Origin of the sequence: Rhodococcus sp. NPDC057135, from assembly GCF_042670865.1 — a bacterium.
Lineage (GTDB): Bacteria > Actinomycetota > Actinomycetes > Mycobacteriales > Mycobacteriaceae > Rhodococcus_F.
This window is the reverse complement of record NZ_JBHUUU010000010.1, coordinates 229722-284132: the sequence shown is the minus strand read 5'-3', so window position 1 is coordinate 284132 and position 54411 is coordinate 229722. Positions and strand designations below refer to the sequence as shown.

The 54411-nt window shown below is 62.8% G+C and carries 48 protein-coding genes (1 of these 48 cut by a window edge); 24 read left to right on the top strand and 24 right to left on the bottom strand.

What is annotated here, in order from left to right:
- On the bottom strand, window positions 1-486 hold a 486-nt coding region (locus ACFT1A_RS20575), incomplete at its 3' end, for an MBL fold metallo-hydrolase (protein ID WP_378448516.1).
- Window positions 487-616: 130 nt separating this feature from the next.
- On the opposite strand from ACFT1A_RS20575, the gene ACFT1A_RS20570 reads away from it, so the two are divergent.
- On the top strand, window positions 617-1162 hold the full coding sequence (locus ACFT1A_RS20570; protein ID WP_378448515.1) for a hypothetical protein: 546 nt from the start codon (window positions 617-619) through the stop codon (window positions 1160-1162).
- Here ACFT1A_RS20570 and ACFT1A_RS20565 read toward each other — a convergent pair.
- The 3 genes from ACFT1A_RS20565 to ACFT1A_RS20555 are packed head-to-tail and all read right to left on the bottom strand — an operon-like array spanning window position 1130 to window position 3676.
- Window positions 1130-1789 carry an enoyl-CoA hydratase-related protein gene (locus ACFT1A_RS20565; protein WP_378448514.1) on the bottom strand — a complete coding sequence of 220 codons (660 nt, stop codon included), beginning with the start codon at window positions 1787-1789 and terminating at the stop codon, window positions 1130-1132. The two genes, ACFT1A_RS20570 and ACFT1A_RS20565, sit on opposite strands and share 33 nt — an antisense overlap.
- A complete protein-coding gene (locus tag ACFT1A_RS20560; protein WP_378448513.1) occupies window positions 1786-2445 on the bottom strand; it encodes a TetR/AcrR family transcriptional regulator in 660 nt (219 codons plus the stop codon). Before ACFT1A_RS20560 ends, ACFT1A_RS20565 begins: the two co-directional genes overlap by 4 nt.
- A gap of 43 nt (window positions 2446-2488) precedes the next feature.
- Complete coding sequence (locus ACFT1A_RS20555) at window positions 2489-3676, bottom strand: CaiB/BaiF CoA transferase family protein (RefSeq protein WP_378448512.1); 1188 nt, start codon at window positions 3674-3676, stop codon at window positions 2489-2491.
- A 283-nt stretch (window positions 3677-3959) separates the two neighbouring features.
- Here ACFT1A_RS20555 and ACFT1A_RS20550 point away from each other — a divergent pair, with 283 nt between their 5' ends.
- From ACFT1A_RS20550 to ACFT1A_RS20540, 3 genes are all read left to right on the top strand, one after another.
- A complete protein-coding gene (locus ACFT1A_RS20550) occupies window positions 3960-5075 on the top strand; it encodes an XdhC family protein (protein WP_378448511.1) in 1116 nt (371 codons plus the stop codon).
- Between the two features lie 102 nt (window positions 5076-5177).
- The gene (locus ACFT1A_RS20545; RefSeq protein ID WP_378448510.1) at window positions 5178-6821 is read left to right on the top strand and encodes a PucR family transcriptional regulator; all 1644 of its coding nucleotides are present in this window, start codon (window positions 5178-5180) and stop codon (window positions 6819-6821) included.
- Between the two features lie 148 nt (window positions 6822-6969).
- A complete protein-coding gene (locus ACFT1A_RS20540; protein ID WP_378448509.1) occupies window positions 6970-8403 on the top strand; it encodes a uracil-xanthine permease family protein in 1434 nt (477 codons plus the stop codon).
- A gap of 84 nt (window positions 8404-8487) precedes the next feature.
- On the opposite strand, the gene ACFT1A_RS20535 is transcribed toward ACFT1A_RS20540, so the two are convergent.
- From ACFT1A_RS20535 to upp, 4 genes are all read right to left on the bottom strand, one after another.
- Window positions 8488-9999 (bottom strand): carboxyl transferase domain-containing protein, encoded by a 1512-nt coding sequence (locus tag ACFT1A_RS20535; RefSeq protein WP_378448508.1) that lies wholly within the window; start codon window positions 9997-9999, stop codon window positions 8488-8490.
- The gene (locus tag ACFT1A_RS20530; protein WP_378448507.1) at window positions 9996-11222 is read right to left on the bottom strand and encodes a CaiB/BaiF CoA transferase family protein; all 1227 of its coding nucleotides are present in this window, start codon (window positions 11220-11222) and stop codon (window positions 9996-9998) included. Before ACFT1A_RS20530 ends, ACFT1A_RS20535 begins: the two co-directional genes overlap by 4 nt.
- Window positions 11223-11511: 289 nt before the next feature.
- Window positions 11512-13209, bottom strand: a complete 1698-nt coding sequence (locus tag ACFT1A_RS20525; RefSeq protein WP_378448506.1) for a PucR family transcriptional regulator — start codon at window positions 13207-13209, stop codon at window positions 11512-11514.
- A gap of 91 nt (window positions 13210-13300) precedes the next feature.
- Window positions 13301-13924 (bottom strand): uracil phosphoribosyltransferase, encoded by a 624-nt coding sequence (gene upp, locus ACFT1A_RS20520; protein WP_378448505.1) that lies wholly within the window; start codon window positions 13922-13924, stop codon window positions 13301-13303.
- 223 nt (window positions 13925-14147) lie between these two features.
- Between upp and ACFT1A_RS20515 the strand changes: the two genes are divergently transcribed.
- The 11 genes from ACFT1A_RS20515 to ACFT1A_RS20465 all read left to right on the top strand — a co-directional run bounded on the left by ACFT1A_RS20515 (window position 14148) and on the right by ACFT1A_RS20465 (window position 29873).
- Window positions 14148-15257 carry a ring-opening amidohydrolase gene (locus tag ACFT1A_RS20515; protein WP_378448504.1) on the top strand — a complete coding sequence of 370 codons (1110 nt, stop codon included), beginning with the start codon at window positions 14148-14150 and terminating at the stop codon, window positions 15255-15257.
- Between the two features lie 136 nt (window positions 15258-15393).
- Entirely contained in the window at window positions 15394-16872 is a 1479-nt protein-coding gene (locus ACFT1A_RS20510; protein ID WP_378448503.1) for an amidase, read from the top strand.
- 40 nt (window positions 16873-16912) lie between these two features.
- The gene (locus ACFT1A_RS20505; RefSeq protein WP_378448502.1) at window positions 16913-18136 is read left to right on the top strand and encodes an aspartate aminotransferase family protein; all 1224 of its coding nucleotides are present in this window, start codon (window positions 16913-16915) and stop codon (window positions 18134-18136) included.
- A 292-nt stretch (window positions 18137-18428) separates the two neighbouring features.
- The gene (locus ACFT1A_RS20500) at window positions 18429-19868 is read left to right on the top strand and encodes a uracil-xanthine permease family protein (protein ID WP_378448501.1); all 1440 of its coding nucleotides are present in this window, start codon (window positions 18429-18431) and stop codon (window positions 19866-19868) included.
- A gap of 89 nt (window positions 19869-19957) precedes the next feature.
- Complete coding sequence (locus ACFT1A_RS20495) at window positions 19958-20860, top strand: FAD binding domain-containing protein (protein WP_378448500.1); 903 nt, start codon at window positions 19958-19960, stop codon at window positions 20858-20860.
- A 2-nt stretch (window positions 20861-20862) separates the two neighbouring features.
- The gene (locus ACFT1A_RS20490) at window positions 20863-21507 is read left to right on the top strand and encodes a (2Fe-2S)-binding protein (protein WP_029256750.1); all 645 of its coding nucleotides are present in this window, start codon (window positions 20863-20865) and stop codon (window positions 21505-21507) included.
- Window positions 21504-24026 (top strand): aerobic carbon-monoxide dehydrogenase large subunit, encoded by a 2523-nt coding sequence (cutA, locus tag ACFT1A_RS20485; RefSeq protein WP_378448499.1) that lies wholly within the window; start codon window positions 21504-21506, stop codon window positions 24024-24026. Before ACFT1A_RS20490 ends, cutA begins: the two co-directional genes overlap by 4 nt.
- Entirely contained in the window at window positions 24023-24694 is a 672-nt protein-coding gene (locus tag ACFT1A_RS20480; RefSeq protein ID WP_113682843.1) for a carbon monoxide dehydrogenase subunit G, read from the top strand. Before cutA ends, ACFT1A_RS20480 begins: the two co-directional genes overlap by 4 nt.
- A 291-nt stretch (window positions 24695-24985) precedes the next feature.
- Entirely contained in the window at window positions 24986-27085 is a 2100-nt protein-coding gene (locus ACFT1A_RS20475; protein ID WP_378448498.1) for a hydantoinase/oxoprolinase family protein, read from the top strand.
- On the top strand, window positions 27085-29025 hold the full coding sequence (locus ACFT1A_RS20470; RefSeq protein ID WP_378448497.1) for a hydantoinase B/oxoprolinase family protein: 1941 nt from the start codon (window positions 27085-27087) through the stop codon (window positions 29023-29025). Before ACFT1A_RS20475 ends, ACFT1A_RS20470 begins: the two co-directional genes overlap by 1 nt.
- 14 nt (window positions 29026-29039) lie before the next feature.
- Window positions 29040-29873: an NmrA family NAD(P)-binding protein gene (locus ACFT1A_RS20465; protein WP_378448496.1), complete on the top strand. Its 834-nt coding sequence runs from the start codon at window positions 29040-29042 to the stop codon at window positions 29871-29873.
- 6 nt (window positions 29874-29879) lie between these two features.
- On the opposite strand, the gene ACFT1A_RS20460 is transcribed toward ACFT1A_RS20465, so the two are convergent.
- Genes ACFT1A_RS20460 through ACFT1A_RS20440 form a run of 5 tightly spaced genes read right to left on the bottom strand, consistent with a single transcriptional unit; the run spans window position 29880 to window position 34304 of the window.
- On the bottom strand, window positions 29880-30890 hold the full coding sequence (locus tag ACFT1A_RS20460) for a YdcF family protein (protein ID WP_378448495.1): 1011 nt from the start codon (window positions 30888-30890) through the stop codon (window positions 29880-29882).
- Between the two features lie 25 nt (window positions 30891-30915).
- Complete coding sequence (locus ACFT1A_RS20455) at window positions 30916-31722, bottom strand: ABC transporter ATP-binding protein (RefSeq protein ID WP_378448494.1); 807 nt, start codon at window positions 31720-31722, stop codon at window positions 30916-30918.
- A complete protein-coding gene (locus ACFT1A_RS20450; protein ID WP_378448521.1) occupies window positions 31722-32504 on the bottom strand; it encodes an ABC transporter permease in 783 nt (260 codons plus the stop codon). The genes ACFT1A_RS20455 and ACFT1A_RS20450 overlap by 1 nt, the downstream gene beginning before the upstream one ends.
- Before the next feature lie 2 nt (window positions 32505-32506).
- Complete coding sequence (locus ACFT1A_RS20445; RefSeq protein ID WP_317556499.1) at window positions 32507-33289, bottom strand: ABC transporter permease; 783 nt, start codon at window positions 33287-33289, stop codon at window positions 32507-32509.
- Window positions 33290-33299: 10 nt separating this feature from the next.
- Window positions 33300-34304 (bottom strand): ABC transporter substrate-binding protein, encoded by a 1005-nt coding sequence (locus ACFT1A_RS20440; RefSeq protein ID WP_378448493.1) that lies wholly within the window; start codon window positions 34302-34304, stop codon window positions 33300-33302.
- A gap of 195 nt (window positions 34305-34499) precedes the next feature.
- Here ACFT1A_RS20440 and ACFT1A_RS20435 point away from each other — a divergent pair, with 195 nt between their 5' ends.
- From ACFT1A_RS20435 to ACFT1A_RS20425, 3 genes are read left to right on the top strand one after another with little or no spacing between them, the layout of a single operon-like run.
- Window positions 34500-35282 carry an IclR family transcriptional regulator gene (locus ACFT1A_RS20435; RefSeq protein WP_378448492.1) on the top strand — a complete coding sequence of 261 codons (783 nt, stop codon included), beginning with the start codon at window positions 34500-34502 and terminating at the stop codon, window positions 35280-35282.
- The gene (locus ACFT1A_RS20430) at window positions 35279-36091 is read left to right on the top strand and encodes an alpha/beta fold hydrolase (RefSeq protein ID WP_378448491.1); all 813 of its coding nucleotides are present in this window, start codon (window positions 35279-35281) and stop codon (window positions 36089-36091) included. Before ACFT1A_RS20435 ends, ACFT1A_RS20430 begins: the two co-directional genes overlap by 4 nt.
- A gap of 43 nt (window positions 36092-36134) precedes the next feature.
- A complete protein-coding gene (locus ACFT1A_RS20425; protein WP_003946047.1) occupies window positions 36135-36521 on the top strand; it encodes a RidA family protein in 387 nt (128 codons plus the stop codon).
- A gap of 10 nt (window positions 36522-36531) precedes the next feature.
- Here the strand turns inward: ACFT1A_RS20425 and ACFT1A_RS20420 are convergent, their stop codons facing one another.
- The 9 genes from ACFT1A_RS20420 to ACFT1A_RS20380 form a co-directional block, all read right to left on the bottom strand.
- On the bottom strand, window positions 36532-37782 hold the full coding sequence (locus ACFT1A_RS20420) for a reverse transcriptase family protein (protein ID WP_378448490.1): 1251 nt from the start codon (window positions 37780-37782) through the stop codon (window positions 36532-36534).
- A gap of 227 nt (window positions 37783-38009) precedes the next feature.
- Window positions 38010-38951: an ABC transporter substrate-binding protein gene (locus ACFT1A_RS20415; protein WP_378448489.1), complete on the bottom strand. Its 942-nt coding sequence runs from the start codon at window positions 38949-38951 to the stop codon at window positions 38010-38012.
- Between the two features lie 41 nt (window positions 38952-38992).
- Complete coding sequence (locus tag ACFT1A_RS20410) at window positions 38993-39700, bottom strand: class II aldolase/adducin family protein (protein WP_378448488.1); 708 nt, start codon at window positions 39698-39700, stop codon at window positions 38993-38995.
- Entirely contained in the window at window positions 39697-40851 is a 1155-nt protein-coding gene (locus tag ACFT1A_RS20405) for an LLM class flavin-dependent oxidoreductase (RefSeq protein ID WP_283306422.1), read from the bottom strand. The genes ACFT1A_RS20410 and ACFT1A_RS20405 overlap by 4 nt, the downstream gene beginning before the upstream one ends.
- A complete protein-coding gene (locus tag ACFT1A_RS20400) occupies window positions 40848-41957 on the bottom strand; it encodes an LLM class flavin-dependent oxidoreductase (RefSeq protein WP_378448487.1) in 1110 nt (369 codons plus the stop codon). Before ACFT1A_RS20400 ends, ACFT1A_RS20405 begins: the two co-directional genes overlap by 4 nt.
- Window positions 41954-42994, bottom strand: coding sequence for an ABC transporter substrate-binding protein (locus ACFT1A_RS20395; RefSeq protein WP_378448486.1), 1041 nt, complete (start codon window positions 42992-42994; stop codon window positions 41954-41956). The genes ACFT1A_RS20400 and ACFT1A_RS20395 overlap by 4 nt, the downstream gene beginning before the upstream one ends.
- Window positions 42978-43820 (bottom strand): ABC transporter ATP-binding protein, encoded by an 843-nt coding sequence (locus ACFT1A_RS20390; protein ID WP_378448485.1) that lies wholly within the window; start codon window positions 43818-43820, stop codon window positions 42978-42980. Before ACFT1A_RS20390 ends, ACFT1A_RS20395 begins: the two co-directional genes overlap by 17 nt.
- Window positions 43817-44674, bottom strand: a complete 858-nt coding sequence (locus ACFT1A_RS20385) for an ABC transporter permease (RefSeq protein ID WP_378448484.1) — start codon at window positions 44672-44674, stop codon at window positions 43817-43819. The genes ACFT1A_RS20390 and ACFT1A_RS20385 overlap by 4 nt, the downstream gene beginning before the upstream one ends.
- A 4-nt stretch (window positions 44675-44678) precedes the next feature.
- Window positions 44679-45731, bottom strand: a complete 1053-nt coding sequence (locus tag ACFT1A_RS20380; protein WP_378448483.1) for an NrtA/SsuA/CpmA family ABC transporter substrate-binding protein — start codon at window positions 45729-45731, stop codon at window positions 44679-44681.
- Between the two features lie 247 nt (window positions 45732-45978).
- On the opposite strand from ACFT1A_RS20380, the gene ACFT1A_RS20375 reads away from it, so the two are divergent.
- The 4 genes from ACFT1A_RS20375 to ACFT1A_RS20360 all read left to right on the top strand — a co-directional run bounded on the left by ACFT1A_RS20375 (window position 45979) and on the right by ACFT1A_RS20360 (window position 49427).
- Window positions 45979-46728 (top strand): IclR family transcriptional regulator, encoded by a 750-nt coding sequence (locus tag ACFT1A_RS20375; protein WP_378448482.1) that lies wholly within the window; start codon window positions 45979-45981, stop codon window positions 46726-46728.
- A 118-nt stretch (window positions 46729-46846) separates the two neighbouring features.
- Window positions 46847-47317: an NfeD family protein gene (locus ACFT1A_RS20370; RefSeq protein WP_378448481.1), complete on the top strand. Its 471-nt coding sequence runs from the start codon at window positions 46847-46849 to the stop codon at window positions 47315-47317.
- Window positions 47314-48129, top strand: a complete 816-nt coding sequence (locus tag ACFT1A_RS20365) for a slipin family protein (RefSeq protein ID WP_378448480.1) — start codon at window positions 47314-47316, stop codon at window positions 48127-48129. Before ACFT1A_RS20370 ends, ACFT1A_RS20365 begins: the two co-directional genes overlap by 4 nt.
- 59 nt (window positions 48130-48188) lie before the next feature.
- Window positions 48189-49427, top strand: coding sequence for a DUF222 domain-containing protein (locus ACFT1A_RS20360; protein WP_378448479.1), 1239 nt, complete (start codon window positions 48189-48191; stop codon window positions 49425-49427).
- Between the two features lie 82 nt (window positions 49428-49509).
- On the opposite strand, the gene ACFT1A_RS20355 is transcribed toward ACFT1A_RS20360, so the two are convergent.
- Window positions 49510-50205, bottom strand: a complete 696-nt coding sequence (locus ACFT1A_RS20355; protein WP_378448478.1) for a pyridoxamine 5'-phosphate oxidase family protein — start codon at window positions 50203-50205, stop codon at window positions 49510-49512.
- Between the two features lie 82 nt (window positions 50206-50287).
- Between ACFT1A_RS20355 and ACFT1A_RS20350 the strand changes: the two genes are divergently transcribed.
- Together ACFT1A_RS20350 and ACFT1A_RS20345 are read left to right on the top strand one after the other, a co-directional pair.
- Window positions 50288-51673, top strand: coding sequence for a PLP-dependent aminotransferase family protein (locus tag ACFT1A_RS20350; protein WP_378448477.1), 1386 nt, complete (start codon window positions 50288-50290; stop codon window positions 51671-51673).
- 59 nt (window positions 51674-51732) lie between these two features.
- A complete protein-coding gene (locus tag ACFT1A_RS20345; protein WP_378448476.1) occupies window positions 51733-53850 on the top strand; it encodes an FAD-dependent oxidoreductase in 2118 nt (705 codons plus the stop codon).
- Window positions 53851-53857: 7 nt separating this feature from the next.
- Here the strand turns inward: ACFT1A_RS20345 and ACFT1A_RS20340 are convergent, their stop codons facing one another.
- Window positions 53858-54411, bottom strand: the 3' portion of a protein-coding gene (locus ACFT1A_RS20340; RefSeq protein ID WP_378448475.1) for an isopenicillin N synthase family dioxygenase. 505 nt of this gene lie beyond the right edge of the window; only the last 554 of its 1059 coding nucleotides appear in the window; its start codon lies off the right edge, out of view — the gene reads right to left on this strand; the stop codon is at window positions 53858-53860.

Here is a 54411-nt window from a genome sequence, read left to right as displayed (position 1 = left end):
GTGCCCGAATGCGGTAAAGAGATCTCCGCAGAACAGCGTGGACGTCGTCTCCTCGAACATCAGACCCGCGTCCCAACCGTGCGGGACGTGTGGGGTGTCGATGTGGCGAACTCGACGGCTCCCGGTTTCGAGTACATCGCCGTCCTGCAAGGGAAGTGGCGCCCGATCGGCGAGGTCGTTGACCTGAACGAAGCACCCCATCGCGCCGTGGGCCACTTGCGCTTCGGGGGCTGCCGCAAGCCAGGAGTTCATGGATCCGCACTCGTCGGCCTCGACGTGACCGAACGTGATCCATTTCAGGCGGTCGATGTCGATCAACGTCGAGAGTGCGTCGGAAGCCGAGGTGAACAACGCTCGCTGCCCGGTGTGGAAGAGCAGAGGTTCCTCGCCGTCGACGAGAAACTGGTTCATCGTGAGGTTCGCTTCGTCCACAAACGTCGACAGTCGGTAGATGTCCGGCGCGATTTCGGTGATCGTGGTGGTCATCGCTGTGCTCCGATCAGGGCTGTAGTACTCGTCAAGCTGTCCTCTCCAGCCTTCTCGTCGCCCATCGTCCGCACAAGCATCGCCTGCACAAGGTTCTGGACATGCTCACGGCTCTGCCATAGTGGAGGACGTGTTCGTACTGCTGCTGACAGGCCCGCCGGGCGCGGGAAAGAGTTCCGTGCTGACCGCACTTCACGATCGACTCGGTGAGGCCGGCGTGGGCAACGCGATGATCGAGGTGGACGAACTCGAGCGCTGCTACCCGCCGCTGGGGACCGAACGGGCAATCGCACACGTCGGGATGCTGTGCGCGTCGTATCGGGCAGCGGGGTATGAACTCCTGTTCCTCACGGCGACCGTCGAAGACGACGACTACGGGCGCGCCCTGCTGACCGCGACCGGCGCCGATGGGTACCTGCTGGCACGCCTCGAGGCCGATCCGGATACGTTGCGCACCAGAATCATCGAGCGTGAACCGGCCGGCTGGGCCGGGTTGGACGAGTTGGTGGAGGCGTCACAACTGCTGGCCGGTTCGATGCCATCGCTCAGTGGGGTCGATGTGGTTCTGAGCACCGAAGGGCGCGATCCTGAAAGTGTCGCCGACGACCTGGAAGCCGCTCTGCGAGAACACAGTCCGTCGCTTCTAGCCGTCGGTGTTCAGAGCGGTGACCACTGAAGCGAACATCGTCGACTTGATGGCGCCCAGTGTGCCCGGATTCTTCGGCCCGATCGGTGCAACCAATTCGATTGCCTTAGCCGTCAGGGCGTCGGCGGATGCGGTGAAGTCCACCAAACCGGCTGCGAATGCGTCACTTCCACCGTATCGCCGCCCCGTGGTCATGGCGACGATCGCCGACGCCGGGCTGAGTTTGGCCTGGATGAGAGCTGCCATTCCTTCGGTGAAGGGGATGTTGATGTCCACCTCCGGGAAGCAGTAGTAGCCGCGATCATCGCGCATGACGCGGTAATCGTGCGCGATACCGAGCATTGCGCCCGCTCCGAAGGCGTGGCCGTTGATCGCAGCGACGGTCGGCATGGGGAACGTCAGCATCCGAGCGAACAGTGACTGCACTTGCTGCACATACCACTTCGCCTTGTCGCTGTTCGCGCCCAGCCAGTCGAGGTCGAGTCCGTTGGAGTAGAACTTGCCTGTCGCCGTGGTGACCAGGGCATGTGCGCCTTCGCTCAGAGCCTGGTCGAGTAGCTTGTCGACGGAATCGAGCCAATCCGGCGAGAAACGATTTTCGTCCTCGCCGAGATCGAGAACGGCGATCTTGTCTTCGAAGCGAATAGTTGCGGTCATGATTGGCCTTTCCTGTTGCGGGACTTGGGGAGTGGTGGGTCGAGATGCAGAATCGCTCGAACGGCGGCGTCCAACCGCGCGCGTGCTGCTGCGTCGGGGACTCGCCAACCGTCGGCACGTTTGGCCGGGTGAATGAGTAATCCGGTAGGCAGGCCGACAACACAGGCCTCGATTGCCTCGACGGCTCGGCCGTCTTTGCGGCCCCAGAGCGCGGTCGACAACCGGATGAACAACTCGACCAGAGACCGGTCGAGTTGTGTGAGTTGCTCGGCGATGTCGGCAGGGACGTCGGTGCCGAGCAGTTCGTCGCGCTGGATCGTCAGCAGCAGCAACGCGGATTGTGGATAGTCGAGAGCGAAGACAGCCGGAACTTCGGCGGCTGCGACGACGGCGGAAACCGCCGAAGTTGGCGACGGGTCCGCGAGTGCGTCGTCCACTCTCGATTGTTGAAGCGCGAGAAAACGCTGCGCGGCACGCAGCCACGCGCTACCGACCAGTCCACTGCGAGAGCCGAATGCGTGGTAGATCGCCCCGTTGGACACGCCGGTGGCGTCAGAGACAGCCCGGACCGTGACAGCACTCGGCCCGGCAGTGGCGGCAAGTCTTTCGGCAGCGTCGAGCAGCGTGTCGAGGTCGTGGACGCGTGGCCGAGGCATGAACGCACAGTAACAGAGCGCCTGCTCTGTTACTAGTGTGCGGTCAGATCACCGAATGTGCGCGAAGGTCTTCGATCTCCTCCGGACGCAGCCCGAAGTCGGCGAGGACGGCGTCGGCGTCACCGCCGAGAGCCATGGGTGGTGCACTCCTGACGGGAAGAGTCTTGCCGTCCACCCAGAACGGCCCGCGGACAACGGGAATCGACGTCCCGTCGGCGCTGTGTGTCTGCGCGACCATCTGCAATGCCTCGACCTGCGGGTCGGAGAACACCTGATCGATCGAATGGATCGGGCCGCAGGGAATTCCGGCACCGCGTATCTCGGTGATCCACTGCGCCGCCCCCTTGGTGGTCAGTAGGTCCTCGAGTTCTTTGGTCAGTTGGTCTCGGTGCGCCAAACGTTCTTTACCCGTGGCATATTCGGCACGGAAGGCGAGATCGGGGTCACCGAGCACCGAGCACAGCGCGATCCAGTGCTTGTCCGAGCCGGTGGCGATGTTGATCGGGAAGTCTGCGGTGTCGAAAGCGCCGTACGGCGTGATCGTCGGGTGCGTGTTGCCGTTCGGCGTCGCAACGCGTCCGGTGCTCAGGTAGTCCTGCGCCTGGAAGGTCATGATCGAGATCGCGGATTCCAGCAGCGAGGTCTGCACGCGGTGCCCACGGCCGTCGCGACCGCGAGAGGCCAGCGCCGCCGTGATCCCCAACGCTGCATAGATGCCCGAGACAGTGTCGATGATGGGGATACCGACTCTCATCGGAGTCTGATCCCCGGCGCCGGTGACCGACATCAGCCCGGACATCCCCTGGGCCACCTGATCGAGTCCGGGCGCGAACTGGTCCGGGCCCACCGGGCCGAAACCACTGATGCTCATCACGACGAGCCCCGGATTCTCCTGCTCGAGCGAGTCGGGATCGAGCCCCATGTCGGCCAGCACTCCCGGACGGAAGTTCTCGACCAGCACATCCGCGTCGAGTGCCAGGCTGCGAAGCAGTTTCCGCCCGCGGTCACTGCGCATGTCGATGGCGATCGACCGTTTGCCGCGGTTCACGGAAGCGAAGTAGAGGCTCCGATCGCCGTCGAACGGCGGCCACTGACGCGAACTGTCGCCGGAGCCACGGGTTTCGACCTTGACCACGTCGGCGCCGAAGTCGGAGAGCAGTGACGTGCACAGAGGCCCCGCGAGAGCACGGGTGAGGTCGAGAACTTTGATACCGCTGAGCAATTGGTCCATCGGAGAAACCTCGGTTCTGTGGTGTGCAACGTCGCCCACTCGATCCGTCGGCACCATCTGCGTGAGTTTCGGCTGCAGTGATCGTCGGAGAGGGGAAGAATGAAGGTCAGGCCTGCTTTCGGCTGGGCTCGATGACAACACTGGTCGAGAGCGCAAGGTGATGCGACGGCGACATTGCACAACTGCAGGGCCCGGATTTAGGCGCATTGTGTGACAGGAAGGATTGCGGTGGGCCGATACCGTGAACTCTCTACAGACGGCAATGCAAGCGGGAGGCGAGGCGATGCGCGACATTTCCACTCAGCTGGCGCAGTGGCACGCCCGTGGCGAGGACTTTGCGCTGGCGACGGTTGTCCGTACCTGGCGATCGTCACCGCGTATGCCAGGAGCATCGATGGCTGTCTCACGCTCCGGTGAGGTGGTCGGCAGCGTCTCGGGCGGGTGCATCGAGAGTGCCCTGTACGAGATTGCCCAGGAGGTTCTCGCCGACGGCACCAGCCGCGTCGAGGTCTTCAGCGTCTCCGACGACGACGCCATCGGAGTGGGTCTGACCTGCGGCGGAACCATCGAAGTGTTCGTCCAGGCGGTCGGAGCAGGTTTCGCCGACTTCGGTCACGTCTGTGAACGGATCGAGGCGGATGCGCCCGTCGTCGTGGTCACCGAAGTGCGTCCGGGTGCACCCGCGCGGCACCTCGTCGTCGAGCAGGGCCGACGCAGCGGGGATCTGGATGCCACGGAGGAAGAAGTCTCCGTCCTGCTGCGCACGATGGAGACCGGTGAGTCCGTAGCTTTTGTCTCGCCGGCGGGAACCCTCATCGATTCACAGCACGACCTGCTGGTCGAGATCTTCGCGCCACTACCGCGGATGTACGTGTTCGGGGCCATCGACTTCGCGGCATCGATGTGTACGTTGGGCGCCTTTGCGGGTTACCGCGTGACCGTCGTGGACGCACGGCCCGTCTTCGCGACACGTGCACGCTTTCCCGACGCCCACGATCTGGTCGTGATGTGGCCACACAAGTTCCTCGAAACCGCCCCGATCGACAAGCGAACGGTCCTGGCCGTGCTCACGCACGACGAGAAGTTCGACATCCCGTTGCTCGAGATCGCGCTGCGTTCGGACGCTGCCTACGTGGGCGCGATGGGAAGTCGTGCGACGCATGAGCGTCGGGTGGCGCTGCTGAAGGAACGTGGCGTCACCGACGCCGAGTTGGGGCGTCTGCACTCGCCGATCGGGTTGGATCTCGGCGCCAGGACGCCGGAGGAAACTGCAGTGTCGATCCTGGCCGAGATGACCAAGACCCTGCGCAATGCCTCCGGTTTGGAACTGCGGGATCTGCAGGGGCCGATCCACCCGCCACCTCAGGAGAATCCGACCGCCCTGCATCGAACGGCCTGAGTCGACTGCGTTGAATTCGGACATCTTGTGTTCGGTGGGGATAGGATCGTTTCTTTCGTGAACCATCTTCCGTGATCCGAATGAAATCGAGGTGCCTGCCAAGTGGCAAACCCGGCCGTACCGGCATCCGAGGTGAATGCTGTTCTCTCCGAACTTCTTCGAACCCCGCTCCTTCCTGGTGTTCGAAAGGTTTCCGGCGGCTGCGAGGACCCGACGGTTGCGCGGGTGGGATTCATGGCGGTTCCGGACATCGGGCCGTGGCTACGACGCGGGCAGTTGCTGATCACCACCCCGGAAACCCTCGCCCGGGTCACCGAACCCTTCAAAGCATTTGTCGGACGTTTGTCGACGCGCGGAGTTGCAGCCCTCGCCGTCCAATTCAGTGCCGACGGGGACACTCTCGCACCGGAACTGGTCGACGCAGCCGACAGTGCCGACTTTCCGCTTCTGGTTTTTCACGGCGCCTGCGATCACCCCGCGGCGCGGGACCGTGAGCAGACGGAGTCGGCGCAGATCGACGCCATGTTCGGGGCCGAGCGGTTGCGGCGGCTCCTGGTCGACGTCGTGATGGGCGGCGGCGGACTCCCGCAGTTGACCGAAGTCATCGCGCGCGAGATGAAGGGCGCGGCTCTGGTCACCACCTCGGACGGACGCGAGATCTGCCGCGCCGGGGATGCCGCGGAGCGCAAGCATCTGTCAGCCTGCCCGGCCGTCGATTCCACCGGTCGTCTGCGGACCGACACCGTCGAGGGCGGGTTGGGTCTGCACGAGTTCGACGGCCAATTCATCGCGGTGTCCGCGATTTCCGCCAATCACATCGACCACGGGCGTCTCGCGTTGTTCACCGGTGAGCGTGTGATGACGAGTTACGACCAGTACCTGGTCGAGCGTGCCGCGTCGGTGTGCGCCTTGGTCATCACCCGCGAACAGGCCGTGGCGTCGGTGGAGGAACGCCATCGCGCCAACTTCGTTCACGACCTTCTCCTCGGCCGGGCCGGGGACCACGATCACGTTGTCTCCCACGCCAAGACGTTCGGGTGGGACTTCGATCGCCCGCTGGTGATCGTCTCGATCGAGCCGGATCCGGTGGACGAACCGACCTCCGCGGCGCCCGCTCGGCTGCCCGTCGTCGATCGTCAGGCGATGGCGTTCTCCGGCGCGATCGCTCACCGTGATCCCGGTGCGGCGGTGACCGCGCTGACGGGCGAGACGGTGATCGTGATGGGTGTCGGCACCGACACGATGGCATTGGTGCGGGACCTCGTCACGGTCGTTCGCGGCGAAGGTGGCGGCGGGAGAAGGCCGTTCAGTGTCGGGGTGTCCCGGCCGACGGCTGCGATCGAAGCCGTCCCTGCGCTCTACAGCCAGGCGCGCACCGCACTGACCGTCGGCCGGCGGATTTCCGGTCCGTGGACGGTGACTCAGTTCGACGATCTGGGCGTGTACAGACTGCTCAGTCTGGTCGAGGACGAAAACGAGCTCGAGACGTTCGCCCGCGAGACGCTGCGGGAACTGACGGAGGAAACTGCCGAAGCGCAGGACATGCGCAAGACATTGGAAGTCTTGCTCGCGACCAACATCAACATTGCCGAGACGGCGCGCAAGCTCCACTTCCATTACAACACACTGCGTTACAGGGTCGTTAAGCTGGAGAAAATGCTGGGACCCTTCACGGCGCAACCCGAACTCCGGCTGGATCTGTCTCTAGCACTGAAGATAACCGCGATGCGCGGCATCAATCACTAATATTGCCAATCCGGGTCGGTGGGTTCTGGCAGATTGTCATCACGTCGATACCCCCGCGCTGTAATAGCGTTTCACTCCAGTCACGGTGTTTTGTGAGCTGGAGCACACTCAGCGTTCGGACACCTTCCTCTGCACGAAAGGTCCCATCATGCCGATTTGGACGTTGCACGGAGATGGAAAGAACATCAAACCGGGTGAAGTGGTCGCTCCCGGCGAGCGGCTCAGCTGGGGAAGAACCATCGGGCTGGGCAGCCAGCACGTGGTGTCGATGTTCGGCGCGACGTTCGTGTTCCCGATCATCATGGGCCTCAATCCTCAACTAGCCGTGATGATGTCGGGTTTCTGTACGCTCTTCTTCCTGCTGGTGGTCAAGGGACGCATTCCCAGCTACCTCGGTACGTCGGCGGCCTTTGTCGGTGGTATCGCCGCCATTCGCGCCCAGGGCGGAACGTCCGCAGAGGTGACCGGCGCGATCCTGGTGTCCGGACTCGTCCTGGCGGCCATCGGTATCGCGATCCACTTCCTCGGCGGCCGGGTCGTGTTCAAGGTTCTTCCGCCAGTGGTGACCGGCGCGGTGGTGATGCTGATCGGATTCAACCTGGCACCCGTCGTCGCGGGGCTGTACTGGCCGCAGGACCAGTGGGTGGCCCTGATCGTCATGGTGGCCCTGATCGTCATGAGTATCGCGCTACGCGGCTTCATGGCCCGCATCGCCATCTTCCTGGCGCTGATCTTCGGCTACGCCCTCTCCTGGATCCTCGACCGCGTCTCGGGCACGATTACCTCGTACGACGCAGGCACCGGTGAAATCACCGAGCACTTCCGCGTCAACTGGGATTCGGTGCACTCGGCGTCGTGGTTCGGCCTGCCCCCGTTCTCGGACGAAGCCAATGGAATCGTCGGCATCCACGCCCCGTCGTTCAGCCTCACGTTCATCATCCTGGTCCTTCCGGGTGTCATCGCGTTGATCGCGGAGAACGCGGGCCACGTCAAGGCCGTGGCCGAGATGACCGGGGACGATCTCGACCCGTACATGGGACGTGCGCTTGCCGGTGACGGCTTCGCCACCGCTATCGCCAGCAGCGTCGGCGGCTCGCCCACCACGACGTACGCCGAGAACATCGGTGTCATGGCAGCGACCCGGGTGTACTCCACCGCCGCCTACGCGGTTGCCGGCATCGTCGCCATGATGCTCGGCTTCTCCCCCAAGTTCGGTGCCGTCATCTCCGCGACGCCCGGCGGCGTTCTCGGCGGAATCACCGTGGTGCTCTACGGCATGATCGGCCTGCTCGGCGCCAAGATCTGGAAAGAGAACGGCGTCGACTTCGGTAATCCGCTCAACCTCATGCCGATCGCGGCCGGCCTCATCATCGGTATCGGTGACACGGCTCTGAAGTTCAGTGACACGTTCTCACTCAGCGGCATCGCGCTCGGCACCATCGTCGTGATCGGGATGTACCACCTGTGCCAGTTCATAGGTTCGAAGAATCCTGAACTGAAAGCGAAGAATCCGGAACCGAACAAGCCGGATTCGAAGGCTCCCGGCGGCGATCGGGAGGAACCCGCCAAGCAGCTCACGTGACGTCTGGCTGAGTGTGCTCGATTGACGAAGGCCGGACATCCTCCACGGAGGATGTCCGGCCTTTCCGGCGTTCTGGGTGATCGATCAGACGGAGGTACTGGCTTCGACCAGGCCGATACGGTCGATGCGTCCGGTGCGGGTGATGAGCCGTTCGGTCGCATCAGTAGCAGTGAGCACGCTCAGCTCGTAGTGCAGCACCGCTCCGACACGAGTACAGAATGCTGCGGGTTCGTCCGCTGCATCGGGAAATTCGGGGATGACCCGATCGACGATGCCGCCCGCGAGCAGATCGAAGGACCGTATCCCTTGACTGGCAGCCATGTCCGGCGCGTGCGTGATGTCGTGGAACATGATTGCGCTCGCACCTTCGGGAGGTAAGGGCGAGAGCCAACCGTGGCGGGCCGCCAGCACTCGATCGGCCGGAATCAGCGCCAGTGCACCGCCGCCGGTGCCCTGCCCGAGCAGGAGGGAAATGGTGGGGACCTCGAGTGAAATCATGTCGGCTATGCACCGAGCGATCTCGCCGGCCAGGCCGCCTTCTTCGGCTTCCTTCGACAGTGCCGCGCCCGCCGTGTCGATGATCGTCACCAACGGCAGGTCGAGTTCTGCGGCCAGCCGCATTCCTCGCCGAGCTTCCCGCAGAGCGCCGGGGCCGAGTGGGGAGTGAGGAGTCTGCCCGCGCCGGTCCTGTCCGAGAAGGACGCAGGGCATGTCGCCGAAGCGGACGAGTGCGAGCATGATGCCGGGATCGTTCTCGCCTTGGCCGGTTCCGTTGAGCGGGAGCATGTCCGAAGCGGAATTGAGCAGCACTTCACGAATCCCCGGTCGGTCTTCGCGCCGGGATGCGACGACGGATTCCCACGCCGACGTATCGGGTGGGCAGTCGTACGAGCACGGGTCACTGGGCAGTGAGTACCCACGACGCGCCCCGGTGATGATGCGCAATGCGCGTTCGACGATTTCGGCGAGCTGGTCCGGCGGCCTCACCGCATCGATGAGTCCGTGCTCGTGAAGGTTCTCGGCTGTCTGGACACCGGCAGGGAAAGGTGAGTTGTACAAGGCCTCGAACACTCGGGGACCGAGGAATCCGACGAGGGCTCCCGGTTCCGCGATCGTCACGTGACCGAGTGATCCCCAGGACGCGAATACGCCTCCGGTGGTGGGGTTTCGGAGATAGACGATGTAGGGCAGGTGCGCTTCTTTGTGCTTGATGAGCGCCGCGGTGATCTTGACCATCTGCAAAAACGCCGTCGTCCCCTCTTGCATGCGCGTTCCCCCGGACGTGGGAAGCGCAAGAAGGGGCAGACGCTCTTGCGTGGCTCGTCGGATGGCGGCGACGAGGCGTTCGCCGGCTGCTACGCCGATCGAACCGCCGAGAAAACCGAACTCGCAGACGATGATTGCCACGCGGCGGCCTCTGACGGAGGCGCTGCCTGTCAGGACGGACTCGTCGAGCCCGGTCTTCTCCTGGGCCCGCAGAAGTGCTTCCGCGTAATCGGAGTCGGTCGCGACGGGGATCGGAGGGGTATCCCACGACTCCCAGGTGCCGGCATCGATCACCAGGTCGAGCAAGTCGCGAGCCGAGAGGCGGTTCATCGGGTGAATCCTTGTAGCCACGACATGACTTCGTCAGTGTCTTCACCGAGAACCGGCGGTGCCGTGTGGCGGGTCTCCGTCACTTCGGTTCCGTCCGGATCGAAGAATCGCAGCGGCGGACCGGGCAGAGTGATGTTGCCGAGCGTGCTGTGGTCGACATCGACGAGCAATCCCTGTGATCGGGTCTGCTCCCATTCGTACACCTCGGAGATCGTCCGAACCCGTCCTGCCGGTATTCCGATGCGGTCGAGTTCGGTCAGAAGCTCGTCACGCGAGTACGGTTTGAAGGTACGTTCGATCAATTCGACTACCTGGAAATGATTTTCGACGCGTTCGGCGTTTGTTGCCATACCCGGGGCGTCAGGATCTAGGTCGAACCCTTCGCAGAATCTTCTCCACAGACTCTCGCTGCCGACCGAGATCTGTACTGCGCCATCGCCGGTACGAAAGAGTCCGTACGGTGCGATGGAGGGATGGTGGTTGCCTTGCGCTGCGCCTACCTCGCCGGCGACGGTCCACTTCGTTCCTTGAAACGCGTGAACACCGACCACGCTGGCCAAGAGCGACGTTCGGACAACGCGGCCTCTCCCCGTCTGCTCGCGTTCCTTCAAGGCTGCGACGACGCCGAAGGCCCCGTACATCCCGGCGAGAAGATCGGCGATCGGAACTCCGACCCTTTGGACGTCGTCGGGATTCGATCCGGTCAGCGACATGAGTCCGGCTTCCCCCTGGGCGATCTGGTCGTAGCCGGCGCGACCTCCTTCCGGCCCGTCGTGGCCGAAACCGCTGATGGACAGGACGATCAGTCGAGGATTGAGTTCGGCCAGCCGCTCGGTGGAGAATCCGAGTCGATCGAGCACACCGGTGCGGAAGTTCTCCATGAGAACATCTGCGCGGCAGACGAGATCTTCGAGGGTTGCACGCCCACTGTCGGATTTGAGATCGAGCGTGATCGACTTCTTGTTCCGGTTCGTGGACAGGAAATACGTCGATTCGCGTTGTGTGTTCGGTGGTTCCAACGGGGGCTCGACAAAAGGCGGCCCCCACCCACGGGTGTCGTCGCCACCGTGAGGTGATTCCACCTTGATCACGTCGGCACCCAGATCGCCGAGCATCATTGCCGCGTGAGGACCCGCGAGTGCGCGCGTGAGGTCGACGACTATCACGTCGTGTAACGGACCACTACGAGCACTTGTGTTGTGAGGCTTCGAAGTCGAGTTCATGTCGCACCGCCGTGTTCTGCTGTAATTGGCTGAGCCAGTTGGTGGTTGAGGCCTCCGTAGTTCGGTCGACTCCGGTCCGCTGGACCGAGAAACCGGCCAGGGCCACTGAAGGAGGTATGTGCGGCCCGTCTTTCGAACCGTAAGCGGGCACCGGTGAACGGCACATGGGTAACCTTGCCGACGACGGGTGTCAGTGGTGGGTAAGAAGTGACGAACGCTCACCGCATGGCGCGATTACGGTTGTGTCGAACCGCAATCGGGGCGCTCTGTCAGCCTATTTGGTGCATTTTCATGACATTTCGTGCATCTTCATGACCTGCAGGGCGAGTGAGACGTTCAACCGGAGAACGGGGTCGTCGGTGAACGATCCGACGACGCTCTCCAGCTTTCCGATTCTGTATCGCAAAGTGTTGTAATGCATATGCAGTGCCCGGGACGCTTCGGCGACATTACAATTGCAGTCGAGCAGAGTCTGGAGTGTAAGACGCAAGTCCGCGGCTTCGGCGTTGTCCGCCGCCAGCGACTTCAGAACGTCATCGGTGAACGAGCGCAGTTCGCTCTTGTCTGTCTGAAGCGAGAGGAGTCGGTGTACGCCGAGTTCGTCGAAGTGCGCTATCCGCCCCGGCCCGTTGATGCGTCGGCCGACGACTACGGCTGTGCAGGCTTGGTCGTAGGCAGCAGGAAGGTCGGCCAGGGAGTAGATCACCCGGCTCACTCCCGTACTGAAGGAGCGGCGGCCGCTGGTGCGATCTCCGGCAACCTTGCGAACCAACCCTTCGATGTCCCGAACTGCGCGGTCGGTGCTGGTCGGGAAAAGCGTGACCACCTCGTGTCGGAACCCGACGGACGGTGCCGTCCGCTCGTGGGTACGCACCACTTGTTGCCAGCCGTCACTGAGTCGATCCTGGTCCGTGCGAGTGGAATTCGCGTGCTGGGATTCCGGGTGGTCGACGTCGAGTTCTGCAACCACAACGGCAAGGGGGCGAGTAACGTCCCACCCCAACTGGGTGAAGTGCGCGCTTACTTCCGCCGGCGAGCCGGCTTCGCCTATCAGTGCGTCGCGGAGAAAGTCGCCGCGGAACTTGGATTCCACTGCCGCAACCGCCAACTGCTTGGTGACGGCCAGAGCAGCAACGGTGGCCGCTCGCTCCAACGCTTGTACGACAACTGCGCCGAGTTCGTGGGTACCGGCGTACGCCACCATTCGGCCGTGGTCGGTGCCGCCGGCCACCACTCGGGTGAGCGCCAACTGGCCGGGAAATCCCTTGGGCGCGTTCTGTAAACCGACAGCGACCCGCTCGGTCAGGAACCGGCCGGTGCTTTCGAACAACGGAAGCGCGTTCAGCGCAGCTGAATCCCCGGCCTCGGTCAATACCCTTCCGTCCGGCGAGCAGATCAGAACGCTGACGTCGAAAAGCGCGGCGAATTCTGCGGCAATCTGAGGTAGATCGCCACCTTCCAAGACGATCGACGTCAACGAGCGGTGTAGTCGATCGGCAATGTCGAGTGCCGCGGACTGCTTCGCCACCAATTTGGTGAAGACCTCCGAAATCACCTCGTCGAATCCTGCGGTGACGGGAAGAACCAACAGCGGCAGGCCTCGCTGCTCTGCCATGTGCAGCATCGCCTCGGGCAGTTCGTCGAGATAGCGGCCCGTTTTCACGGCAAGTGCCGCGACTCCTCGACGTGCAAGACCGTCGACGAGGTCACTGAGATCTGTGTCGTCGAGAAGCTCTCCGGTCCGCCCGTAGCGCAGCGGGAACCCGGTTGTCACCAACAACTCGTTGGGCTTCACCCAAGCCAGGATGTCCGGAACTTCCATCACGTTCACCGACTGGACGAGGTGCCGCAAACCCCCGTGCCCGGCAAGGACTTCGGCTCCACGCAGACTGGGCAGCTCGAGGACATCCCGAACCGTCAGTCTGTAGTCGCCACCTTCTGGCAAATGTTGAAGCTCTTCGCTCGAATATTTGGCAGATCTATCCATGTCGCGAGACTACGCTCGATCGCACAGTGAACATTGTCAACAGTTGACGAAAATACTCTCTCGGAATGAGTGGTCTCCGTATGTCTGGCGACTATCTTGGTCCGAATTGGCGATCGCCGGCGTCTCCGAGTCCAGGTACCAGGAACGCATTTTCGTTCAGGCCGTCGTCGATGCTCGCGGTGAGGAGCCGGACCGGATGTCCGGAGTTCTTCAACGCTTCGATCCCTTCCGGAGCCACGACGACGCAAATTGCAGTCACGTCGGTTGCACCGCGCGCAACGAGCAGATCGATTGTGCGGACGATGGATCCACCAGTTGCCAACATCGGATCGAGGACGTAGACGGGGGTGCCCGACAAATCAGCGGGCAGGGACTCCAGATACGGAACCGGCTGGTGTGTCTTCTCGTCTCGCGCCATTCCCACGAAACCGACTCCTGCCTGCGGAATGAGGGCGCTCGCTTGTTCGACCATGCCGAGGCCGGCACGCAAGACCGGTACCAGGAGCGGCGGATTCGCCAGTCGCACTCCCTGCGTCGGAGCAACTGGCGTCTCGATGTCGAATCGTTCCACTTCTGCGCCGCGCGTGGCCTCGTAGACCAACATGTGCGTCAGTCTGCGCAGGGCGGACCGAAATGTTGCGTTGTCGCTGCGAGCGTCGCGCATGGTCGTGAGCAGAGATGCCGCCAGCGGATGGTCGACAACAGTGGTGTCCATGGTCGAATCGTAAGTGAGAACCGATGGGGCGGCGCACAACCGGTGAATCGGAGTCGAAATAACCAATCACGGTTTTCGTTTGGGCAAGTATTGACGATGCCGAAGGGTTCGAGTCGTCATAGCGTGGTCGGCATGGCAGTTCCGAACCGCTCGGCTGGACTGGGCGCCGGGAACTGTCAAGGCCCAATTTTGCCTCCACGATTCCCTATACAAGGAGATGCCAATGCTCGAAGCAATCGAGGTCCGTAAGGTTCCGCTCCACAGCGTCTCCGACGCCAGCGAGCTCGCCAAGCTGATCGACGACGGTGTCCTCGAGGCCGACCGCGTCATTGCAGTCATCGGCAAAACCGAGGGTAACGGCGGCGTCAACGACTACACGCGCATCATCGCGGACCGAGCGTTTCGAGAGGTTCTCTCCGCCAAGGGCAATCGCAGCCTCGACGAGGTGGCGCAGGTGCCGATCGTCTGGTCAGGTGGTACGGACGGCGTGATCAGCCCGCACGCGACGATCTTCGCGACGGTACCGGCAGACAAGGTCACCAAGACCGACGAGCCGCGACTGACCGTGGGCGTCGCCATGAGTGAGCAACTGCTGCCCGAGGACATCGGCCGTACGGCCATGATCACCAAAGTAGCTGCGGCAGTGAAAGATGCGATGGCCAACGCCGGCATCACCGATCCCGCCGACGTGCACTACGTACAGACCAAGACTCCGTTGCTGACCATTCACACCATCCGTGACGCCAAAAGCCGCGGCAAGACGGTGTGGACCGAACAGACTCATGAGTCGATGGACCTGTCCAACGGCGGAACGGCTCTGGGGATCGCGGTTGCGCTCGGCGAAATCGACATGCCGAGCGACGAGGATGTCATGCACAGCCGCGAACTCTTCTCCTCAGTTGCATCCTGCTCGTCCGGCGTCGAGTTGGACCGCGCTCAGATCGTTGTCGTCGGCAACGCGCGTGGCGTCGGCGGACGCTACCGCATCGGGCACAGCGTGATGAAGGATCCGCTCGATCAGGACGGCATCTGGGCGGCGATCCGTGACGCCGGCCTCGAGCTACCGGAGCGGCCGCACTCGAGCGACCTGGACGGCCAGCTCGTCAACGTGTTCTTGAAGTGCGAGGCCAGCCAGGACGGAACGGTCCGCGGCCGTCGCAATGCGATGCTCGACGACTCCGACGTGCACTGGCACCGCCAAATCAAGTCGTGTGTCGGCGGAGTCACGGCAGCTGTCACCGGTGATCCGGCAGTGTTCGTGTCGGTGTCGGCAGCGCACCAGGGCCCCGAAGGCGGCGGCCCCGTCGCTGCCATCGTCGATCTCGGTCAGTAGCCGGTAAGAACCTCGCTGGAAACTTCGACAGTCGCGCCGCCACCGGCTATTCGTCCTCGAATCAGTTGCCGGTGGCGGTGAGTCCGTCCGGTGTATCTCCCGGCGCACCCCACTTCACTGCTTGAAAGGATTCACGATGGTTCATGCTGCTGACCCTGTCGACGAGAGCGATTCCGGTGTGGCTGAGAGTGGCGATCTCGTCATGGCCGATGCCGTGACGCTCAGTGGTCTGATACGCCGGCGTGAAGTGTCATGTGTCGAGGTGATGGACAGCTTCCTCGACCAGATCGAAGTGCATAACCCGGCAGTGAACGCGATTGTTGCGCTGCGGGATCGGGAAGCGTTGACGGCAGAGGCGCGCGAGCGCGATTCTCAGTTGGCGGATGGGCACTATCTTGGTTGGATGCACGGGTTTCCGCATGCAGTGAAGGACCTGTCGGCAGCAAAGGGTCTGCCGTTCACGTCCGGGTCGCCGATGTTCGCGGATCGAATCGCCGAAGAAGATGAACTGTTCGTCAGGCGGATCAAGTCTGCCGGCGCCATCGTGATCGGCAAGACCAACACACCGGAGTTCGGGCTCGGCTCCCAGACGTACAACCCGGTGTGGGGTACGACGGTGTCGCCGTACGACACTTCGCGCACCGCCGGCGGTAGCAGCGGAGGTGCCGCAGCGTCGCTGGCGCTCCGAATGCTTCCGTTGGCGGACGGAAGCGATTACATGGGCTCGCTCCGAAACCCGTCGGCGTTCAACAACGTTGTGGGATTTCGACCTTCCTGGGGCCGCGTACCGGAGACGGGATTCATTGCGCAGGGCGCTGTTGTGGGCCCGATGGGCCGAACCGTCACCGACGTGGCTCACCTGCTCTCCACGATGGCGGGGCCGGATGCCTATGCACCGTTGGGGATTCGCGAGGATCCCGCTGTATTCACCGAAAGCCTCGCCCGTGATCTGAAGGGCTCTCGGATTGCGTGGGTCGGTGACTGGAACGGCTACCTGGCAACCGAACCTGGAGTCCTCGAGTTGTGCGAATCCTCGTTCGAGGTCTTCGAACAGTTGGGGTGCCACGTCGAGGCAGCACTTCCCGACTTCAAACCCGAGGACATCTGGCAACTGTTCTTGCGATGGCGTTGGTGGGCACAGCTCGGCTTGATCGATCAGTACAACGATCCGAGCATGCGCGAGTTGATGAAGCCCGAACTGTTGTGGGAACTCGAGCACGCGGTCACACTCTCGGCTCTCGACGTGACCAAGGCCGCGGAGGCTCGCAACGGCTGGCTGTCGGCCATAACCAAGATGTTCGAAACCTACGATTACATTCTCGCTCCCAGTGCCCAGGTGTTTGCTTTCGACAAGAACACTCACTGGCCCGAGGTCGTCGACGGCCGGTCGATGGACACGTATCACCGGTGGATGGAGACGGTTGTTCCCTGGACGATGGCCGGGGTTCCGGTTGCGGGGATGCCGGTCGGCTTCGATGATCGTTCGCTTCCCATGGGTATCCAGATCATCGGTCGGCACGGCGCCGACTTGGACGTTCTCCAACTCGCCTACGCGTTCGAGCAGGCAACCAAGTGGGTCGAGCGGGTACTTCCGCCCGCACTCCGCGTGAACTGACTTATCTATTTCGGACGTATCCAGTTGGGAGAGAACGATGATGGCTTCGGCATTGTGGCACGGGTTCGCGGACATGGGCGCTGTGGAGAAGAACGGCGCGTTTGTCGTCTCACGCGGTGAGGGCGCGTACATCTGGGATTCCGAGGGCACGCGGTATCTGGATGCGACGGCGGGCCTGTGGTTCACCAATGTCGGGCACGGGCGCACCGAGATTGCGGATGCGGTGGCGGCTCAGTTGTCGAAGATCGCTCATTTCTCCAACTTCGGTGATTTTGTTCCCGAGACCACGCAGGTGTTGGCCGAGCGTCTGGCGGCCATCGCGCCGGTTGCCGGGAGCAAGATCTTCTTCACCTCGGGTGGTTCGGATTCGGTGGACACTGCGGCGAAGCTGGCTCGCCGGTACTGGCACGAGGTGGGGCAGCCGGAGAAGACGATCATTGTCGGACGCCAGAAGGCGTATCACGGAATGCATGTTGCGGGAACGGCTTTGGCTGGTATTCCGGTGAACCGTGAGGGTTACGGCGAGCTGATGGCGGATGCGGCGACCGTCGGCTGGGACGATGCGAAGAGCCTGCTCGAGTTGATCGAGAAGATCGGTGCGAACAAGATCGCTGCGTTCTTCGCGGAGCCGATCATCGGTGCGGGTGGGGTGTATCTGCCGCCGGAGGGGTATCTGGCCGAGGTGCGTGACATCTGCCGCGAGCACGACATCCTCTTTGTCGTCGACGAGGTCGTGACCGGTTTCGGCCGGATCGGTGGTGAGTGGTTCGCGTCCACCCGTTTCGATTTGCAGCCTGACATGATGACCACGGCAAAGGGTTTGACGTCGGGTTACGTTCCGATGGGTGCGGTGTTCATCGCGCCGCGGGTGGCGGAGCCGTTCTATGCCGGTTCGTGGTGGCGCCATGGGTACACCTACGGCGGGCATGCCGGTGCTGCTGCGGCGGCGATGGCGAACCTCGACATTCTCGAGCGTGAGAATCTGCTCGCGGAGTCGAAGCGTTTGGAGGCGTCGTTGCATACGCATCTGCAGCCGCTGGCCGAGCATCCGCGGGTGGCGGAGGTTCGTAGTGGGCTCGGTGCGGTCGCGGCTGTGCAGTTGGCTGATCCGGCGGAGGCGTTGCCGTTTGTGAAGACGCTTCGCGAGCATGGTATTTCGGGTCGCGCTGCGGGTCAGGGTGCGATGCAGATTTCGCCGTCGTTTGTGATGACCGACGATCAGGTCGCGGAGATGGCCGCGGGGATCCTCGCAGCCCTCGGCTAGGAGAATCGTTTTCCGTTGACAGACATCGTGTTACGGAACCGTTAAGCCGAAGAAAATGTTGGGGCCCTTCGTGACGGCGCCCCCATTTCGGTCGAAACTGTCTCCAGCACTGACGATGATCCCTGTCCGCATCATCTGTCACCATTGTTGCCAATCTCGGCGAGCGGGTTCTGGCAGATTGTCATCACGTCCAAAACTTGGTGCTGTATTAGCGTTTCACTCCAGACACGGTGTTTGTGAGCTGGGGCACAAAGCATTTCGAACACCTTCCTCCTTCGCGAAAGGTCTCGTCATGCCGATCTGGACGTTGCACGGAGATGGCAAGAACATCGGACCCGGTGAAGTGGTAGCGCCGGGCGAGCGACTCAGTTGGATGAGGACCATCGGGTTGGGCGGTCAACATGTCGTGTCGATGTTCGGGGCGACGTTCGTCTTCCCGATCATCATGGGTCTCAATCCTCAACTTGCCGTGATGATGTCGGGTTTCTGTACCCTCTTCTTCCTGCTGGTGGTCAAAGGACGCGTCCCCAGTTACCTCGGTACGTCGGCGGCGTTCGTCGGTGGTGTCGCAGCCATTCGCGCCCAGGGCGGAACGACGGCGGAAGTGACCGGCGCGATTCTGGTGTCAGGGCTGGTTCTGGGATTTGTCGGCGTCGCCATCCACTTCCTCGGCGGTGGCGTCATCAGTAAAGCGCTACCACCGGTGGTCACCGGCGCAGTGGTGATGTTGATCGGATTCAACCTGGCTCCCGTTGTCGCGGGGTTGTACTGGCCGCAGGACCAGTGGGTGGCACTGATCGTGATGGTTGCGTTGATCGTGATGAGTGTTGCGCTACGCGGCTTCTTGGGACGTATCGCCATTCTCGTAGCGCTGGTTTTCGGCTACATCTTCTCCTGGGTCCTCGACCGGGTCTCCGGCCCGATCACGTCCGCCGGCGGTAGCGGAGCACTCACCGAGCACTTTCGTGTCAACTGGGATTCGGTGCACTCGGCGTCGTGGTTCGGGTTGCCGCCGTTCTCGGACGAAGCCAACGGAATCGTCGGTATTCACGCTCCCTCGTTCAGCCTCACGTTCATCGTTCTCGTCCTTCCGGGTGTCATCGCACTGGTCGCGGAAAATGCCGGACACGTCAAGGCGGTCGCCGAGATCACGGGCGACGATCTCGACCCCTACATCGGACGCGCAATTGCCGGTGACGGTTTTGCCACCGCCATCGCCAGCGCGGTAGGCGGCTCCCCCACGACGACGCACGCCGAGAACATCGGTGTCATGGCAGCCACTCGGGTGTACTCGACCGCCGCGTACGTGATCGCGGGTTTCATCGCGATCCTGCTCGGCTTCTCGCCCAAGTTCGGAGCAGTCATGGCGGCGACTCCCGGGGGCGTTCTCGGCGGAATTCTGGTGGTTCTGTTCGGCATGATCGGTCTGCTCGGCGCCAAGATCTGGAAAGAAAACGGTGTCGACTTCGGGAATCCGCTGAATCTGATGCCGATCGCCGCCGGCCTGATCATCGGTATCGGTGACACGGCTCTGAAGTTCAGTGACACGTTCTCGCTCGGAGGTATCGCGCTCGGCACCATCGTCGTGATCGTGATGTACCACCTCTGCCAGTTCGTCGGGTCCCGGAACCCCGAGCTGAACAGGTCGAAGTCCGGGCGGCGACCGGGCGCAACGCCGGGGGCGAATGCGTCAGATGACGAAAGGGAAGAGCCCGTGGCGCAGCTCACGTGATGCCAAGTTGAATGTATGCCAGGTATGACCCGTGACCGTTGTCACATCTGCACAAAACGTGAAGTGACTCATAGAGGCAGGATTGAGTAATGAAACCGTCGCCGCTGACTTATCACCGACCGTCCTCGGTCGAGGACGCGTGCCGAATCCTCTCCGAGGTATCTCACGAGGGGAAGGTGCTCGCCGGTGGGCAATCGCTTGTGCCGCTGCTGTCCATGCGCCTCGCCGCCCCCGCCCACATCGTCGACATCGGATCGATCCCTGACCTCGCTTCGGTGACCTCGTCCGAAGACGAAGGAGTGCGGTTCCAGGCCCTGGCCACGCACTCGGTGCTGGCGGCCGACGAAGGTGCTCGCCGAGTTCAGCCTCTGCTGAACCGCGCACTGCAGTTGGTAGCGCACCCCACGATCCGTAACCGCGGGACGAGCGTCGGCTCCATCGTCCATGCCGACCCGTCGGCGGAGATGCCGGCAGTCCTGACACTGCTCGGGGGCAGCGTGAGCGTGCAGTCGGTGCGTGGCACCCGCGAGATCGCGTCGACGGATCTCTTTGTCGGTCCCCTCGAATCGAGCCTGGAATCTGACGAGATCGCGGTGTCGGTGTCGGTGCCGGCCGCCGAGCCCGGCGTGGGAACCGCCATCGACGAGATTGCTCGTCGTCACGGTGACTACGCACTGGTCGGTGTCGTTGCGCGTATTCGCGTGGTCGACGGTCTGGTGGCCGAGGCACACATGACGTACGTGTCCGCCGGAGAGCTGGGGCAGGTCGTGGACTACACGGACGTGCTGGCGGGGGCATCCGCGACGGATCAGCGAGATCCGCGCTGGCGCACCCTCGGGGAATGTGCCCGCGCGCAGATAGATACCGAGGCAGACATTCACGGGACGGCGGCGTACCGCTCGCAACTGGTGTCCGCGCTCACGGCGCGGGTCGGGTTTGCAGCGGCAACAGATGCTCTCAGTGAGAACGCAGTACTGGCAGGAAAGTGGTGACCATGTCCAAAAACGATCGCTCCATCGATGATCAACTTGCCGAGCTGGCAGCAGATACCGGTGAACACCATGTGGCCGTGACGTTCACGCTCAACGAGGTGACGAGCACCGTCGTTCTCCCCTCCCGCACTCTGGCCTCGGACGCCATTCGTCACCACCTCCGTAAGACGGGAACGCACGTCGGTTGTGAACACGGCGTGTGTGGTGCGTGCACCGTGCTGCTCGACGGAAAGCCGGTGCGATCCTGCCTCGTCCTCGCCGCCAGCCTCGAAGGTCGATCGATCACCACCGTCGAAGGACTCGTCGAGCCGGACGGCACCTTGCATCCGGTTCAGCAGGCGTTCAAGGATTGTCACGGCTTGCAGTGCGGATTCTGCACACCGGGATTCGTGACGACCATCGCGGCGTTTCTCGAGGAGAACCCCAATCCCACGCGTGAGGAAGCAACGGACGCTATAGCGGGAAACCTCTGCCGTTGTACGGGATACCAGAACATCAGGGCGTCGGTTCTGCGCGCAGCGGAGATCAAGCGTGAACGAGCCGGGCAGTTCCCGCTCGGAATCGACGACGCATCCACTCGGGAGGCGTTGGATCGCAAGGTGAGGGGAACAACGAATCCCGTCGGAGGACGGGCGGGTAAGGCATGAGTACTCCGGTCAAACCAGCAAAGCGCAACGGGGCGAAGCACCCCGCTTCCGATCATTCGACGGCCGATCATTCGGTTGCCGACGACGGCAAGTTCTTCGGCAAACCGATTCCGCGCGAGGAAGATACGCGTCTGCTCAGCGGTCAGGGGCGGTATCTCGACGATCTGGGCCACAACGCGCTGATCGCGGCATTCGTCAGGTCGCCGCATGCACATGCGCGAATCATCGACATCGACATCGATCAGGCACTGGAAGTGCCTGGCGTACATGCCATCTACACCTACGATGATCTCCTGGCCGACACCCCGGAAATGGCGGAGAACCTGCCACTGCTCATTCCGCATCCGGGAATCATCGCTCCGCGTAACGGGTACCCCCTTGCGAAGGACGAGGTGAACCACGTCGGAGAAGCCATCGCCATGGTGGTCGCCGACAATCGGTACATCGCCGAGGATGCGTGCGCGAAGATCGACGTCACGTACGAGACACTGAAGCCGGTAGTGGGAATCGATGTCGCCCGCACTGCCGCCAATGCAGTCCACGCTGACGTTCCGGACAACATCGCCGCTCATCTGCAGCACGGGTTCGGTGATCCGGACGCCGAACTTGCGGCCGCGCCGCACCGACTGACGCTGGATCTCGAAATCGAGCGTTCGGCATCCATGCCGATGGAGGGCAAGGGTGTCTACGCGCGCTGGGACGGCGACGAGAACACCCTCACGTTCTGGACCTCCACCCAGACGTCCACGTCCGCCCGCGCCGCCGTTGCCGCGCGATTGGGTATGGCGCTGAACAAGGTTCACTGCATCGCTCCCGACGTCGGCGGTGGATTCGGTGTCAAGATCGTCCATCCGTGGCCCGAAGAAGTGATGATCACGTGGGCCGCTCGGCGCCTCGGCCAGGCCGGCATCTCCTGTGAGGTGAAATGGGTCGAGGATCGCCGTGAGCACTTCATCTCGAGCGCACACGAGCGCGGACAGATCCAGAAGATCGACATCGGGTTCGACGACGAGGGTCGTCTGTTGGCTTTCGACTTCACGTTCTGGCACGACAACGGCGCGTACCTGCCGTACGGGATCATCGTCATGATCAACACCGCGACACAGGTTCTCGGGCCGTACAAGCCGAAGTCGTTCCGGGTCAACGCCTATTCGCTGTACACCAACACGGTCATCGTGACCCCGTACCGAGGTGCCGGACGTCCGCAGGCCGTGTTCGCGATGGAGCGATCCATGGACGCCATCGCCAAGTACCTGAACAAGGACAAGATCGCGGTACGGGAGGCGAACTTCATTCGCCCCGAGGACATGCCGTACGACTTCGGCCTCATGTTCCAGGACGGGCGCCCGTTGATCTACGACACGGGTGACTACCAGGCCGGTATCGACAAGCTCAAGAAGCTCATCGACTGGGACGGATTTCCCGAGTACCAGAGGAAGGCTCGCGCCGAGGGGCGGAGTGTCGGCATCGGTATCGGCGCGTACGTCGAGGGAACGGGTCCTGGACCCTACGAAGGCGCACACGTAGTGGTCGAGACGTCCGGAAAGGTCAAGGCGGCAACGGGCTTGACGACGCAGGGGCAGGGCCACCAGACCGCGTTCGCCCAGATCGTTGCAGACGATCTCGGAGTCAAGGTCTCCGACGTCGAGATCGTCACCGGTGACACACGCCGGTTCGGTTATGCCGTAGGTACTTTCGCCTCACGTGGTGCGGTCATGTCGGGTTCGGCTTTCCATGTCGCGGCGCAGATGGTTGCGGAGAAAGCGAAGAAGATCGCGTCCGGAATCTTGAATCTGCCGGAAGCCGAACTGGAACTCCAGGGTGGCCACGTGTGCAAACTCGGCACCGAGCCTGGGGTGGAAGGTACTTCTGTACCGCTGAGTGTTGTTGCCGTGCTGTCGAACCCGCTGCGATATGCGTTCGACCGTGAGTCGAAGTTGGCTACCGGTTTTGCCACGACCGACACGGACATGTCGAAGCCGCCGATTCCCGAGGGCGAGCAGCCCGGTCTCGAAGCCACCGGCTACTACTCGCCGCCCAGTTCGACTTTCGCTTCGGGAGTGCACGCGGCGATCGTCGAAACCGATCCCGTCACAGCCGAGATCACGGTCCGTCGTTACGTCGTCATCCACGACTGCGGCAACGTGATCAATCCGCGCATCGTCGAAGGCCAGGTCATGGGCGCCGTTGCGCAAGGTATCGGTGGCGCACTCTACGAGCGGATCGTCTACGACGAGCACGGACAGATGCTCAACGCGTCGTACATGGACTTCTTGATGCCGTTCGTCACTGAGATGCCGGATTCACTCGAGATGGATCACACCGTCACGCCGTCCGGGCTCAACCCACTCGGCATGAAGGGCGCCGGTGAGGCCGGTGTGATCCCGACCAGCGCCGTCATCGCGGCCGCCATCGAGGATGCCGAAGGAATCTCGATCACGTCCATGCCCATTTCACCGTCCGAACTGTTCGAACTTCGACTCGCACATGCGGGTTCGTCATCAGAGGAGAATGCATGAGAATCGCCGGCACCGCGCAGCTGACGGCACCTCGAGAAGAGGTCTACGACAAGCTCCAGGACGGTCGTGTACTGGCCGCGACCATTCCCGGTGTGCAGTCGCTCGAGCAGCTCACGGACAATCACTACAAGCTCTCCATCATGGCGGGAGTCGCGTCGATCAAGGGTGTCTACGACGGCGAAGTTGTTCTTTCGCAACAGAATCGGCCCAATTCGTTTGTCATGACGGCTTCGGGCGCTGGTGCTCCCGGCACCGTGAAGGCCGACGTCACGGTCACGTTGACGGAGAACGAGGGTGGCACGCTGCTTTCGTACGACGCCGACGCGGTAGTCGGCGGGATGGTCGGCGGCGTCGGACAGCGGATGATCACCGGTGTCGCCAAGAAGATGGCCGGGGTGTTCTTCAAGAGCATCGACGGCGTCATTGCCAACGGCATTCCCGAGAAGGTCACTGCCGCCGTGGCGGCGGCAATACCGGCAGCGTCGGTCGAGGCGGTGCCGGTAGTTTCCGGAGCCGTCGCGGCACCGGCGATCCTTCCGGCCGCTGCACCGACCGCGGGTGGCGCCGATGCTCGCACGGTGATGGTCAGCGCCGTCGTCGGAGCGGCCATTGCTTTGTCAGGTGTTGCTATAGGCGGATTCCTGGCGCGTTCTGGTTGCCGCGAGTAGTTCAGCAGCGTATCGACAGGGCTTCCACAGCTGTTTTGCGATGAGGGAAACGCCCCGAACCGACCAGGTTCGGGGCGTTTTTCACGTCCGCGTAACCCGCTGGGGCGCGGGCGAAGATCCGCTCGTGATCGTGCGCCGAACCTTGGTCCCCCGATTCGGCGAATTGTGACAAAGAATCCGCCGTTCCGAACCTGTGGAATAGCACTACACGTCAGGTACGAGCCACTCACCGGCTAGGCCACACCGTCGATCGGTACCAGACGAGACGAGCCAAAGATCTCAGGAGGAAGCGTGGAACCCAGGAAGATTCGGGTCGGTATCGATACCGGCGGAACGTTCACCGACATCGTTGCAGTGGACGACGAAACCGGCGCCATCGTCACCACCAAGACCCCGTCCACTCCGGCGGACCCCGCCGAGGGCTTTCTCGCCGGTATCGAGAAAGTGCTCGCCAAGCTCGGCGAGAGCGGCGACTCGATCGGTGCGGTCAGCCACGGCACGACCGTCGCGACCAACAAACTGCTCGAAGGCAAGGTGGAGAACCTCGGCTTCATCACCACCGAGGGCTACGAGCACGTTCTCGAAATCGCTCGTCAGTCGGTGCCGGACGGTTACGGCAACTCGTACTTCTGGGTCAAGCCCGAACGCATCGTTCCTGCCGATCGGGTACGCACCGTCGGCGGACGGCTTTCCTTCGACGGCAGCGAGATTCGCCCGCTCGACGAAGAGAGCGTCCGCAGCGCAGCGCAGTTCTTCAAGGACCGCGGCATTCGCACCATCGGTGTCTGCCTCATGCACTCGTACGCCGATCCGACGCACGAGGAGCGCGTCCGCGACATCCTCTTCGAAGTTTTCCCCGACGCGACGGTGAGCATCTCGAGCCAGGTACTTCGTGAGTATCGCGAGTACGAGCGGTCCATCACCACCCTCGTGGACGCCGCGGTCAAGCCGAACATCCGCAACTACGTGAACAACATCGCGAATCGTCTGCGTGAGTTCTCGACCACCGACGGCGAACCTCGTGATATCCCGTTCTACGTCATGAAGTCCAACGGCGGTGTCCTCTCGGCCAAAGAGGTTGTTCACCAGCCTATTACGACAGTGCTCTCCGGACCGGCTGCCGGCGCCCTCGGCGCCGCGCTGATCGCCGACGCGGCCGGCGTCGAGCAGGTGTTGACCTGCGACGGCGGCGGAACGTCGACGGACGTCACCGTCGTGGTTCGCGGCGAGCCTGCGCTGACAACCGAAGGGCGAGTGGGCAACTACCCGTCGAAGATCCCGATGATCGACGTCGTCACCGTCGGCGCCGGTGGCGGGTCGATCGCGTGGATGACACCGGAACACACCCTCCGGGTCGGACCTCAGTCGGCGGGCGCCGATCCCGGACCGTTGTGCTACGGCAAGGGCGGTAGCGAACCGACCATCACCGATGCGCATGTCTTGCTGGGGCGCATACCACCCCATCTGCTCGGTGGCGAGATTCCCCTCGACACCGAACTGGCACGCAAGGGACTCGAAGAGCTTGCAGCACAGCTGAGTCTGGGTTACGAGGAGTGCGCGGTCGGCGTCCTGGAGGTCTCGGCATGGAACCAGGCCAACGCCCTGCGGCAGATCACCGTCAAGCGTGGTCTCGACGTTCGCGACTTCACGCTCGTGACCTTCGGTGGCTCCGGCTCCCTCCTCGCCTGCCGCCTCGTTGACATCCTCGGCCTGAAAGATGTTCTCGTCCCACTCAATCCGGGTAACGTCTCTGCGTTCGGTCTACTGACGGTCGACGTGCGCAACGACTACGTGCAGACGCATGTCAGCCGCCACGACCGGTTGAAGGCGGAAGACCTGCAGAGCCAGTTCGACGCGTTGGCCGGCGAAGCCGAGATCGCGCTCGCCGAAGAAGGTTTCGACGAGACGCAGCGCAAGTATTCCCGGACTGCGGACCTTCGCTACCTCGGTCAGGCCTTCGAGGTACGTGCCCCCGTGGCGGAAGGCGCCGTCACGGCGCAGATCATGGACGACGCGGCCGAGGCATTCCACCAGGCACACCGTGAACTGTACGGCTACGACTTCCGGGGAGACCCGTCGCAGCACGTGGAATGGGTCAACCTGCGCGTGAGCGGCATCGGCCCGATCAAGCGCCCGACGCTCAAGGAAATCCCCGCCGGAAACGGCGCCGAGACCGCCCGAACCGGTTCACGCCAATCCTATTTCGACAGCTGGGTCGAGACGGCCACCTACGATCGCACACTGCTCGGTGCGGGTGACGTCATCGAAGGACCCGCTGTGATCGAGGAGTTCAGCTCGACTGTTCCGATCCATCCCGGATTCTCGGCACGTATCGACACCTTCGGGAACATTCGTATCTCGAAGTCTTCCGACTCGAACGGAGTGAAGTGATGACCGCCATTCTCGATGCTGCTGCTGCCACCGCGGCCAAGCCGTACCGACTCACCGCTACCGACGGCGCGTCACCTGATCCGATTCTGGTCGAGATCGTCGCCGGTTACCTGGCCAGCGTGGAGATGGAGGTGGAGACCTCCATCTCGCGCACCTCGCGCTCACCGATGATCCGTGACGCTCACGACTTCCGCGCCGGTATTCACGACCGGAACCTCCGCAAGCTCACGGGCCGTTCGTATTCCGCCCTGGTTCATCCGATCGCGCGGGACTTCCCGCTCGAGACGATGAAACCGGGAGACGTGTACTTCCACAACGACGTCTACCTGTCCGAAGGTGGCATCGGCCATCTCCCCGACCTCTGCGTCACCGTGCCTGTCTTCGCCCGCGTCACTCCCGATGCGGAACCGAAAGTTGTCGCCTTCGTTCAGGCATTCGGCCACCACGACGACATCGGCGGTTGCTGCCCCGGCTCCATGCCGTCCGGTGCCACCACGGTGTACGAAGAGGGACTGATGGTTCCGCCGATCAAACTGTGGGACCAGGGCGTTCCCAACGAGGCGGCGCTGCGCATCATGACGCGCAACTCCCGCATGCCGGACGCTCTCGCAGCCGATCTCGATGCCGAGTGTTCGGCGTGCCTGATGGGTGCGCGTCGACTCACCGAATTGTTCGAGCGCTACGGCGTCGACACCGTCGAGTCGTGCTTCGACGCGATGATGGACGCGACCACCGAGACGTACCGCCGCGAGATCCTCAGCAAGATCCCGGTCGGTGAGTACACCTGGGAGGACTACGCCGAGCATGACGGCGTCGACGAGCCGATGCTCCACATCCAGCGGATCACGCTCACGAAGACGCGGCCGGAAGACGAGGGCGGTGAGCGACTCATCCTGGACTTCAACGGAACCGGGCCGCAGGCAAAGGGCCCGATCAACCACTGCGGCGACTACGCGGACGGAAACTTCCTCATCAAGTGGCTGGCGCCGATTCTGCGTAACCTCGCGGACACCCCGGAGCGCATGGCAGAACTGGATGTGAACGAGGGCGTCGTACCGCTGATCGAGATGAAGTTCCCCGAGAAGGGGACGCTGATCACTCCGATCTTCCCCGCTCCCACCAACGCTCGTACGTTTGTCATCCTCCGCCTGCTCGGAGTGCTGGCCGGCGTCGTGGCCAAGGCCGTGGACGGGAACATGCCCGCCGATCAGGAAACCATCAGATACACCGGTGTTTACGGAGAGGACTTCGAGGGGCACTCGTACCTCATGCGTGAGGTGCTCGGCGGCGGTTCGGGCGGACGCTACTACGCGGACGGTGAGGACACGATTCACGTCGTTCCCGACTCGCGGAACCTGCCGACCGAATTCACCGAGAGCCGCTTCCCGTTCATCGTCGAGAAGCTCGGTCTGGCCATGGATTCCGGCGGAGCCGGGCGCTACCGAGGCGGCCTGGGATACGAGAAGCACATTCGCATGCTCAAGGATGCGCACTTCATGTCCATCGCGGACCGTTCGATCCTCGCCTGCTGGGGTGTCAAGGGCGGCAAGGCCGGCCGGCCGTTCTCCGTGGTACTGAATCCGGGTGGACCGAACGAGCGTGAGTTCGACGCGCTGACCGATGCCGAGCCGATCAAGGCCGGCGAGGTCGTACGGATTCGTACCACCGGTGGCGGCGGTTGGGGAGATCCACTGGAGCGTCCCACCGAGGAAGTTTTGCGAGATATTCAGTGGCGCAAGGTTTCCGTCGAAGGCGCACGCGAAGACTACGGAGTTGTCGTGATCGACGGTGACGAGCCGTCTGTCGACGAGGCTGCTACCACGGAGCTCCGGGATCAGTTGCGTTCGGAGCGCGGTGAGAACGAACCCTTCTTCGATCGGGGTCCGGGCTACGCACAGCTTTCCGGCGGCGCCACCTCAGCGGTCTACGACTACGTCTAGGACGGAAAACTCTCATGGAGAACGGAATTGCTCGCGGCGCCGACATTGCGGTGATCGGCGCCGCGGGTAAGACCGGTGAGGCAGTTGTCGCCGCACTTCCGCCGAGCGTGACAGTTCGGCGACTGGTGCGAAAGGCCCGTGTCGACGGCGACTTCCAGGTCGAACTCGAAACGGGAAACGGATTGCGCAAGGCGCTCGCCGGGTGCCGAGGCGTGTATTTCATCGCCCCCAACGTCCATCCCGACGAGCCGGCACTTCTTCGCAATGCGCTGACGGCAGCGGCTTCGGCGGGAGTGGAGCACTTTGTCTATCACTCCGTCGCGTGGCCGTTCAGCCCGTCCATGCCGCATCACCTGGACAAAGCCAGGTGCGAGGACGAACTGCATCGCTCCCCGCTGAAGTGGACTGTGTTGCAGCCGTGTGCGTATGCCGAGAACTTCGAGGCGGTACTCACCGGTCGATCCGAGACCATCGTCTTGCCGTACAGCGCGGACACGAAATTCTCGTTCGTGAGTTTGGCGGACGTGGCGGCCGTTGCCGCTGTGGTTCTGAGCGAGGGCCCGGGCGAGCATCACGGAGCGACGTACGAAGTGGGCGGCCCTGAAGCTCTGAGCGTCATGGAGGTGGCACAGATGGTGGAGAAGCAGACGTCACGGACCGTCGCGATAGATCAGATCAGCGTGGATCAATGGCGCGAACGGATCGGCAACGACCTCGACGTCAACGCCAGCTCGCGTCTGGCCGCGATGTTCGACTTCTACAACCACCATGACTTCCTCGCCGGCAGTGCGGCCGTCGAACTGTTGTTGGGTCGCCGACCGACGGGAATCGAGAGCCTGATTCGGTGAACCTTGCTACGAAATGCCTCCTGCCGCCCAGACCACCAGCGGAGGTAGGGCGGCCAGGATCAGGCAGACCGTTCCGTTGAGCCACTTGTGCTCCACCGTGACGGCGGCGAACTCGCGCAGAATGGCGCTCGGCAGGTAGTAACGGGCGGTGTGGGAACCGATGACTTCCGCATCCAACCCGAGGCTTCGGGCAAACGTCGCGGTTCGTAGTATGTGGAAGTTGCTGGTGACCAGAACCATTCGAGGGTCCGTGGTGTCGGCGCGGAGGAGGTCCCGCGTGTACTCGAGGTTCTCGAGCGTGGTGGTCGAGCGGTCCTCGAGCATCACGTTCTCGCGCGGGATTCCGTGATCGACGAGGTAGACGCACATTGCCTCCGCCTCGCTGACGACCTCGTCCGAACCCTTCCCACCGCTGACGACCAACAGCGGTGACCGTCCTTCGCCGACCTCGGCACGAAAGACGTCCGCAGCCTTGTCCAGACGACTGGCAAGCAGGGGCGTCACGTCGGCGCCCGAAAGCCCGGCGCCGTGAACCACTATCGCGTCCATCCTGGGCTGGTACTTCTGGCGTCCGTAGACGTAGGAGTAGAGCAGAAAACTCGTGAACAAGAACCCCAGGTACGACGCGACCAGACTGAATGATCCGAGAACGACTGCGAGCCAATACCTCTGCGTCAGCAACGCGGATGCGAGCAGCACATAGGGAACGAGCAGTCCGAGGCCGGCGACGAGGGAGAGCAGATTTGCGACGCTGAATCCCTCGCGCCGCAGCATCGTGACCCCGTTGACGATCAGGAACCCGGCGAGCAGGAGCACCAGCAACGGCGAGAGCAGAGCGATCGTCGCGATCACGAACGACGGGACCTCGGTTCCCGGCGCACCCGACTGCAACATCCAGAGGCCGGTGAAGATCAGTCCCAGAAGTAGATAGACACCGTTGCTCAGCCTCCGCCTGTCCTGTCTGAACCGGTAGCCGCAGAAGCCGAGCAGCGCGAGGCCGATGAGGAGAAGGATCACGGAGCCAGCCTAGGCGAGGCGCCTACTACACGGGCGCCACCACCTTCGACTGCTGGATCGACGTCAGCACTCTCGTGCGGGCCTCGATGAACAGTGGGTCCGCTTTGGTGGTCAGTTGATCTCGCGCACCGGTCAACGGAACGTCGACGATGTCCTGCATCAACGCCGGGGTTCCGCCGAGGACGACCACCCGGTCCGACAGGTACACAGATTCGTCGACGTCGTGGGTGACCAGGAGGACGGTGATGCCAAGATCACGTTGAAGGGTGAGCAGCAGGTCCTCGAGTTCCGCGCGGGTCTGCGCATCGACCGACGCAAAGGGTTCGTCCATGAGAAGTACCTGTGGTCGATAGGCGAGAGCGCGAGCTATCGCCACTCTCTGCTGCATTCCGCCGGACAACTGCCAAGGGTACGAACGCGCAGCACCTTCCAGACCGACGACGGTGAGTGCCTCGGTTACCCTCTCGTTCTGAACCTTGCGTGCCAGGCCGTTGCCTCGCAGCGGCAGGCGAACGTTCTCGCCCACTCGAAGCCAGGGCATCAGTGTGCGTCCGTAATCTTGCGACACGAGCGCAAGAGTGGCGGGCGGAGCGTCGATTGCGATCCCGGCGATGCGGATCTCACCCGTAGTCGGCTTCTGCAGACCGGCGATGCAACGAATCAACGTGCTCTTGCCGATTCCGGAATGTCCGACGATGCAGACGATTTCTCCCGGTGCAACCGAAAGATCGATCCCGCGAAGCACTTCGCGGCCGGTAGGTCCGCCGTAGGTCACTCCGAGGCCGTTCAGTTCGACTGCGGGGGTGGATGCCGCAGATTCTGTGGATGACATCAGTTTCCTTTCACTGCGAGTGCGCCGTGGGTCCGAGGCTGCCATCTGAGCAACCATCGTTCGATCACGCCGTAGCCGACGTTGAGCACATACCCGATGATTCCGAGCAGGAGGATTCCGGACCACATGTCTGCGATGGCAAAGGTCTGTTGCGCGACGATCACGAAGTGGCCGATTCCCGCAGTGGAGACATACATTTCGCTGCCGACCATGATGACGACACCGATCGCGAGACTGGTACGGATACCGACGGTTATCTGAGGCATCGCTCCGGGGAGGAGTACCTGCGTGACCAGCAGGGGTGTTCGGATGCGATAGCTGCGCGCCACCAATCGAATACTCGGGTCGATGGAGCGAATGCCGTCGAGGGTGTTGAGGAGTATCGGCCACACCGCGCCGAAAGCGATGGCGGCGACGTTGCCCGAAGAACCTGTGCCGAAGACGATGAACAGGGCCGGCAGTACGGCCAGTGCGGGTATGGCACGGAAGAATTGGAGAAACGGATCGGCGACGTCTGCAGCCAGTGGAAACAGTGCAAGAAGAAGGCCGGTCCCGATGCCGAGCACCAGTGCTACGGCGAGACCGAAGCCGAGATTGGTCAGGCTGGGCACTACATCGCGTGCAAATCCTGCCCCGAACCAGTTGTCCACAAATGCTTTCCAGATTCGTGACAGCGGCGGAAAGTACGGAGACTTACTCGACGCGGATCCGAAGTACCACACGACGACGATCAAGATCGGCAACCACAGCTCCCACGCGAGGAGTCGAATCCCGGACATCATTCTCACGTCGTCATCCTCCTCGGGATGTAATGCCAAGCAAGTAAACGATTCTCGATTGCCATCACAGCGAAGGCGAGCAGCATGCCGAGTACTCCGGCGACGATGATCAGTGCGAACATTCGATCGGGTACGGATTGGCTCAGCAGGATTTCCTTGCCGAGTCCGGGAACGCCGGCAATCAGTTCGGCGCCGATGGTCAGTAGCAAACTCAGTGTTGCCGAGATGCGAATTCCCGTGAAGATGTACGGCATCGACGCGGGTGCAACTACGAGAGCAAGTCTGCGCCACAGGGGAAGCCGGAAGGAGCGTGCGGTGGCAAGTAGTTCCGGATCGACGTTGCGGACGCCGTGGATGGTCTGGAGCAGGATCGGCCACACGCTCACCGCCACGATCAGCGCCACCGCCATACGTTGTGTCGGGCCCATGATCAACAGAAAGAGCGGGATGATCGCGAGCGGAGGCACGGTCCGGCAGAAGTCGATGACGAAGCGGGAAGAGACTGTCAGAAACGGGTGCGCGGCAAGCAGCAGTCCTGCCGGGATACCGATCACCAGGCACAGAGCCAATCCGATGGCGGTTGTGGTCAAGGTCTGTCCCAATGACGTCCACAGCGACGAGGTACCGAGCTCGTCCACGAAAGCCACTGCCACGTCACTGAACTTCGGAACACCCTTGACGTTCTCGTCGCCCAGCATTCCGAAGACCTGCCAGGCGGCTGCCAACGCGAAGAGCGTCAGCAGCCGTCCGAGCAGTACCTGCCTGCGGCGTGTTTTCGGGGTTGTCAAGGCAGACAACTCAGTTGGCCGGAGTCAGCAAGGAATCGCTGTCAACCGACTCCGTCAGAACCCCGTACTTGACCAGCAGTTCGATCTCCATGCCGAGTGCGCCCGGTTCTACTACTGCGACGAACTGAGGATTCTTGCTGTTGGCCAGCATTTCGAGCGGAATCTTGGCTTGTGTCGAGAGTGCAGCCTTGACCGCGCCCGGATTCTGATTGGCGTAGTCAACTGATTTGGCAAGCGCCGTACGGAATTTCGCGAGTGAGTCCGGGTTCGCATTGACAAACGATTCCGGAGCGACCAGCGAGGTCCCCGGTACACCGGGTGCGGCCAAGGGGAAGGGGTGGCCGAGGATCTTCAGCCCCGAGTCGGTTGCTTTACTCAGGAACGGATCGATGAGGAATGCCGCGTCGGCCCCGCCGGTGGAAACCAGGTCGCCGAGGTTGGGCATGGGCGCCTGAATGAACGAGACCTTGTCCGCTGCTCCGCCGGATTTCTCCACCGCGGCAGAGATGACTGCTTCGCTGACGGACTTCAAACCGCTGATCGCGACGGTCTTGCCTTCGAGGTCACGGAAGCCGCTGATGGAACTGTCCTTGGCGACCACGAGACCGGACTGGTCGACGCTGTCATTCGCGGCAAAATTCGTGAGCCCGCCGACAATGGTGACGGGCATGTTCTGGCTGCGTGCCTGAATTGCGGCAGCGGCAGTCGTGGCTGCCATATCTGCATTTCCGCTGAGCAGCAACGGAATTTGAGCCGACGAGCTGGCCCCACCCTCGACCAGTTGAATGTCGAGCCCCTCATCGGTGAAGAATCCCTGCTCCATACCCAGCCAGATCGGTGCGAAGTCCGCGATCGGTTGAGGTGCGATACGAATCGTGGTCGTCTGGGTGCCCCCGTCGTCGGAGGCCGTGGCGTCGCTCGAACAGCCTGTCAGTGCCAAAGCAGCTGTCGCAACCGCGGCCAGGGCAACAACTCTGAACCGTGGTGTCGACCGAAGGGTATGTCCAACCGTCATGTCCGAAAGCCTCTCGCTGGGAAAGATAGGACTTCCTTGCCGGGAGTCCGGTGGGAAGGTGAAGACGCTCAAAGAATTCCGTACGCCGGAACGATTGTTGTGACTATAGTAATTTCCTAGGTGAATGCCAAGGGTTTTCCAAGAACACGAGATTTCGGATCGCCGGGTACTCACGCGGCACCGGGAGGGGATCGGATGACGAAGGGTTCTGCGTCCGCCGTCGACAAAGCGCTGGATCTGCTCGAGGCCATCGCGCGCTCGACCACGCCGATGAAGCTCAGCGAACTGGCAGAAGAAGTCGGGATGCTCCGTCCGACTGCGCACCGAGTGCTCGGAGAACTCGCGAACCGTGGGTGGGTCTTCCGCTACGACGGTCGCTATCTCCCCGGACCGGCCGCGCTGCAGGTTTCCCACGAAGCAGCCGCGCATTCCTTGGCAGCCTTGTGCGATCCGACCATGCAGGCGCTGTCCGAGAGCACGGACATGATGGTGAATCTGCAGGTCCTCGAGAGCGGCGGGACTCGGATCATCGCGGCGCTGCGTCCCGAGCGGCTCAAGATGATCACTCGGATGCTCGGGGATCTGCTTCCGCCGCACCGGTTCGCGGGTCCGCTCGCGTTGGTGGCGGCACTCGAGGACAACACTCGGGCGCCTTACCTGGCAATGGTGGAAAAGAGTGGCTATCCACTCGAAGGCCCCACCGGGTTCCTCGCCGACATCGCCGAGACGCAGAAAACCGGATTCGCTGTCGTCCACAAACGATCTCAGGACATCATCGGTTCGGTCTCGCGTGCAGTGTCTTCTCGTAAGGGGTCTCCCCTCTGCGCGTTGACGGTGATCGGTTTCGACACCGACTTCGACGCGAAAACGACGCGGATGGTCGAAGAACACCTGCTGCGGGCGACCGATGAAGTGCAGCAACTCCTCACTGACCACACTTCGGGCAAGCGCCCGTCCGACGCAGGAGAAGAAGGATGATTCCACGAACCGAGGGCTTCATCACCGTCGCAGACGGCGAACGGGTCTGGTACGAGACTGCCGGCGACGGCCCGGATCTGATTCTCACGCACGGTCTCGGCGGAAATGCGGCCGTCTGGTACCAACAGGTGCCCTACTTCGCTCAGCATTATCGGGTGATCAGCTGGGATCAGCGAGGATTCGGCCGCTCTACCAACGAGAACGGCAACCACGGCCCGGTAGCGGCCGTCTCTGATCTGATCGAAATCATGGACCTGTTGGACGTCGATCGAGCCCATGTGGTGGGCCAGTCGATGGGTGGTTGGGCCGCACTGGGGACCGCGATCGCCGTTCCGGACAGGGTGGAGTCGGTAGTGCTGGCCTGCACGACCGGTGGCATTCCCGTCGGCTTCGGCCCGGACAGCGCTCCGCCCCTCACCGCAGCACCCGTCACCGCGCGGCCCCTGGGGGAACATCCCGCTGTGGGCGGACGGCTGCCGAGCTTGGACATGGCGAGGGCATATCTGTACCAAGCTCTCGGCACCTTCGGCCATCGCCCACCTGACACCGAGTTCTTCCGAATTCTCCAGGCCCACAACTATTCGTCGGCCGAACTCGCGGCGGTGGCTGCGCCGGTTCTCCTGATCGCAGGTGAGCTGGACGACTTGATGACACCCGAGCGGATTCGCAGCGCCGCCGAGTTCCTGCCTCACGCAGAAGTGGTCGAGCTTGCCGACCGCGGTCACTCCCCCTATTTCGAGGACCCACACGCGTGGAACGAGTTGGTGGCGCACTTCCTGGCCGACGTTCGTGCCCGTCCAGTGCGCTGAAATCACCCACTCGCCACGCATATTCCACTTCCGAGGAGACCTAATGGATTCATCTCAGACCGTCGAGTTCATCCCACCCGCTTTCGACACACCGTTCTCCACCGGAGTACGAGTCGGAGACGTTCTGTATCTGTCGGGTCAGATCGGCATGCTTCCCGACGGCACCTTGGCCGACGGCTTCGAAGCGCAAGCCCGCCAGACCATGGAGAACATCGTCGCTTCTTTGATCGCCTACGGATCCGGCGTCGAAGCGATCTTCAAATGCACTGTCATGCTTGACGACATGTCTCGCTGGCAGGAGTTCAACAAGGTTTATCTCGAGTACTTCCCGGCATCGAGACTGCCGGCACGCAGCGCGTTCGGAACAGATGGACTGGCGTTGGGTGCGCACATGGAAGTCGAATGCATGGCGTACACCCCGCGGGTCTGATTCGGGGGCGTCAGTCGTCCCAATTCACACGTTCGGCCAGGCGAAGCAATGTGCGTCGGCGCGTAGCGCTGGTCTCGCCGATGTGCGCGATCCGGCCGTGGATGTGAGCCCGGAAGTTCTCGATTCCGTCCCGATTCTGTTCCTGCGCAGACGTATTGGCGGCATTGTGAAGCAGGGCGCGCAGGCGATCGTAATCGTCACGCGGATACGACGGTTGGTCGTTGATCACCAGTCCGGTGAGGTGTTGGCGTCGATGAGGGCGCATCACCTTGGTCTTTCGTGGATGGACGGCAAACCCTTCGTCCCTGGTGATCTGCTCGACCGTCCAGAGGAGGGTTCCGACGTCGGCTACTTCGATTCCGGAGAAGGCGAGGTCGTCGGCGTAGCGGGTGTAGGTGAGCCAGTTCGCTTGTGCGAGCCCGCTCAAGCGGATGTCGAGTTTGCGCGCGACGAGATTCGCCAGTGCAGGCGAAGTGGGCGCACCCTGAGGTAGATGCGCGGTTCGTAGCTGCGACGCCTGTGCGTACGGCAGACCGCGCAGGGTATCGGCAGGTGTTGCGACGGTGCACAATCCGGTGAGAGCTCCTGCCACTGCGGGTGGATACCCGAGGGCGGCGAAGATCGCGTGGACTCGCTCACCGGTGATCGACGGGAAGAATTGTGCGAGGTCCACACCGATCACGATTTCCGACTGTGCGTGCGGCGCTGCAAAAGTCAGCGGACTTCGACCACGGACAAACCCGTGGGCCGCGTCGTGTGCGGGCACCTGATCGAGTATGCGGCGCAATATCTTCCGTTGGATTTCGCGCAACCGAGGTTTCGGTACCTCGAGGAGGCGAGCGCCTGCCTTCTTGCTGATCTGCATTGGCCGGTAGTGGCGTAGCGGTAGGGGTTTCGTACGCAGCCACTCCCCGCGGTCGGCAAACCACTCGAGTTCGGAGATCGTCAGATCCAGTGAACGCGCCAGATCTGCACTGGTGTTGTAGCGGGGGACGTCGAACCGCCACACCGAGGATTCGTTGGTGTCGAGTGAGACCGGGACTGGTCGAAGCCGCGGCAGTTCGCGTAGCAATCGGTAGAGGGTCTGTGGTTCGAACGGTGGGGCCGGCATGAGGTCGAGCACTCGGACGGCGAGCGATGTCGCTGAGACACCGTGGACCGTTCCGAATGCCTCTTCGAGCCCACCGAGAGTCCATGGAGCATCAGCGGCTGCAACTGCCAGGAGTCGCGCCAACTCGGGATCGAGTTCGAAGTCACGCATGATTCGAGCCCAGGATGCGGCGGCATGAGGTGACCAAATCCTTTGTCCGGAGCGGCGGCAAGCACGCGGAGCGTGCAGAGCGCCGGTGGACGCAGTATCCAATTCTTCTGGCCGACCCAGGGGTTACCCCTGAGACTGGTCGCGTGGACCAACTCTCACCCACACGCCGCCGCATTCCTTCACAATGGCAGACCGTCCGGTATCTGTCACCTGCCAGGTGCAGGCTCTCAGATCGACGAACGGTCCGAACCGACGAACTCGCTGATCCACGGCACTACTGCTTCGCGAACGGTGACCGCCTGCGGCAGTAGTCCGTTGTTCAGCAGGAGATCGGCCGCGCGCTGCTGCTCGTCGAGGAATTCTTCGGTGACGGCGTTTACACCGAAAGGACGTCCGCGCAGTGCGGCTTCCCAGGCGTCGAGGCTTGCGGACCCGCCACGCTTCTCGACGTCGTCGACGAAGATCTGTGCGGCTTCGCGGGGGTTGGCTTCGATCCAGGCGTCGGATTCCTGCAGAGCCTCGATGACCGCCTGAAGCGCCTCCGGGTTGGTGTCGGCGAAGTCGCGCCGGGTGAACCACAGTGACGGGTGGCTGAAGAGTCCGTCGGTAGCGATCAGCGTGCGCAGTTCGTGGTTCGCTTCGATGTCCGTCAACCCCGGGTACGCACCGACCCAGGCGTCGATGGTGCCGTCGACGAGGTCCGCTCCACCGCCGCGGACGTCGGTGTCGACGGGGACGATGTCGGACCACGTCAGTCCCGCCTGATCCAGGGCGAACAACAGAAGTGTGGTCTGCCACGATCCGTGCGCGATGCCGACTCGCTTGCCGCGCAGGTCCTCTACCGACTTGATCTCGGAATAGGCCTTGACCACCAGGCGCCCGTTCTCCACTCGGGGACCGGAGATTCCGATGTAGACGAGGTCACGGCCCTGGGCCAGTCCGGTGACGGGCGGCGTGAAGCCGGTTCCGATGACGTCGTATCCGCTCTCCTCGAAGAGCCAGTCCGAGTGCAGGGTCGGCAACGCGTTCTCCGGGTTCACCGCGGGCTTGGCGGGAAGCTCACGCAGGTCCACCCACTCGACGTCGGGGAGACGGCGTTCGAGGATTCCGGTGTGGCGCAGAACGAACAGCGAATTGTTGTGTGGGAAGTATCCGACGCGAACGGTCATGGGATCTACGGTTTCCTGTTCTGAACTTGTGATGGGGGTGGTTAGATGAGGCCGCGTCGACGCGCCTCGTCGGCGAGTCCGCTACGCCCCCACTGGACGGTGAGGTTGGACGGATCGAATTCGACCGAGCCGCCGAGGGATTCGGCGATCGCCTGGAACTGTGCGCCTTCCTCGAGGAGGACGACGAACTTCGCGAGGTCGAGCAACCCGCTGCGGCCGATGACGTTGACCCCGCCGTTGGCTTCGAAGATCGCGACGAGATCGGGGTCGTGTTCGAGGCGCTCGAGGATGAACTCGCCGGCAGATCGTGACCGATCGATGTGCGGCGGAATCTCTCGGGAGAGAGTCAACCTCTGCGAAGCCGCGTAGCGGATCGGCAGTGTCCGGTGTGTCTGGGCCCAACCGCCGAGCCACGGAGTGTGGATGTGGACGACGCTGGTGATCTCCGGATGTTGACGGAACACGGACGCATACCCGGTGACAAAACCGGCCGATCCCGTACCGGACAGCACCTCACCGTCGAAGGTGGCGACCACTGGTGACACCGATGGGTCATCCGCCCACGGTCCCGGATCGTTCAGGGCGACTGCAATTTCGGTGCCCGGCACGCGTTCGACGAAGTTGACGGTCCCGTTGGCCGCAACCGTTCCGGTCTTGCGGAAGACGTCGAAAGCCTTGTCGGCTGCTCTACGTGCGTCCTCGACAAATGCTGCGGTGTCGGCATCGAGACGGGTTTCGGTGGTGGTCATCGGGTCTCCAGTCCAGAAGGTGTGATCGGGGTGCGCTGCAGAAGAGGTAGAACTTCTTCGCCGACGCGGTAGGCCTCTTCGAGGTGCGGGTTGCCGGCGAGGATGAAGGCGTCTACGCCCAGCTCGCGCAGCTCGTCGAGTCTTTCGGCGACCTGCTCGTAGCTACCGACCAGTCCGAACGCCGGTCCGCCGCGGATCAGGCTGAAACCGCACCACACATTGGGCTGCACTTCCAGATCCCGGTAGCCGGTGATGTGTTCGGGTACCCAGCCCTTGATGCGGGCAGCACCCACCGAATCACCTTGCGCTGCCCGGTCGGCGGCGCCCTTGTCGACGAAGGCCCAACCCTTCTCGATCTCGGCCCACGCGGCTTCTTCGGTGTGCCGGGCCACGACGTCGATGCGTACGGCGAACTTCGGGGTGCGTCCGAGCTTGGCCGAGTTCTCCCGCACACCGTCGATCTTGGCTCTCAGATCGGCGTACGGCTCCAGCCAGGAAAGGTAGTAGTCGGAGTGCAGTCCGGCGGCGGCGACGGCTGCAGCCGAAGATCCGGAGAAGTACACCTCGGGAAACGGCTGGCCGGCAAGTCCGGGTGGCAGTGCGGCGCCCTGGGTTTGGAAGAAGCGACCGTCGAAGTCGAAAGGTTCGCCGTCCCACACACCTTTGAGGACATCGAGGAACTCGGACGTCCTGGTGTAGCGGTCGTCGTGGTCGACCTTGTCGCCCCACCACAGCTGAGGCGCTCCGCCGCCGCCACTGATGATGTTGTAAACCAGACGTCCGCCGGTTGCGCGCTGCAGACTGGCCGACATCCGCGCGGCCTGCACCGGGTGTAGGAACCCCGGTTGAAACGCGACCATGAATCGGTACGTGGTGGTCTCGGCGGCCAACGCTGCCGCGGTCGCCCACGGATCCTCGGTCATCGGGAAGGACGGCAGCAGTCCACCGAGAAAGCCGGCGGACTCGGAAGCCTTTGCAACCGCAGCCATGTGGTCGATGTAGCTGTATCCGTCCAACTCACCGCCGCGGATCGCGGGAGCGATGTTGCCCGGCCCGTATCCACCGGCGTCGCCGCGGTTGTAGCGGCGCGGGGTGCGCAGCGACGCATGGTCGCCCTCCATCCCGATCCGCCAATAGAAATCGATACTCATGCGGTGGCCTTCTCTTCTGTGGTGGCCTTCTCTTCTTTGCGGATCCGACCCTCGGGATCGACCAGGTGCAGGAGATGCTCGCCCGCCCGGTGCAGCTCTTCGATGTGTGGTCGACCTGTCAAGACGAAGCCGTCCACGCCGAGATCGCGATACGACGACAGTCGCTGTGCCACTTCCTCGTAGCTTCCGACGAGTCCGATGCTGTGCTCGTAGCCGATGCGGTCGAATCCGGACCAGAGGATGCCGCCACGCTCGACTGCGGTTGTGTCGGAATGAGCTTCTCTCAGTTGTCGTTCGACGCGAGCCCAGGCTTCGTCGGCTGTCTCCCGCGCGATGATCGGGATGCGCAGGACCTTGTCGACTGTCCTGCCGAGTTCGGACGCTCGGTCGTCGAGGGCGGTGATCCGCGTCGACAACTCGTCACCGGCGAGGGTGAACTGATGGACGTCGCCATGGTGGGCGGACAGTTCCAGAGCTTCCGGAGAGTCGCCGGTCAGATGCACTCGGGGAAAAGGGAGTCCGGACAAGATGCCTCGGAATCCGCCGCCGAGTACGTCGTAGTACTCGCCGTCGAAGTCGTAGCCGGTACCGCCGAATCCACCTGGCAGAATCTGTTGCTCGTTCCACACACCGCGTGCGACGGTCAGAAACTCCGCGGCGCGGGCGTAGCGGTCGGCTCCTCGAACCACGTCACCGCGAGCGGTGGCATCGTCGGCGTCGGTATCGACCTTCACTCGCCACTCGAGACGACCTGCCGACAGACGCTGAAGTGTCGCAGACATTTTGGCGGCATAGACTGGAGTGCCGAAAGTAGGGTGAAACTCGACGACCACTCGCGAATGACGCGTCTGACGCAGTGCTGCGGCAGCAACGATCCAGGATTCTTCGCCGCTCGGATCGTACGGTGCGACAACGCCGTCGACGCCCGACAGTTCGGCTGCCAGAACGATCTGCGCCAGTTCGTCGAAGGGCCCGAAGTTTCCGGGGCGAACATCGGTCGCGACGGTAGTCGGTCGCTGTGGCCCGAAGCCGCCGCGACTGTTCAGCGCGGCCACTGCTCGGCGTCCGTCACCGCGAGAGGGCAGCTCCCAGTAGACGTCCGTCATTCTGCTGAACCCTTCTGCGCAACAAGCCTGCGTGCCTGTTCCAGGGGTTCATGCGCCACCCACGACTGCAGGTCGAAGTCGGCGGCGAGGAAACCGTGCGCGTACAGGAATTGCTTCTGCACGCCGAGCAGGTCCACACGCTCGTCCGACAGGCTCAAGTGCAGTCCGGTGTGGAAGTTCTCGCCGTACGCTGCCACCACACCTTCGGGCCCCGATTGTGTTTCGGTCTGCAGCACAGCCCGGACCTCGTCGAGGTTGGCTGCCGCCCAGTCCGCCGCCCTCAGGCTCTCGGCGAGGAAACCGACAACGATGTCCGGACGCTGTTCGAGTAGATCGGCGTGAACCGTGATCGGGCGTGGAGTGCCGTTGTTGACGCGATCACGCAGGGATGCAGTGGAATCGAGATCGACGGCCACCGCGAGGCCGTGTTCGCGGGCAACTTCCTGGGCGCGGGCTCCCTTGACGTAGATGGCGTCGACGTCGCGGCGTAGCAGGGATTCGACGCCCCACGTCGTGTCGCGACTTGAGGAGGCAGTGCGGACCTCGGGGGCTGCCGTCGTTGCTACCTCGACGAGCGTGACGTCGGCAAAACTCAACCCGCCCAGCCGAAGTGCCGAGGCGAAGCCGTGCAGAGCCATGGCACGAGGAAAGCTCCTGGCCTGGTCCGCCGCCCAGGCCGGGATTCCGATCCGAGCGCCGGCCAGCAGGCCTGCTTCTCGGATGTCGGAGTCACCGCGCACCAGGATCGCCTGGGCCTCGTCGATCCAGGTGAGTCCGATCAGCCTCGTCGGTGAACCACCGGCACGCGCGGCCAGCGCGGGGACGTTGCCGCCTTCGCGAATGAGTCCGGAGAGTTGGTGGTCGAAGTGGCGAACTGCCAACTCCGGTCCCGCATCTTGCAGTACGCCGAAACGCACTCCGGCTTCGTTTGCCGTCCGGTCGAGCCAACCGAGGCTGTTGGCGAGACCGCTCGCGGTGGGGACGGGGCAGCGGGTGTACCAGAGTGTGTCGATTGCGGAATCAGCGATCAATGTCATGACTGTCCTGTCCGTCGGGGAAGGTGCGGCCGACGCCGAGCTCCTTCAGGAAACTCGCTCGGTAGCGCAAAGATTCGGGATCGTTCCGATCGCGGGGGCGTGGTAAGTCGATGTCGACGTCCACGGCAAACCCGCCCTTGTCGAGAATGAGCACGCGGTCGGCGAGTCGTACGGCTTCGTCGACGTCGTGAGTGACGAGCAATACCGCGGGACGGTGACGCGCGACCAGATCGCCTACCAGGTCTTGCATTTGGAGCCGCGTCAGAGCGTCGAGCGCGGCAAAGGGTTCGTCGAGTAACAGCAGTTCAGGTTCGCGGACGAGGGCACGAGCCAATGCGACGCGTTGGGCCTCGCCGCCGGAGAGGGTGGCAGGCCAGGCGCGGTGCTTGTCCGCGAGGTTGACCTCGGAGAGTGCGTTGCGGGCGTTGTCGGTCACCTGACGTGACCGCTTCTGTCCCACTGTGACATTGGCCAGAACTCGCTTCGACGGTATCAATCGCGGTTCTTGGTAGACGACCGTGCGATCGCGCGGGACCAGCACCTCACCGCTGTCCGGTGCTTCCAGTCCGGAGAGCACTCGCAGCAGTGTCGTCTTGCCGGTACCGCTGGGACCGAGGAGGACGACGAACTCACCGCGCGTGATCTCGAGGTCGATACCACCTAGAACAGTCTTGTCGCCGAACGACTTACGCACTCCGGTGAGCGAGACCGCTACCGGTGATCCGGCCCGTCGCTCGGCTGCGGTGGTGCCGGTCCGCTCACGGGTTGCCAATGGCGGCAGAGGTGCTTCGGTGGATGGAAGCGAGCCGATGGTTGTATTCGTCATCGTGCCACCGACAATCTCCGCCACGGCATCGAGTACCGCTCGATCAGTCTGACGATTGCATCGAATATCAGGCCCAGCGCCGCGTACATGACGATGCACAGAACCATGTAGTCGGTGCGGTTGTATTCCTGCGCCAGGGTGACCAGATATCCGATGCCCTCACGAGTGCCGACCTGCTCTGCTGCGATCAATCCGGTAATGCTGAGCGACAAGCAGATTCGAAGCCCCATCAGAACACCGGGGAGGGCGGTCGGAAGAATTGCTCCGAACACCAGTCGCCAACCCGTCAGCCCGAAACCCTGTGCCGCTTCCACCATCTTGCGGTCGACTCCGCGCACTCCCAGGTAGGTGTACGCGTACATGGGTGCGACGGTTGCGACGGCGATCAGCACCACCTTGAAGGTTTCGTCGATACCGAACCAGGCGATGAACAACGGAACGAGCGCGAGGAACGGCACCGCGCGGTTGATCTGCATGGTGGAGTCGATCAGCTCTTCACCGAGCGAGGAGAGACCGGACAGAACCCCGAGCACCAATCCCACGATCACACCGACCGAAACACCGAGCGCAGCACGTTGAAGCGACGCGAGACCGAAGTCGACCAACTGGCCCGACTCGTACAGCTCGGCGAAAGCCGTCCACACCGCCGGAGGCCCGGCCAGGATCTCTTCTCGGATCAGCCCGGTAGCCGACCCGATCCACCATCCGGCAACCAACAGGGCCGGAACGAGGAAACGGAGGGGAATCGAGACCCACTTGGGCCTGCTGCGATTGCGCCGGTAGCGGGGCGTTTCGAGTTGCGGATGCTCCACTGACGGCGACGCAGTTCGTGCGGGCCGGGTCAGCGTCACCATCGGGTCACTTCCCCTCGGTGGTGGGTGCTGCCGCTGCCGAACCTGCCACAGCACCCTGGAGGTCGAAGATCACGTCACTGCCCTTGATCGGCTGCTGGATCACCTTGTTGTCGGCGAACAGCGTGGAGATGGATTCGAGGTCGGTGGCATCGGCTGCGGTCGGGTAGCGGAAGTTGGTGATCTGGCCGCCCAGGGTGATCGCGTCGTCGAGTCGCTGTCCGGAGAGTGCACGCGGACCGGTCTGTTCGAAGACGTTCTCGAATGCTGCCGGGTCGGCCTGCTGCTTCGCGGTGAGTTCCTGGGTGACCTCGAGGAACTTCTGGACCACCTCGGGGTGTTCTTCGAGAATCGCGGTGCGGCCGGCGATGATGGTGCTGTCCACGGAGTCGATGCTCGCTTCGGTTGCGATCTCGACCGCGCCCTTGGCCTTGGCCTCCTGGTACGGAATCAGGAACGAAGCCCAGGCGTCGACCTGCCCGGTGGAGAATGCCGACGCGGCGTCTGCCTGTTGCAGCGGAACACGTTCGACGGAATCGATCGGCACTCCGGCCTGTGTCAGAGCCTTGAGCGTGATGTACTCGCCCTTGCCGGCCGGGTTGACGGCAATGCGCTTGCCGGCCAGATCGGCCACGGTCTTGATGCCGGATTCCGGAGTGGCGATGATGCCGGCCTGGTCCTTGTTGTACGGTTCCGACGTCGCAAAGATGCGGACACCCACGTCCTTGGACAGTGCGCCGACGACGGGACTGTATGCGCCGGTTTGGATATCGAGTTCGCCGCTGTTGAAAAGTTTGAGGTTGGAGCTGAATCCCGGTGTGGTCTTGACCCATTCGATCTTTGCGCCCAGCGGTGCAAGCGCCTCGTCGTAGGTTCCGTCGCGCTTGCCGACGGCGATGGCACCGGAGTTTCCGGGATCGAAGACCTTGAGTGTGAAGTCTGCGCTGGAATTGCCTGCGGCGCTGTCGGAATTGGAAGACCCACACGCCACCGCCAACCCGGCCAGCGGGATCATGGCGAGCGCAGCGGCAGCTCGTGGCAGTCGGCGGAAGCGGGACATGTATGTGGCTCCTTCAGGCGTTGAATCGTCAGAACTGACGACGATGACGCTATTGGGTGCCAGTCCGTTTTACCCCCGTTTGTTTTCTGGAGATTGGAAATCTTGACAACATCGGAAGTCTGTTCATCTGGGCTTTTGCAGGTCTCCATCTGCTTCCTTTCCACCTGATGGAAAGGATGGCCGGACTGGTGGGTCCGTGTTAGCGTCCGATTCTCAGGTCGATCAGGCCACAGCGAAAGGATCGTTCGTGACGGACGCACGCGGCGCGGGAGTTCAGACGGTAACCCGTGCCCTGACCATGCTCACATGTTTTCGCAGTGGCGAAGAACTGGGAGTCTCGGAAGTTGCGCGGCGACAAGAGCTTGCGGTCAGCACCACGCATCGATTACTGCAGTCGCTCGTCGACGCAGGGTTCCTCGAGAAGGACGATGCAACCAGTCGGTATCGCATCGGCGCGGCGCTGGCGGCCTACGGGCAGGTCTCCTACCGGCAGCATCGAATCTATCTGTCCGAGCCCTACTTGGAGCAATTGGCCGCGACGACAGGAGCATCCGCCTCGCTGGCAGTGCGAAGCGGAAGCGAGGTGGTGTTGCTCGGTTTCAGTCGGTGGCGCGAGGCCGACGGACACGTGCTGCAGGGTGTTCGACTTCCCTTGCATGCGAGCGCACTGGGGAAAGCCTTTCTGGCCTGGTCGGATGTCGACGACTCGGAACTCGCTGCCCTGCCACGTGAAGCGACCACCCAGCGTGCGATCACCGATGTTGCCGGTATCCGTCGGGAGTTGGAATTGACCCGCGAGCGCGGTTACGGATTCAACGACGAAGAGTTGACCCCGGATTTCCGGACGATCGGAATTCCGATCGTCGATGGATCAGGCACTGTGCGTTACGCTCTCGGGCTCCGTGGCCCTGTGGAGTTGATGATCGACGAGCGGATTCCGTTCCTCGCGGATCTCGCCAAGGTGACCGCGCGACAGATCGGTGAGGTCCTTCTCTGAATTGATGTGAAAGCGCCTGTGGCAGATCCGGCCGAACGTGATTACCGTTGGAGTCGAGGGCGCGATCGCACAATGGCTACGCGACGTGACCGCGTCCTCGCGAGCGTGGAGACGAGTGATGACGACGATCGGTGTCGTTGCCCTGCTGGTGGGTGTCCTGTTGATCGTGGTCGAGGCGCATGCCCCAACCGCGGGGGTGCTCGGTGCGCTGGGAGCTCTTCTGATCGGTGCGGGCGTCTGGATGCTCTTCACGTCCGACGGTATCGGCCAATTGATCGCGATCCCGGTGACGGCGGGGGTTGCGGTGGTCGGCCTGGGCGTAGTGGCGGTAGCGAGCCGAAAAGCGCTTACCGCGCGGCGCGCGCCCGTGCGTACCGGGACCGAGTCGCTTGTCGGCTCCGATGCGACGGTCCGCAGTTGGACAGGTGTGCAGGGTCAGGTCGAGCTGGACGGCGGATTATGGAGTGCTCGAATGGAATTCGGGTTCGACGATTCTGCACCTGCCGTAGGCGAATCCGTCGTCGTGGAGCAGGTTCGAGGCCTGACTCTGAAAGTGCGCCGTCGTGAACCGTGGGAGCTGCCGCTATGACCACCGTCCTTGTTGTGTTGTCCGTGTTTGTCGTGCTGGTTGCAGTGCTCCTGGGTATGTCGGTGAGGGTCCTGCGTGAGTACGAGCGCGCAGTCGTGTTTCGCCTCGGTCGACTGATCACCTTGAAAGGCCCAGGCCTGGTGATTCTGGTTCCGGCCATCGATCGCATGGAGCGGGTCAGCCTGAGAACCGTGACGCTGAAGATTCCGGTCCAAGAGGTGATCACTCGCGACAACGTTCCGGTGAAGGTCACCGCCGTCACGTACTTCCGGGTTGTCGACGCGGACCGTTCGATAGTCGAGGTCGAGGATTTTCTGGCCGCCACCTCGCAGATCGCCCAGACCACACTGCGCTCGATTCTCGGCAAGGCAGAGCTGGACTCGCTGCTCTCCGAACGTGAACGCCTCAACGAGGACTTGCAGAAGGTCATCGACCAGCAAACCGAACCGTGGGGAGTCAAAGTCACCACCGTGGAGATCAAGGACGTCGAGATTCCAGCCAACATGCAGCGCGCCATCGCCCGGCAAGCAGAGGCCGAACGCGAACGGCGAGCCAAGATCATCAACGCCGACGCGGAGTTTCAGGCTTCGGCCAAGCTGGCCGAAGCGGCAGAAGTGATCAGCCGCAATCCGACCACCCTGCAACTGCGTTACCTGCAGACGCTTCACGAGATCGGTAGTGAGAACAACTCCACCGTTGTCTTTCCCTTGCCGCTGGATCTTGTCCGGCCCTTCATGGGAGGCAGAGTCGAGGCTACTCCCGCGACCCAAGAACCTGCCCGTTTCGCCTGGAATGCGAAAGTTGTTGATTAGCAGCTAGTTTCGTTTCCCTATCCCTTGTATTCGAAACTGTGTTCGAATATGATTGCTGCGTGGACAGTCGGGAAGCGTGGCAGCTGGATGGTGAGGGCCTCAAGAGTGAGGTCTTGGATCTGGTGCGTGTCCGGCATGAGTTGCAGTCGCGGATGGTGTTGTTGATCGTGGAGATGTTTTCCCGGGAGACTGTGGTCGGGAAGGGTTTTCGGGCGATTGCGCAGTGGTTGCATGGTTCGACGAATTTGGAGATCGGTGAGTGCAGTCTGTTGGTCAGTTTGGCGCGGTTGTTGCTGCTGGAACCTGTTGTGGCGGATGCGTTCCATCGCGGGGATGTGGATGCGTTGAAGGCGCGTCAGGTGGCGTCGTTTTGTCAGCATCCGCCGAAGAACATGACGCCGGCGGATGTGGACAAGGCACGCGGGATTTTGCTTGATCTGGCGTCGAGGAACATTGCGGATTGTGATGCGGTGCGGGCGGCGATTCGGCGGATCGAGAAGCAGTACGGAAAACGCGAAGACGGCGTCCCTGTCGGGGAAGATTCGGAGCGCAACGAGTTTCACGCCTCGAAAGGCCTGTACGGGCGCGTGTCGGTGAAGGGCGATCTGGATGCGATCAACGGGGCACGTTTGATCACGCTGTTGTCGAGCCTGTCGGCTCCGACGCCGGAGAAAGACGGCGTCAAAGACACTCGCACTCCGGCGTTGCGGCGCGCGGACGGGTTCTGCGAACTACTGCGCCGGTACGAGCGGGCGGGGTTGGGTCCGATCGAGGGCGGAGTGAAACCGCACATCACGGTCACCGCCAGCGCAAAAGACATGACGGACCTGCAAGCGTTGAAAGACCTCTTGCCGTCGACTCAGGAACTGGGATTTGCGTGGACGGATTGGGTGGGGCCGATCAGCCTCGATACCGCACGGATGTTGGCCTGCGACTGCACCGTCACCCGAATCCTCCTGGATGAGAACGGTGTTCCGCTCGACTGCGGCAAGGAAGCGAGAACCGCGACGGTACCCCAGCGGCGGGCATTGGCCGTCCGTGATGGTGGGTGTGCGTTTCCAGGGTGCGGGACACCATCAGGGTGGTGCGATGCCCATCATATCGTTCACTGGAACGATGGTGGCCCAACAGATCTCGACAACCTGATCTTGTTGTGCGGTCACCATCATCGGACACTGCACCACACGCAGTGGCGAGTCGAGATCGGCCCCGATCGAAAAACGGTGTTCTATCCGCCGATGTCGATCGATCCGTATCAGCATCCGATCGGCGGGAACAGCCCACCCACAGCCGCCTGAACGGGCACAAACTGCAGACGCGAGCACCGGGGCATCACCATGCCCCGGTGCTCGACGTGTGTTGTCGGACTCGCGAGTGGGATCAGACCATCGTCGAGATATGTTCCGGTAGTTCGACGTTGGAGTCGAGATCGTCAGACGGAATTGGTTCACCGAAGAGCGTGGATGCAGGAACTACTCCAGCCCAAACGGTTTCGACACCGATGTCGGCGGCATCGTCACCGGGCCCGCCGGCGCGGGCCTTGACGGAAGCCTCGTACAACGGCAGTGCAAGAACCACGGTAGCCGCCATTTCCTTGCGCGTGTGATCCCGAAGATACTGGGAACGACCGGGAACCACTTGGTCGACGATCAGATTCAGCGCCTTCACTCGCTCGTCGCCGTCGGTCACGACTCGAGGTGATCCGACGATGATTCCGCTGCGGTAGTTCATCGAATGATGAAAGCCCGACCGAGCCAACACGAGTCCGTCGAGGATCGTGATGGTGATGCAGATTTCGCTGTCGGGAGCCAAGCTCCGTGAAGCCACTGAACCGTGAACATAGATAGACCCACCGCGGTCGGGGCCGTCGAGGTCGAACCCGTAGGCGGTGGGAAACACCATGGGAACTCCGCCGACGGTCACGCCCATATGGCACAGCTTCGCGGACTGCAATACGTCGACGAGGGCTGCTCGTTCCGCGACACCGTGGTGGCGGGCCCGCTTGTGCGTCGTACGGGCTGTCGGGGACAGCGGTGCAATAACTGCTGGGACGGTGAGGACAACGGAATCTGTCATGCAGACAATGCTGCTGGCAAAGTGGCTTCAAGTCATGATCCAATCAGTGGAGACTTCGATAGGCCACTTTGGAAAGGTTCTGATGTTTCTTCCTTCGGCGGTAGCCGTAGTCCTCGACCGGACGGATCGGCGGGCGCTTCCGGTCCAGGTCGCCGACCATCTCAGAGCTGACATCCGCAGTGGTCAGGCGGCGGTCGGTCTGCGGTTACCCAGCTCCCGGAAGCTGGCGTCAGAGCTCGCGGTGGCGCGGGGCGTCGTGGAACGGGCGTATGAGCAGTTGATCGCAGAGGGATGGCTGGTCGCTGTGCACGGTTCGGGCACCTTCGTTGCCGAGGCGCCCTCCCCCGTGGTCACTCCCACGACTACGACCGCGAAGCCCGCCGAGAAGGTGTTGCCCAGGGTGCGGCTTCGACCCGGTGTGCCGTGGACGCCGCCGCGCGCGTCGGCAGCGTGGCGTCGAGCGTGGCGAGACGTCGGGGCCAAGCCACCACCATTCGAGGATCCCGATCCCGCGGGTGACTACGAATTACGCTCGGCACTATCGCAATTGCTGGCGAGGGCCCGAGGTATGTCGGTCGAACCCGAGCGAATCCTGATCACCTCGGGTGCCACCCACGGCCTCGGCCTGGCCCTGTCGGCGTTACGCACCAGTGGTGCAGTCCTGGCGATGGAAGATCCTGGATATCGTTACGCGTCCTCGGCCGCAACGGCATGCGGATGGTCGTTACTGGACGTGCCGGTTGATGCGCACGGTCTCTGTGTGGACCAACTCGAATCGGCACCGGAGGACGTTCGTGGCGTGTATGTGACACCGTCCCACCAGTATCCGACCGGAGGGCTGCTTCCCGTCCGTCGTCGCAATCAGTTGATCGACTTCGCTCGAACCCGCGATGTTGTCCTGTTCGAAGACGACTACGACTCCGAATTCCGCTACGACGTAGCACCTTTGCCTGCGCTTGCGCAGTTGGCTCCGGACCGGGTGGTGTATCTCGGCACGGTTGCCAAGACGCTCGGCGCGGGAATTCGACTGGGCTGGTTGGTAGCTCCTCTCGAATTGGTCGACCGCATAGCAGTACACCGCAAGCGAATCGGCGACTTCCCCTCGGCTCCGCTGCAGCAAGCACTCCTGTCCCTACTCCGTGACGGCGAATGGGATCGGGCGGTCCGCACGGCACGTCGTCGGTACCGCGAACGAGATCGTGCAGTGGAAGAGGCGCTGTCACCGTTCGGCGAACTGCGCGGACTCGGCGCCGGCATGCATACGACGCTCATACTCGACGCAGATTTGGCAGAGGTCGTTGCCCGCGAGGCACTCGAACACGGCGTCGAAGTGCCAACTCTGGTCGAGTCCACCCGAACGCACGGAGACCCCGGTGGATTGGTCATCGGGTACGGGCGAGTGGAATCCGCGGACCTCGAATATGCGCTCGCGGTGATAGCCGAGTGCCTCGCACGTCACAGCGCGTGAAGTCTCGTTGATCGGGAGTGCGGCAACGGACGGGCGTCGTCGAGTTCTAGCGTCCACTCGTGACGATCCGAAGCCAGACCTTTCCGCACCTGCTCGCACCAGGCACTATCGGCCCGATGACGGTGCCCAATCGCGTCGTTCTCCCTGCCATGGACATGAATCTGTGTGAAGACGGGGAAATCGAAGAGGGCGACATCGACCACTTCGTGGCGCGCGCGGCCGGTGGAACGGGTCTGATCATCACCGGTTGCTGCGCTGTTGCGTATCCGCTGGGCTGCACCAGCCGCAAGGAACCTGGGCTATCGGAAGACCGGTTCATCCCCGGACTCAAAGCATTGGCCGACGCGGTGCACGACGCGGGCAGCAAGCTCTGTGTGCAGATGACACACCACGGCAAGGTGGCGCGCATCGATACCCTCGACGGCCGACCGCAGTTGGTCCCGTCCACGCCGAAGCCGCCGGGTGACATGAGTGCGATGGCCGATTGCACACCCGAGGAACTGGGCAAGATGGCTGCCATCAACGAGGGCAAGAGGGCGACCTACCACGAGGCCACCAAGGAAGATCTTGATTGGCTGGTCCGCATGTTCGCCGAGGCCGCCGGACGGGTGAAGGCGGCGGGCGGCGACGCCGTCGAGATTCACTGTGCCCATAACTACGTCCTCGGAGCGTTCCTGAGTCGGTACACGAATCAGCGCAGCGACGAGTACGGAGGTTCGATGGAGAACCGTGCTCGCCTGGCTTGCGAGGTTATTCGGGCGGTCAAGGAGGAGGTCGGCGGTTCGCTTGCCGTCATCGTGCGTCTGGCCGGTCAAGAGTATGGGGAAACCGACGGGCTGACGGTCGACGAGGCTGCTGCGGCCGCGAAGATGTTCGAAGAGGCCGGGGCCGACGCCATCCATGTCACCGGTACCGCACTGAATGCTTTTGCCAACTTCACCGACGGCCCCCTGCCCGACAAGGTCGGCTACTACACCGACAATGCAACTCGAATCAAGCAGGCGATCTCGATCCCCGTGATCACCGTCGGACGTATGCTCCCCGAGGTCGGCGAGAAGATGATCGCGGAAGGTCGCACGGACTTCGCCGCAATGGGCCGTCAGCTGCTGGCAGACCCACAGTTGGTGAACAAGCTCAAAGACGGTGCACCCGAGCGTGTTCGGCCATGCATCAATTGCTACGTCTGCGTGCAGGAGAACTTCTGGGACGAGACCCCGCTGTGCGCTGTCAACCCCGCCCTGGGCAACGAGGCACTGCTTCCCTTCGTTCGCACCAGCACTCCGAAGCACGTTGTTGTGGTCGGCGCGGGCCCCGGCGGTCTCGAGACGGCCCGCGTGGCAGCTGAACGTGGGCACCGAGTCACGTTGTTGGACAAGTCCGATCGCCTCGGTGGCACCCTGTGGTTCTCGAGCCTCACTACCCCGGACAACGGGCGTCTGCTCAGCTGGTTGAAAGTGGAAATCGAGCGTCTCGGTGTCGATGTTCGACTGAAGACCGAAGCCTCGGTCGCCTCGATCCGGGCACTGAACCCCGACGCCGTAGTCGTGGCCACCGGTGCAGTCCGTGAGCGGCCGAGTGTTCCGGGCGGCGATCTCCCGCACGTACATACCGGTGACTCGTTGCGCGCCTTGATGACCGGCGCCGGTGACGTCTCCCAGGTACCGCCGTTCCTGCGGACGATGGCCAAGTTGGGCAAGCTGTCCGGTATCACCAAGAGTCCCGCGGCGATTCGAGCTGTGACTCGCAAGTTCCTGCCCATGGGCAAGGACGTCGTGGTGATCGGTGGTTCGCTTGTCGGACTCGAGCTTGCGGAGTTCCTGGCCGAGCGCGGTCGCAATGTGACGCTGATCGAAGAAGGTCAGCAGTTGGGCATTCCGATGGCGATGCCGCGCCGCTGGACGGCTGTGCGTCACGCCAAGCATGTCGGTGTGAACATTCACCGCAATTCAACGGTGCAGCGAATCACCAAGGAGCACGTCGAATTCCGTTCCGGTGACAAGACACTGACAGCTTCGGCCGACATGGTTGTCGTCGCTTCGGGTGTGTCGGCGCAGGCGCCACTGGCCGACGCTCTGATCGGCGTCGTCTCCGACGTGCATGTCGTTGGTGACGCGGTGAACGTCGACTACATCGAAGGTGCGATGCACACAGCGTGGAAAGTTGCGATGGACCTGTAGTTCAGCTTCAGGTAGCGCTTTGTGCCGCAACGATATCCGGCCACCATCGGGCCGCGACATCAGGATGCGCGCGTAGTCGACTCTTGAGGGCGTTCGCCCCGTAGGAATCGTGGATCGGGTTGTTCGCGTCCACGGTGACGCCGGTGGCGCGCGCCGCCAACTCGGGCGGTAGGTCGAACTCCGGGATCTGTGCTGCGTAGTTCGGGTTGAAGAAGAATGGCACCGAGATACGTTCGCCGTCGCCTTCGGGTGAAATTACCCGGTGCACAGTCGCTTTCAGGTAGCCGCCGGTTGCCACCTCGAGCAGTTCGCCGATGTTGACCACCAGTGCCCCGTCGATCGGCGGTGCGTCGATCCAGTCGCCGTCGTGCTCGACCTGCAGACCACCCTTGCCTGGTTCGACATAGAGCAGTGTCAGCACGCCCGCATCCTTGTGTCCGCCGACGCCCTGGGAGCCGGCACCTTCCGGACGTCCGGGGTAACGCACCACTTTGATGAGTATCGACGGATCGTGAGCGAACGCGTCGTCGAAGATGTTTGCATCCTGGCCCAGTGCTACCG

Coding starts and splice junctions, on each gene's coding strand:
- ACFT1A_RS20565 (WP_378448514.1), bottom strand. CDS start 1,789: ATGACCGCAACTATTCGCTTCGAAGACAAGATCGCCGTTCTCGATCTC.
- ACFT1A_RS20560 (WP_378448513.1), bottom strand. CDS start 2,445: ATGCCTCGGCCACGCGTCCACGACCTCGACACGCTGCTCGACGCTGCC.
- ACFT1A_RS20555 (WP_378448512.1), bottom strand. CDS start 3,676: ATGGACCAATTGCTCAGCGGTATCAAAGTTCTCGACCTCACCCGTGCT.
- ACFT1A_RS20550 (WP_378448511.1), top strand. CDS start 3,960: ATGCGCGACATTTCCACTCAGCTGGCGCAGTGGCACGCCCGTGGCGAG.
- ACFT1A_RS20540 (WP_378448509.1), top strand. CDS start 6,970: ATGCCGATTTGGACGTTGCACGGAGATGGAAAGAACATCAAACCGGGT.
- ACFT1A_RS20535 (WP_378448508.1), bottom strand. CDS start 9,999: ATGAACCGCCTCTCGGCTCGCGACTTGCTCGACCTGGTGATCGATGCC.
- ACFT1A_RS20530 (WP_378448507.1), bottom strand. CDS start 11,222: ATGAACTCGACTTCGAAGCCTCACAACACAAGTGCTCGTAGTGGTCCG.
- ACFT1A_RS20525 (WP_378448506.1), bottom strand. CDS start 13,209: ATGGATAGATCTGCCAAATATTCGAGCGAAGAGCTTCAACATTTGCCA.
- upp (WP_378448505.1), bottom strand. CDS start 13,924: ATGGACACCACTGTTGTCGACCATCCGCTGGCGGCATCTCTGCTCACG.
- ACFT1A_RS20515 (WP_378448504.1), top strand. CDS start 14,148: ATGCTCGAAGCAATCGAGGTCCGTAAGGTTCCGCTCCACAGCGTCTCC.
- ACFT1A_RS20510 (WP_378448503.1), top strand. CDS start 15,394: ATGGTTCATGCTGCTGACCCTGTCGACGAGAGCGATTCCGGTGTGGCT.
- ACFT1A_RS20505 (WP_378448502.1), top strand. CDS start 16,913: ATGGCTTCGGCATTGTGGCACGGGTTCGCGGACATGGGCGCTGTGGAG.
- ACFT1A_RS20500 (WP_378448501.1), top strand. CDS start 18,429: ATGCCGATCTGGACGTTGCACGGAGATGGCAAGAACATCGGACCCGGT.
- ACFT1A_RS20495 (WP_378448500.1), top strand. CDS start 19,958: ATGAAACCGTCGCCGCTGACTTATCACCGACCGTCCTCGGTCGAGGAC.
- ACFT1A_RS20490 (WP_029256750.1), top strand. CDS start 20,863: ATGTCCAAAAACGATCGCTCCATCGATGATCAACTTGCCGAGCTGGCA.
- cutA (WP_378448499.1), top strand. CDS start 21,504: ATGAGTACTCCGGTCAAACCAGCAAAGCGCAACGGGGCGAAGCACCCC.
- ACFT1A_RS20480 (WP_113682843.1), top strand. CDS start 24,023: ATGAGAATCGCCGGCACCGCGCAGCTGACGGCACCTCGAGAAGAGGTC.
- ACFT1A_RS20470 (WP_378448497.1), top strand. CDS start 27,085: ATGACCGCCATTCTCGATGCTGCTGCTGCCACCGCGGCCAAGCCGTAC.
- ACFT1A_RS20465 (WP_378448496.1), top strand. CDS start 29,040: ATGGAGAACGGAATTGCTCGCGGCGCCGACATTGCGGTGATCGGCGCC.
- ACFT1A_RS20455 (WP_378448494.1), bottom strand. CDS start 31,722: ATGTCATCCACAGAATCTGCGGCATCCACCCCCGCAGTCGAACTGAAC.
- ACFT1A_RS20450 (WP_378448521.1), bottom strand. CDS start 32,504: ATGATGTCCGGGATTCGACTCCTCGCGTGGGAGCTGTGGTTGCCGATC.
- ACFT1A_RS20440 (WP_378448493.1), bottom strand. CDS start 34,304: ATGACGGTTGGACATACCCTTCGGTCGACACCACGGTTCAGAGTTGTT.
- ACFT1A_RS20435 (WP_378448492.1), top strand. CDS start 34,500: ATGACGAAGGGTTCTGCGTCCGCCGTCGACAAAGCGCTGGATCTGCTC.
- ACFT1A_RS20430 (WP_378448491.1), top strand. CDS start 35,279: ATGATTCCACGAACCGAGGGCTTCATCACCGTCGCAGACGGCGAACGG.
- ACFT1A_RS20425 (WP_003946047.1), top strand. CDS start 36,135: ATGGATTCATCTCAGACCGTCGAGTTCATCCCACCCGCTTTCGACACA.
- ACFT1A_RS20420 (WP_378448490.1), bottom strand. CDS start 37,782: ATGCGTGACTTCGAACTCGATCCCGAGTTGGCGCGACTCCTGGCAGTT.
- ACFT1A_RS20415 (WP_378448489.1), bottom strand. CDS start 38,951: ATGACCGTTCGCGTCGGATACTTCCCACACAACAATTCGCTGTTCGTT.
- ACFT1A_RS20410 (WP_378448488.1), bottom strand. CDS start 39,700: ATGACCACCACCGAAACCCGTCTCGATGCCGACACCGCAGCATTTGTC.
- ACFT1A_RS20405 (WP_283306422.1), bottom strand. CDS start 40,851: ATGAGTATCGATTTCTATTGGCGGATCGGGATGGAGGGCGACCATGCG.
- ACFT1A_RS20400 (WP_378448487.1), bottom strand. CDS start 41,957: ATGACGGACGTCTACTGGGAGCTGCCCTCTCGCGGTGACGGACGCCGA.
- ACFT1A_RS20395 (WP_378448486.1), bottom strand. CDS start 42,994: ATGACATTGATCGCTGATTCCGCAATCGACACACTCTGGTACACCCGC.
- ACFT1A_RS20390 (WP_378448485.1), bottom strand. CDS start 43,820: ATGACGAATACAACCATCGGCTCGCTTCCATCCACCGAAGCACCTCTG.
- ACFT1A_RS20385 (WP_378448484.1), bottom strand. CDS start 44,674: ATGGTGACGCTGACCCGGCCCGCACGAACTGCGTCGCCGTCAGTGGAG.
- ACFT1A_RS20380 (WP_378448483.1), bottom strand. CDS start 45,731: ATGTCCCGCTTCCGCCGACTGCCACGAGCTGCCGCTGCGCTCGCCATG.
- ACFT1A_RS20370 (WP_378448481.1), top strand. CDS start 46,847: ATGACGACGATCGGTGTCGTTGCCCTGCTGGTGGGTGTCCTGTTGATC.
- ACFT1A_RS20365 (WP_378448480.1), top strand. CDS start 47,314: ATGACCACCGTCCTTGTTGTGTTGTCCGTGTTTGTCGTGCTGGTTGCA.
- ACFT1A_RS20355 (WP_378448478.1), bottom strand. CDS start 50,205: ATGACAGATTCCGTTGTCCTCACCGTCCCAGCAGTTATTGCACCGCTG.
- ACFT1A_RS20350 (WP_378448477.1), top strand. CDS start 50,288: ATGTTTCTTCCTTCGGCGGTAGCCGTAGTCCTCGACCGGACGGATCGG.